We start from the raw sequence: 57,671 nt of genomic DNA on the forward strand, positions 1-57,671 counted from the left end.
TTCTTATTTTGCTTATTTTTTATTTTGTTTTTGATTATTTTTTTTGATTATTTTTTTTTTTTATTTTTTTTTTTTTTTTATTTGTTTTATTTTTTTTTTTTTTTTTTTTTTTTTTTTTTTTTTTTTTTTTTAAGTTCCTCTCTTCGTTTTGTTTAATTCCAAATCCGCTCGTATTTCGAACGATCGAGGATGAAAATTAGCGAGTGGCTGGTTCGGGTTTATTTTTTTAAGAAAAATGATTTTCTTTTTTCAATTCAATAAAACAGCGAAACCAATATAAAATCAATAAAAAAAGCCGGATCAATCATTCTGATTAATCCGGCGGGGTTGGGTTGTTTTTGTGTTTAGATTTTGGTTTGTGTGTGTATTGGAGATATTTTCATGCATTAAAAGTTTGCATAAATGTGATTTTTAATCCTTAATTCACTTGTGTTTTTTAGTGACAAGGAACCAGGAGTGAACGGTCTTTTCGCCGTCGCTGCCCCATGAATCTCTTTCTTGTGCGCCGATGAAGGTTTCGGGCGCGCCCATGACGACATCGTCTCCGGGCATCCAGTTGGCAGGCGTGGAAACGCCGTCCTTTTCATTGACCTGAAGTGCTTGAAGCAATCTTTTGATTTCTTCCATGTTTCTGCCGGCAGAAAGCGGGTAGTAGAGAATGGCTTTCACTTTGCCGGTCGGGTTGATAATAAAGACTGCGCGAACAGCTTTCGTGTCAGATGCGCCGGGCTGAAGCATGCCGTATTTCTTGGCAACTTCCATTTTAATGTCAGCAATGACCGGGAACTTAATCTCAACGTTTTTGAGGCCTTTGTATTCGACATGATCTTTAATGTCTTTCAGCCAGGCAATGTGAGAGGTAATGCTGTCAATAGACAAGCCGATAAGTTCTGCGTTTAATTTTTTGAATTCATCCTGCATGGTTGCGAATGTAATGAATTCGGTTGTACAGACGGGTGTGAAGTCGGCCGGGTGGCTGAACAAAATGACCCACTTTCCTTTGTAGTCCGCCGGAAATTTCATATGTCCGGTGGTTGTTTGTGCTTCAAATTCGGGCGCATCATCGCCGATTAAAGGAAGGGAGACAGGTTCTTCATATTCCCAACAATCACAGTATTCTTCTGTCATATTTATCACATTTTTAGTTTTTTGGTTTTTAAGTCTCGTTGGCAGATGTTTGAATCTTTTAATAATGAGATACAAAAATCCGGCAATTGAGTAATAACAACATCTTATTAGAAGTTATTATTAATAAGGCTTGCTATGAATAAATTTCGTTTTATTTATCGCATTGCTTACCCGTTATAATTAATAACTCTGCATAAGAATAAATATGTTTCTATAAAAATAAAACGAGAACAAATAAAACGAAAAACAAAAAATCAAATATAAATGAAAATAAAATGAAAGAAAGAACAATGAAAATAAAATGAGAAAAACGGAAATTAAATTTTATTTCCGTATTTTGATTTTAATTTTTGATTTAAATTGTCGACCTGTTCAACAGCCGTTCCGATATATTTGTACGGATTGACCAAGCTTTCAATATCATCGCCGGTTAAAACAGCCGTGAGATCTTTATCGGCCAAAAGCGCGTCTTTGAAGTGAACATTTTCTTCAACAGATCTCATCGCAGCCGAGCGGACAATTTCGTGTGCTTCCTGCCGGCCGATTCCGCGAAGCGTGAGTTCAATCATGATGGCTTCACCCATATTCAAGCCGTTAAGCAGGTTTAAATTTCTCTCAATGTTGGCCGGATTGAATCTCAAATTTTCCAAAACCGTGATTCCGAGATTGATAATGTGATCCGCTAAAATGCATCCTTCCGGGAAAACAATTCTTTCAGCAGACGAATTTGTCAGGTCGCGTTCGTCCCAAAGTGTGTTGTTTAACAGTTCGGTTTCGATAAAACCGCGAACAATACGCGCCAAACCGCAGATTTGTTCAGACTTAATCGGATTTCTTTTGTGCGGCATCGTTGAAGAGCCGACCTGCTTTTTGCCGAATCCTTCTTCGAGTTCGCCGATTTCACTGCGCTGCATGGAGCGGATTTCAGTTCCGATTTTGTCAAGCGTCGTCACAACACCGCCCATCCACATCACGAATTCTGCGTGGCGGTCACGCTGGATCAACTGATTGGAAACATCAACGGAGCCGATTCCTAAATATTCCATTGTTTTCTTCTGAATCTCAATGCCGTTTTTGCCGAAAGCGGCTTGTGTGCCGACAGCGCCGGTCATCTGTCCGACCAAAAGGCGGGGCTTGATTTCGTTTAAGCGGTCAATGTGACGGTCGACTTCCGAGGCCCAGATCGCAAAGCGAAGGCCGTATGTTGTCGGGACGCCGATTTGTCCGTGCGTTCGGCCGCAGCAAACTGTATTTTTCTGATTTTCAGATTGTTTGACTAAAATTGAAAGCAAGCGGTAAAGTTTTTCTTCCATAATGGCAACGGCATCTTTGAACTGAAGCGCGGTTGCAGTATCTAATATATCATTGGACGTTGCGCCAAAGTGCACCCATTTGCCGGCATCGCCGCTGCATTGTTCCGAGATTGCTTTGACGACCGCCATCATGTCATGGTTAATTTCATTTTCTATTTCATCGACACGTTCCCATTTGACAAGCGGCAAAGATTTTTCAATCTCAACGGCGGCCTCTTTGGGAATCATTCCAAGGTCGGCTTCGGCTTTGGAAAGGGCAATTTCGGTTTGAACAAGAGTTCGAAGCCGGGTCTCCTGAGACCAAACTTCTTTCATTTCCTTGGTTCCGTAACGGAATTCAATCGGGTGGATAGGCATTTCTTTTGCTCCGTAAATAATTACATAATGTAAATGAATGTAAATTGTGATTTGAATAATTTTTAATTAAATCTGTCGGACTTATTAACTTATTATCCTGATCCTTGAACAGATTTGAATCGGTTTGTGAAAATAGGTTTGATGTCAAAAACAGATATAAATTTAATGTGTTTTCAAAAATTAAGAAAATGGATGTTTACTTTATCTAAAACAATCAGAAACCCCAAACAACCGCCCTCTAATTTTCATTTCGCTCGGAGCAAAGCGAAAAATGAAATGGAAATTTGCGGATTCGTACTCCGCTTATACAGTAAAAACACAAAACCTCTTCTCATGTCAATTACATTCTGCTTTGCCGCCGCCGTCGCGCGAGTCGCATCAATTTTTTCAAATGCTTTCAAAATGGCTGATCACTTTTAATTTTGATTCTCAGTTGCCTGTTGTCATTGTTTTTGTTGGGGTATGAGGGGTTGATTCCGATTCCCGGCCAACAGTCGGAACGGAGTTCCGACAGTTGCCCGGGAAATATCCAAAACTCTTATATCTATTAAGTTATAGTTATCATTCCTTTGAAACAAGTTAATTGATATTTTAGAACCCCCCGAGGTTCGGCGACTTAACTTAAAATTCATAAATTTTACATTTATTTAATTATCTCAGGTGAATTATTATGGGAAAATTTCCGGAAGCAGACGAACGCTTATTAAAGAAGAAGATTTGTATGAAATGTAACGCACGCAACTCTATCCGTGCAACACGCTGCAGAAAATGCAACTATCCGAACCTCAGATTGAAGGCAAAGGACAAGAACGGAGCGTGATTCCGTCATGACGGTGGAAGAGTACCTCTCGGAAATCATCCAAAAGGAAGGTGTCGCTCACGTTACTTTGATCGACCCGGCCTCTCAGAAACCCGAAGAGGCGGTGCGCTTGGCAACCGAAGCTGTTGCCGGCGGAACAAATGCCATTATGCTCGGCGGCTCAACCGATGCCGGCGGACAGATTTTGGATCTCACCGCAAAGATGATCAAAGAGAACGTCTCAGTCCCCATCATTCTTTTTCCGGGCAGCACGTCCGGATTTACAACACAAGCGGACTGCGTTTTGTTCATGAGTCTTTTGAACTCCCGCGACCCGCATTATATTGTCGGCAATCAAATGCTCGGTGCTTTAACGCTTTACAAAACCGGCATGGAATCTATTCCGATGGCTTACCTTGTTTGCGAGCCCGGAGGAACAGTCGGCTGGGTCGGAGACGCTAAGCTTCTCCCGCGCGCCAAGCCCGAACTTGCCGCAGCATATGCTTTAACAGGCAAATATTACGGTATGCGCTACACCTATCTTGAAGCAGGTTCCGGCGCAGACTCACCGCTTCCGCCCGAAATGATCGGAACCGTGAAGCATGTCTTAAAAGACAGCGTTTTAATCGTCGGCGGCGGTATCCGCGACGGTAAAGCGGCAGCAATTTGCGCCAAAGCCGGTGCCGATATTATCGTGACCGGAACGGCAATCGAAAAAGCCGATGATGTCAAAGCCTTAACGGCTGAAATCGTCATGGGCGCAAAAATGGGCAAAAAAGCATAATTTTTGCTCAACTCTTTCATTTACGCCGCGACGCGGCTTTCTTTCTTTTTCATTTTATTTTCTGAATTATTTTTCCTTGCGGAGGTTTTAGTGTGCTGAAAGTCTCTCATCTTGTTAAAGAATACCCGACGGCTCACGGTCAAAAACGTGTTCTTGATGATTTGTCCTTTGAAGTTTCGAAAGCGGAGATTGTCGGAATCACCGGAAAAAGCGGTGCCGGAAAAACAACGCTTTTGAAAATTTTGCGCGGCGTTGAATCCTTTGATTCCGGCGAAATTGAAATTGACGGCATCAAAATTCTGCCCGACTCCGGAAAAGAGGGCGAAAAAATCCTTCGCCAGTCAACCGCCATTCATCTTCAGCGCAATTTCGGTCTTTGGAGCGGCCCTGCAATTGAAAATATCATTCGCCGCTTGAATTTCCATCTCGTCGGAACGGAAGCGTTGCCGCTTTCTGATCATCACACTTATCAAGACCTTTATGATGAAGCCCACTCCATTTTAAAAATGGTCGGCTTAGACAATAAAGCACTTCACTCAACCGATCAACTCAGCGGCGGCGAGAAGCAGCGCCTTGTTCTGGCCCGCCAAATCGCAGCACGTCCGAAGTTTTTGCTGCTGGACGAACCTGTCACGATGACCGGTCCCGACACCAAACAGGAAATTTTGGATGTCATTTTAGAGCTCAAAGAAAAACTCCAAATTCCGATTTTAGTTGTTTCTCACCTCCCGGAAGTTCATGCGTATATCGCAGACCGTGTTCTTTTCCTTGAAAACGGTAAAATCGCAATGGAAGGCGAACCTGTTTCCGTTTTAAAATCTTTCCTCAAAGAAATGAAACCCAAAGAATCTCTTCAGGAAGTTTCGGAATTCAAACCCTGCGTTCGCGCCAAAGACGTTTCCAAACGCTACAGCCTCATCCGTGTCGGCGAAGTTCTCAACATTCAGGATTTAAATTTTGACATTTACGAAAAACAAATCACAACCTTTGTCGGCAGCTCCGGCGCCGGCAAAACAACCGTGATGAAATTGCTCGAAGGCATGGTTCCGCCGACATCGGGCGCAATTGAAATTTTATATCGCGCACATGAAAACAGCGGTGACGGTCAACCCGCCGATGAAGGCAAATGGATTGACATCGGCGCTTACAATGAAAACCGCATCTATTTGCGCAGTGTCATAAGCATTATGAATCAGGAGTTTTCGATGTCCGTTAACTCAACCGTTCGCGACCAAATCCGCTTCCGCTTAAGCATGAAAACGCGGTACGCGGTCGATGTCGCCAAAGAGCGTGCCGCAGAATTCGGCATTCCGTCACAGGTTTTGGATATCATTTACCGCCTGCCGGACATGACAACAGAAGAAAAAGACACTGTTATGAGCGAACTCGGTCTTCCCGAAGATATTTTTTCCCGGCTTTTCCCGGTTTTTCCGTCTTCTGATGTCGACAAATACGCCGAACCGATTTTTAAAGCGCTTGATTTGCCGCTTGAAATTCTCGATCAAAAACCCGATCAGATCAGCGGCGGCGAGCATGTTCGCGCCTTCATTGCGCTCAGCCTGGTCACGTCTCCCGATTATCTGTTCCTCGACGAGCCGTTCGGCGACTTGGATCCGGTCACGCTTCGAGATGTGACAAACGCGCTCAAACGCATCAACAAAGAATTCGGAACCACAATCGTGATGGTCAGCCACCACATGGATTTCGTTAAAGAAGCGTCACACAGAGCGATTTGGATTGACAACGGCGCAATCGCCATGGACGGCAACCCCGACGAAGTGTGTGCCGCGTTGGTTCAAAAAAGCAATGCCAAATATTTGGACTTTGATATTGATAAATTAACGCAGGAATAATTTTCCTGCTTTTCGTTTTTTTAAAATATTATTTTTGAAATTATTTCCGGATTCAATCATATTTATTCGAAGAATTCCCTGCTTCTCTTCTTTTAATTGATTCTTCCATTTCTTTGATCTGTTCTTCCAATTCAATATTTGCTTGTTTTATAAGCAAATCAATTCTTTTTTGCTCTTCGGGTGTACGCTCGGGCGCTTTACCGACATAAGTGAATATATCCGAAAACGATTCTGCATTCATTTTTTCACCCTTTTATCTTCTATTGTATACATTTTTGTTTTATAATCTAATATTTTCACAGTTTCGATTGTAATAATCTCATTTTCGATATTTCTGGGCAACAATATTTCATATTCACTTTTATCAAGGTATAAAGCTTTCGTATTTTTGTTTAAAAGTCGACGAAATATGATCGGATTCTCAGGATTTATGTAACTCATTGCATTTTCAATTTTTAAACTGTAACTTCCAAATGCTTTTTCACAAAAAATGCCGCCTACATATTTTTCCAACAACCAGTCATCATCTTGAACCGCCCGATAGATATTTTGTTCAACATTTACATGACTTTTTTCAATTGCGCTGTCAATCAAATGAACACTGTTTGTTATTAACTTCAATTCTTCATGTGTCAGTATTTCCTAAAAACGATTTGAGCGGCAGCAGGAGTTGTTGACATAACAATGCGTTTTATTTTTCCAATTTTTTGGAATCGGAAAACTCCAATCCTGTTTTTGTAAATTCCATGGGTGAATATCTTGATAATTTCCAATTTCAACAATCTCAGTCGCTGTTAAATCTGATCTTTTGTAATACGGTGTCAGCGCGGTATATTTTTCAGGCGTTTCAGCGACATGATTTGAAAATCTTTCTCTCTTTGGATTTATGTCATATGATTCAAACATACAAAGGATTTAAAAAAGAAAACCATAAGCTGATTGATTTTTTTAAAAACAAAACTTTTATATCGGGGCTACTTTCTGCAGTTTATTTGTCATCTTTTTTTCTGTTATCTTCACTGTCGGTTAGTTCTTGGCAGAAACATTTTAATGTTTTTATCTCCTCATGAGTGAACAAGGTGAATACTTATGAGTTCGGAATTTTCCCCTCAAGTTCAAAATCAAATTGCACAAATTCAACAAGTTCAGCAGCAGGCGCAAACGCTTGCAATGCAGAAATCTCAAATCGACGTGATGATTAAAGAAACGGAAATGGCGGTTGAAGAATTAGAAAAATCAGCCGATGACGCCGTTGTCTATAAATCAGTCGGCGAATTGATGATTAAATCCGATAAGGCTTCTCTTTTAACTTCTTTAAAAGAACGCCAGGAATCTTTTTCTTTAAGGGTCCAGTCGATTGAACGTCAGGAAGAGCGTTTAAATTCAAGGTTTAAACAGCTCCAAGAACAGCTTCAAAGCATGATCGGAACATCCGGCGGCGGCGAGGACGAAGATTAATCTCAGCCGTGACATCTATGAGGGTCAACGATTTAGAATTCTTCAATCGCCTCCTGGATTACCGGAACATACTCTACATTTGCCACAGAAACGCGGATCCTGATGCCATCGGCAGCGCTTATACGCTGGCGGAGGCGATCGGCGGAACCGTCGGAGTCGTGGATGACTGCAACCGGGTGGCTGCAAATCTCATCGACAAATTGGATATTCCGACTGTTCTTTGCCCGAATCCGGACGACTATGACATGACAGTCGTCGTTGATACATCGACACGCGGTCAGCTGAATGATTTAAAGCTCGGCCGGTTTTGTCTGATTGATCATCACGCGACAACGGCGCTTTTAGATGACGCTGAATTTTATATTCACGAAGAAACCACCTCAACCGTTGAGATTATTTTCAGAATTCTCAACGCTGCAGGCATTCATATTTCCCCGAAAATGGGTCTCGCCATGATTACGGGAATTATCACGGACACGGGTCATCTGAAACACGCCAACGCAAGTACTTTCAAGACGCTTTCAGGCATCATGGAAGTCAGCGGTGTCGATTATTTCGACGCGTTGGAATTGATGGCGGCAACGCCACAGGATATTTCAATCCGCATTGCGATGCTCAAAGCAGCCATGCGCTGCAAAGTTGAGCGTGTCGGCGACTGTTTGATTGCGACAACCAATGTCAGCTCCTATGGCGGCGCAGCAGCGTCCATGCTGACCAACATCGGCGCAGATATCGCCTTTGTCGGCTCCGCCAAGAACGACAACAGCGTTCGTGTCAGCGGTCGTGCAAAAAGAGATATGATTCTCTCCGGCGTAAATCTCGGAAAGCTGATGGAAGATGTCGGCGACAAGTACAACGGAACAGGCGGCGGTCACAGCGGTGCCGCAGGCATTGACGCCGATTGTCCGCTCGAGTCGCTCATGAGTGATTGTACAGAGTATACAAAGAAACTTCTCGCAGGTGAAGCGGCCGGTCCGTTGCCCTGTAAAGAAATTTCAGCCGATAACCCCGATGAAGAGCTGGAATATTTAAACAGTGTCAGTGATTGAATTTGATTCAATCCTGATTTTTGTTTATTTTAGTTGTTAAGCTTATGCTTTCTTTTTTATTTTGTTTTTTACTTACTGAGGCTCTTTTTTCCGTTTTTTTATTTGTTAAGTTTTTGCTTTTATTCACTAAGCTTTTGCTTTCTTTTTTTGCTTTCTTTTTTTGCTTTTTGTTCTTCTTTTCCTTCTGTCCCTAAAAATTCTCATTTGATGAAAATTCCCAAAAATATTTATCTTTGAAACAACTATTATAATTATTCTCTATTCAAAGATAGCTTTAATAGAATATTCAGATGCTACTAATATTCTATTCATGTTATCTCTCTTCATTTACGATATGGGTGGACAATATCATGAAACTAAAAACAATATTTTTGGCTGCAGTCATTTTAACTGCATTGGTGTTAATGAGCGGAACGGCTTTGGCAGCCAACACGATTTATGTTGACCAAGCTTATTTCAACGCATACGCAACCGACGACAATACTAAGTTTTCGGATATGGACGCAGATTATATTTTAACGGAAAATATTGATCTTTCAGGCGTTACAAATTGGAAGCCGATTGGTCCCAGTCATAATTTCTATTTCAACGGAACCTTTGATGGCGGCGGTTATACAATTTCGGGACTTACGATTAATGATCCCGCTTCTGTTAATCTCGGCCTTTTCGGAGTTGCAGCAGATGCTTCTTTTTCGAATGTCACTTTAAAAAATTTCAATATCACCGGGCAATCTTATTTGGGAAGTCTTATCGGTCTGGTTTCTATATGGGAGTATGAAAATCGTATTGACAATGTCACTGTTATCGACTGCAACATTACCGGTTCAGATCTGTATGCCGGCGGTCTTGTCGGTTCTTTTCAAAGCAATTACAATGGTATGATTGACAATTGTTCTGCAACCGGTAAAGTTACTGCCGGCGGTCAAGTCGGTGGTTTAGCAGGAACTATACTTTACAGCAGTATTCAAAACAGTTATGCAAATTGTACTGTTAATGCAACTTATATTCCGGCTGACCTTGGGCCTAATCAATTGATATATGGAAGTGCCGGTGGTCTTGCAGGCAGCATAACAAACAGCGCGGTTTCAACTTGTTATACCGCAGGAAATGTTCAGTCCGCTTCTGATAAAGCAGGCGGTTTATTCGGGTTGACAAGTTCTTTGTACGCTGTTAATCTGACAACTATTTCCAACTGTTATTCGGTATGTGACGTTAGTGCCGAGGAAACTTATGCCGGCGGATTGGTTGGGTTGAATACAGGAGAATACATTAATTCTATTTCCAACTGTTATTTTGCAGGAGCTGTTTACGTAAACACGATCAACGGAGAAATCGGTGGAATTGTTGGCGGAGTTGAAGAAGATGACGCTCTCCACACCTATCCTGATCCGAAAGTGACAGACTGTATCTATCTGGATGTTGATGACAGCTACTACACAAATGCTTTCGGTCTGTCCGCAACATCTCGAAATATGAAGAAAATTACCACTTATCTGGAAGACAGCGTTTATTTGGATATTGGAAGCACTGGCTGGGATATCGTTTCCGCTTATGATCCCGGACATATCTGGTATATTCTAGAAGGAAAAACTTTCCCGCTGCTTTCAATATTTTATGTTCCACCTTCCAACGGTGGTGGCGACGGTACCGGCGAAGCTGTTGTTGTTGATCCGATTCCTGTGAAACCGGATGTTGAAGAAAATGATGCAGGAAACGTTACCGGAAATGCGACGGGATCGGGAGGAATCGACGGCGGAAAAGTGATTGAAGAGGAAGGATATGAGATTGAAGAAGAGACGAGCAAAATACCGTGTCTTTTCTGGCTTTTGTTGCTTCTCTTACTTCTCTTAATCATTGCTTATTACTTCTATAAACGAAGTCAAAGGAACGAGGAATAAAATTTAAAAAAATCAAAAAAATAAAATCAAAGAGCATCCAAAATGCTCTTCTTTTCTTTTTCCCATCTTCTTTTCTTTTTCCCAAAATCTGCATCTTCATTTTATCTTTTTTGAAAATTGCCGCATTCGTGGGTGTCAGACGTTGTCGGCAACTGCGGCAGAGTAAATGCAAACAGTAAGCAGACAGCCTGTAGCAACACGATTGTTACACAATTGTGCATACTCGATGCTTGAAATTAAATCTTTTTTTAAAAAAGGATTTCTCTCCATCATGAATTTCTGAACTTTCTCAAAATCTTTATATTATATCAATCATTTATTAGCTATTGGCTTATGCTAATTATTTCCTATATACTTATAGAATAGGATTAAAGTTTGTTTTAGGGTTTTAAATTAAATAAAATCAATTTTGGGGTATTATAAATGTTTTCAAAATCATCAATTGCCTCTGCCAATCGATTGCGCCAATCGTCGTCGATTTCAAATGGTGGGAGGGGAACTTCGGTTTCTTCTTTTTGTCAGTTTTCTAAATATCTTTTTTGCGTTTGTGCAGTTCTTCTGATTCTTTGCGGAATGGCTGCTGCTGCTCCTGCTCAGATTTCTGTTAATCAGGCGTATTTTAATGCATATGCGGCAGGCGACACTGGTAAATTCGCTGATATGGAAGCCGATTATATTTTAACGGGGAATGTCGATCTTGATGGTTATAATTGGAAGCCGATCGGCACCAACTTAAACAAATTTAACGGAACTTTTGAGGGTAAAGGTTTCACAATCTCAAATTTAACTATTAATACCGCCGACGAGGGTTCTTTCGGTCTTTTCGGTTATGTTAATAACGCTGAATTTTCCAATATTTCATTTAAAAATTTTTCATTTTCATTTACCGGCGGAACTGCAAAGCAAACGTATGTCGGTGCTTTAGCCGGTCATATCAGCGGCAATGCTGAAATTGAAAACTGCTCGGGTTCAGATATAACCATTGAATGCAAATTTGGGGCCATCGGTGGTCTTGTCGGTTTAATAAAAGAGAAAAGTAATATCAATAACAGTTCTGTCGTTTCCTGTGATCTAAAACTTACGACAAATCTGGATCCTGTCGGCGGTCTTGTCGGTTCTATGTACGGTAATATTACCGGCTGCTCTGTTTCATCTGCCAAGCTCTCCTCGGTTGGCAGTGTAGGTGGTCTTGTCGGTTCAATAGAAGGGAAGAGTAATATCACTAACAGTTCTGCTTCATGTACTGTGTCCGAGTCCGGCAGTGCAGGTGGTCTTGTCGGTTATATATTTGCGAGTAGTAATATCACTAACAGTTCCGCTTCCGGTAATTTGAACGGTAATATGTGTGTAGGCGGTCTTGTCGGTGAGGTGAAGGATATGTCTAATATCACTAACAGTTCTGCTAACTGTAATGTGTATACCGCCGCTAAAGAGGGTGGCACCTTTGGGGCAGGCGGTCTTGCAGGTCTAATGCAAGGTCATATCATTAATAGTTCCGCTTTCGGTACGGTAACTTCCAAGGGTGATTTTGCCGGTGGTCTTATCGGAGATTCCAGCAATCGCGCTTCTTCTATTCAAAACAGCTTCTCTAAATGTACCGTTTCTGCTAAAAACAAAGCGGGCGGTCTCGCCGGCTTTTATTTTGGTACAATCTCTCAAAGTTATGCGTCAGGATTGGTAACAGCTTCCGAAAACTACGCCGGTGGTCTTGTCGGATATTCAGATATTACTAAGATTGAAAACAGTTATGCTGAGACTGTTGTGATGGCAAATGATTATGCAGGCGGATTGGTCGGACATAGTTCTTATGCTGCTGCTACAGATACTCAGCGTTTTCTTAAAAACTCTTATTTCTCAGGCACAGTTCTTTTAACCGGAGCCGGAACCGCCAATATCGGAAGTTTAATCGGAAAAGATGATGTGCCTTCTGGTTATTCTACGTTTTCTAACTGTTTCTATTTGAATGACGGAAATGATGTTCAAGGAACATCTGTCTCAGATGCTGATATGAAGAAAATTGCCACGTTTAAAGACGCCGGCTGGGACATTGGTTCGGCTAACAATGTTGATCACACTTGGTATACCATAGAAGGTGTCACTTATCCGTTGTTTTTGATGACTGCGGTCGAGTCGGGAATCCCTGAAGAACCCGGGAAAATCGACAGCCATGCCGGCGGTGGCAGCGGTACCGGTCAAGCAAAAATTGTCGATTCAACCGATAAAAAAAGTTCCGGCTCGAAAGACGATGTGATTCAACAGCAGAACAATACTCAAAAGCAAGACGATACACAAAAACAGGGAGATAGTCAAAAGTCCGACAATGGAGAAAGTTCCGGATTCGGATCAGATATAGGTAATTCCAAATGGTTTTACTTCTTCTCCGGTATCGTATTATCTGCTTTAATCGGCAGTCTTGCTTTCTTCTTGAACCGCAGAAAGTGAGGATTGAAACCTTTAAGATTTAAAGTTTGGAAATGTGTCATTTGGACACATTTCTTCTTTTTTTTATTATTCAATATTTGGTTTATCCGGTTTTGTTATCCTTCAAAATGTTGCTTTTTTTGTTGATATTTTTAAAACGTTGCGTTAGGTTAATTGATATTTTTTGAAAATCGCTGCATTCGTGGCGGCGGTACATATTCAGCCGTTGTTCACAGGATTCGCACAAATCCTTTTTCTTGAATCTGTGATACTTTCTCTCACGGAATAAGGTATTTTTAGTTTAGAGTTCTTTTCTCGATTTCCCGTCGGCGGCAAACAGGAGGAATAATTTATCGAAAACTCAACAATAATCGAAAATCAAAACCCGTTTGCAAACTGGAAACAAAAAACGGCTCTTTTCTTCGGGAGCCAGGCGATTACGCTTTTCGGATCGTCTCTCGTGCTGTATGCAATTATTTGGTACATTACGCTGACAACAGGGTCAGGCGTCATGACGACGATGATTATTATCTGTTCCTTTGTCCCGCAATTCGCGATTTCATTTTTTTCAGGCGTTTGGGCAGATAAATACAACCGAAAAATGCTGATTATTTTAGCGGACGGCGGTATTGCGCTGGCGACATTGGCACTCATTGTTTACATGCTGGCCGGCAACGATTCCATTCCCGCGCTTTTATTCATTGCAGCGGTCCGCTCGGTCGGCGCAGGCATTCAAACACCTGCCGTCAATGCCATTATTCCGCAAATCGTTCCGCCGGAAAAACTGATCAAAGTCAACGGCATCAACGGGTCGCTTCAATCCATTGTTAATTTGGCGACGCCCGCAGTTGCCGGAGCGATTCTGATCGCCGGTGAAATTTACAACATTATGATGATTGATGTCGTAACGGCGGCAATCGGTATCGGTATTCTACTGCTCATCCCGATTGCGAAGCATAAAAGAGCTCAGGAAAATGTTCAGACGAGTTATTTCGCAGATCTGAAAGAAGGATTCAAATACAGTTTTAATCATCCGTTCTTCAAACCGCTTTTCATCGTTTACGCGTTCTTTACGATTTTGTGCGTTCCCGCGTCCTTTTTGAATATTCTGATGGTGACGCAGGTCTTTGGTGAAAATTATCTGTATCTGACGCTCAATGAAATGTCATTCTTCATCGGAATGCTTATCGGCGGATTAGTTATCGGTACATGGGGCGGCTTTAAAAACCGCGTCAAAACGATTCTGGTCGGATTGGCAGCTTTTGGTGTTCTCACTTGCGGATTCGGTTTGACGCAAACGCTATGGGTTTATCTGATTCTGATGTCTCTTGTCGGATTGATGATGCCGTTTGTTAACTCCCCGACAATGAGTTTGATTCAAGAAAAAGCAGATTCGGACAAGCAAGGCCGCGTATTTTCCGTGCTTCAGATGATTATGACCGCGCTTATGCCGCTTGCAATGCTGTTCTTCGGCCCGCTCGCAGACATTATTCCCGTTCAGCAAATCGTTGTCTACTGCGGAATACTGATTGTTATCTTGGCAGTCGTCGTTCTATTCAACAAGAAATTCTATCAGCAGGGCGTTTTTGAAGTGAAAAAAGAAGCGGGAAATTCAGAAACACAATTATGAAATCGTTTGAGAATTTGAAGTGTATTTATTCTACACTTCTTTTCTATTTCTTTTCTACTCTTTTCTACTTCTTTTCTATTTCTTTCTACTTCTTTTCTTTTTGTTCCATAATCATTTGGTTTTTATATCTGTTCTTTCATTCTTTTTTTGCAATCGAATTTCAGTTGAAAAATATGAAATTCATTTTGCCGATAAATAATGGAGTTTTATAATGCCTTACCGGAATCCCGAAATTGAGACGATGGATCCTAAAGATCTGCGTCAAATGCAAAGCGAAAAGTTGGTCAAGCTTGTGAAGTACGTTTATGACCGTTCCCCTTTTTACAAAAAGCGCTTTGACGAATTCGGTGTCAAACCCGAAGACATAAAATCCATTGATGATCTCGGCAAGCTCCCGTTTACAATGAAACAGGACTTAAGAGACACTTATCCAAACGGCATGTTCTGCGTTAAAAATACAGATGTTGTTCGTTATCACGCATCTTCCGGAACAACCGGAAAGCCGACCGTTGTCGGATACACGCAAAATGATTTGGATTTGTGGGCGGAATCTCTTGCCCGCGGCATGACTGCTGTTGGTCTTTCTGAAGATGATATTATCCAAGTCAGCTACGGCTACGGTTTATTCACCGGCGGTCTCGGTGTCCATTATGGATCCGAAAAAATCGGCGCAACCACATTGCCGGCCAGTTCCGGAAACACCGAACGCCAAATCACATTAATGAAAGATTTGGACGTCACCGCCATTTGCTGTACGCCTTCTTATTTCTCTTATCTGATTGAAGCTGCCGAACAAATGGATTGCAGCATCAAAAATAAAACAAAACTCCGCGTCGGCATTTTCGGTGCCGAGCCGTGGTCGGAATCTCTCAGAAAACGCATTGAAGAGCGTTCTGGAATTAAAGCGTACGACGTTTTCGGAACGTCTGAACTCAGCGGGCCGCTTTTCATCGAATGTGAAATGCAGGAAGGCATGCACATTTGGAGCGATATGTTTTTGTTTGAAATTTTAGACCCTGAGACGAATGAGCCTGTTCCTGACGGGACAGTCGGCGAATTGGTTGTCACAACGCTTATGAAAGAAGCACTGCCTCTCGTCCGCTACCGTGTCGGCGACTTAGCGTCTCTTGAAACCGCTGTCTGTAAATGCGGCCGAACGCATCCGCGTCTGATGCGCCTGAAAGGACGATCCGATGACATGGTTATTGTCCGCGGTATCAACGTTTTCCCGGGACAGGTAGAATATGTTTTGGTTAAATTCCCCGAAGTTTCGCCTCACTTCATGATTGTGATCGACCGCGAAGGCGAGTTGGACAACATGGCCGTTCAAGTTGAGCTGGCGGATATGGCATCCGACAAGCTGGATGATTATTACAAACTCAAATCCGGCATTCAGCACGAATTAAAATCCATTTTGAATCTTCATGCCGATGTTGAATTTGTCGCGCCCGGCACCATCCCGAGATCGGAAGGAAAAGCGAAAAGAGTTATCGATAAACGTCAATATTGATCATTTTTGATCCGGTTTGATTTTAAAGTGAAAAAAGTGAAAAGATTGAATATTTATTGAATTACGGATTATATGAATTAAAATAATTTATAAAATTAAATTTCAAATCAAGGAGTGATTCCATGACAAAAACAATCAAACAAATTTCCCTGTTTTCGGAAAACAAGCCCGGCCGTTTGGCAAAAATTGCCGACGTTTTGGGAAAGGAGAATATTAATATCCGCGCATTCACGATTGCGGAGTCCGGTGACTTCGGTATTGTCCGCCTTGTCGTGGATCATCCGGATCAGGCGCATGACGTTTTAAAACGGGAAGGCTTTACAGTCTCCGAAACAGATGTTGTCGGCATTGAAATCAATGACGAGCCCGGAAGCATGAAAGACGTTGCCGAGCTTTTCGCGGAAGGCAATATCAACATTGATTACGCTTACGCATTCATCGGCCGAAACCAAAAAGCCGTTTTGATTGTCCGTGTCAGCGACTTGGAAAGCGCGCTTTCTTTCCTTAAAACAAAAGGCGTTTCTTTGTTGGAAATCAACGATTTGCTGTAAGTCTCTGACTTCAGCTCCTTTCTATTTTATTCGTTTTCGGTTTTCATGTCTCCTCAGCCTGATTCCTGGAAAAGCAAACGCGGCGGTATTCATACAACACTTATCGGTGAGCGTAAAGGCCGCAAAATTGCTTCTCTCGTTGCTTCTCATGAAGCCGTTAAAAAAATAATTCCGGGAATCATTCAAAGCAAAGGTCCGTCCGGCGGTTCTTTTCGCGCCAAAGTTCTTCGCCCGGATTCCAGGGGCAATCTCCGGCTTTTGTTTACCCAAGGGACAAGTTATCAGGAAATCATTCTCGTGACGACCGCTTCGGATTTAGCGGAAGGCGAAGCGGTTTCTGATGAATTAAACGCTTTGATTGATAAAGAATTAAATGAGTGAGGGCATTGATATGATTTTTATGGGTGTTGATCACGGAACAAGTGCCATTCGCTTCGCTGTTTTGGATCATTCGGAATTTAAATTGGTTCGCTTTTTTGAAATTCCGAGAGAAACAGCCGGTTCTCTTTCTCTTGAAGAACTTCAAAAACGCATTGAAGAAAATATGGGGATGCCGCTTTCTGATATTGACTTGGCGTGTCTGACTTATTCTATGGGTGACGGCATTTCACAAATTGAAGATATTCGTTTTGTTCAAAACCGCGGCGTTTCGGCAACTTCGGGCGTCGGCAAAATCACAAACGCCGGCACAAAGATTTTTGATCTTTTTGCAAAAGACATTTGTCCCGCTGTTCTTCTGCCTGGTCTTCATCAAAAAAATGAGGTGACAGATTCCCGAATGCAGCATTTTTCCCATCAGGCCAGCCCTGAAAAAATCGGCATTGCTTTTCATGCGCAAACACTCGGTCACCGCCGTTTCATTTTATCGGACATCGGCTCAAATACGGTGACGATGGCAGTCTCTGACGGCAAGATTTTGGGCGCGATTGATGCCGCGATTTTTGCGCCGGGAACGCGTCACGGGCCGTTGGATGTCAATGCGATTCGTGAAATTGATGCCGGAAATATAACCGGAAATGACGCGTTTTCGTCGGCCGGTGTCGGCGATGACAAAATGAAACTTGCGTTTTTCGCGGCGATGGAAATCGCGGCGCTTGATGTTTTAATGAAAGATTACGGCGCGGAAGATTATGTTGTTTTGGTTGCCGGCAGCGGCGGCGAAGACAAAGAAGTTCGCCGCGAAATCAGCCGCTTGCTTCAAAAACCGGTTGAGTCTCTCGGGAAATGGTCGGCTGCGCTCGGCTGCGCTGAAATGGCTTGGGAAATTGTTTCTGCTTTTCCGTTTTTCTCTCAGGAGAAAGAAATCTTCGGCATTCCGGTTCATTTTGATTTTAAAGATTGGCAAATCAGATCAGGATACGGGTTGGAACAATAATCAAAAAATAAAAACGAAAATAATTGAAAACAACTGAAAAAAACCAAAAAAACCGAAAAAAAACTGAAAAACAAACATCGTTTTTATTGAAATATTCAAACCCGAACTCCTGTTCGATTTATTTTTAGAAAAGAAAAAGGGAGTTCGGTTTTTCTAAATCGGGAAAACCGATGTTTGTAACAAATATTATAAAAAATCAAAAATTGTAAAAAATTAAAAATTGTAAAGTAAATGAATCTGATGAAAAATCAGGCATCTTCCAAGCCGATATTGTCGTCTTTGCTTTTGATGACTTCAAATCGTCTTTGAGATTGTTCAACTTTGTAATCTTCGTGGTCCTTTTTACTGATTTCGATTTCTTCAGGCTCTTCTTCGTCTTCAACCGCCAGCAAATGAACTTCGCCGTCGTCGTCTTCGTAAGCCATTTTTGCGTCTTTGAGCAAAATCACATAATCGGCGGAATTCTTCAAGGCAATTGAAAAGCCCGGCTGAATGCCGAAAATAATGGTTTCTTTGCCTTTCTCATTCGCCTTGTTGAGGAGTGGCTTAAAATCAGCGTCACGCGTGACGATTGCAATTGTGTCAATGTTGTCGTTGTAAACCAATTCCATTCCTTCGACAGCAAGACGAACATCCACGTCGCTGGAACAAATAATCGGTTCCAATCCGTGATTTTCAATCGCTTCAATCAATTTGTTGGAAGCATACTGATTAATGAAAACCTTCCCGATCTTCACGTTTCCGTATTCTTTCAGAGCATTTTTGATTTCATAAAGGTCAACGTTAAACTCCTTGCGAATGACATTCGGTCCGTCAACAAGCAAACCGATTCTCTTCCGCTCGTTTTCCTTTTTGGAAGATAAATATTTTGTAATTGATCCGAATCCGGATTTTGGATTTGACATAATTTCAAGACCCGTATAATGATTACCTGACGGTCTTGCCCGACATCGGCACAGGCCGTTCATTCACACAAACAACGATAATAACAGCTGCGAAACGCAACATGATGACATTAATAATCTCAATACGCGCAAATAGTTCAAAAACCGTTTGCTTGAATTATTGATAAAAAGATAATTGTTATTTTTCTTATTTTATCCTTCCGTTCAAAGAATTTTCCTTTCTCAACCCGAATTTTTATGAATCTGACCCTGCACCGCATCACGCGCGAGCCGCAACGATTAATCAGCGGATCAAAAACGGGTCAGGTTCAATTTCATTTAAAAAATATTGTCGGCAGCATTGTATTTTCGAATCGGCCCGCTTGTATTTTTCTTCGGCTTAAAGTCAAAATATTTCTTCATCCGGCGGCCTTCTTTTCTTCGATAAAAAAACATTTCGCCGCCATATGTTGAAAATAAAGAATAAGCGGTTTCAAAGCCTTCAAAATCTTCTGCTGTCAGTTCAATCAAATATTTTCCGTCCGTGCTGAAAACTTCCAGCAGAATTATTTCCCGAATTCGTTTCAACTCTTCCGTTTGCGGCTCTTCGTCAAAATAAAGCGTATACCGCAGGCCCGGAAGCCAGCAGGCATACATTTTGTTAAAATCTAAAACCACAATCGGAACACGTTCATTTTCCGGCGGTTTCAGGTAATTTCTTCCGATAAACGGTGATTCGGTCATTTCAATTCAATTTCCGGTTCAGTAATATTTTTGTTTCTGAATTCTGTCTCTTAAACGGTTGCGGTAGTAGTAACCAAAACCCAGTCCGACAATCAGTCCGCTGAGGTGAGCTGCGTGAGCAATCATGGTTCCGTCGCGGCCGCCGATGAACAAGAGGCTGATGAGCGCAAAAATCACAATCATGTATTTGATTTTCATCGGAATGAAATAAACGAAGACTTTTAAATTCGGATCAAGGACGGCAACCGCGCCGAGAACGCCGTAAACTGCGCCGCTCGCGCCGACCAATCCGATGCCTGTATTTCCTTCAATCAATATGAAACCGATGGCGGCAACAATTCCCGATATCAAATACATGAAGACGAATGATTTCTTTCCGATTAATCTCTCCAAATATGTACCGAATGAATACAAGACAATCATATTGAATAAAATGTGGAACACATCGGTTTGACTGTGCAGGAACATATGTGTAATGAGTGTCCAGGGATGAGAAATGATGTATCCCCAATCCGCTCTTAAAATCAAAGATTGATATATGAATTCAAATGTGTTATTGAAAATTCCAAGGAATGCGATAATCTGCATAATCGCGCAGATTAAAATAATCACATAGGTCGGGCTGCTCAATATCTTTTTCCAAAACGGCGGTGAACGCGTTGATGTGTAACCGTGACGCTGTTCAAAATTATCCCTGTCGTAATAATCGGCTTTCGGCGGATTTGTTTCTTTAGCCGCGCCGGTGCCGTATGTTTTGGTATAAACGCGTGTCTGTCCCATATTCACGCCTTTGGGGTCGACAAAGCAATTATGATTTTGTCTTGAAATATGGTCGGAACAATACGTTTTTCCGCAAACGCCACAAATCGCTTGCGCCGGCTCTTCTTTTCCGCAGGATTGACATCTTGTCATTGATATACTCCGTTATTTGCGTGGTTGCCGATTAATCCGTTTCGATTTTAAACAGCACGCCGGTTCCGGCCAATGTCAAATGCGTTTTGTCGCCGAGTCTTAAAACATCGTCAAGTGACGCACTCGAGTCCCATTCATAAACGTAGTCATAAGGGCCTCGAACGAGTTGAAATCCGAGAGACATCAGGCGGCTGTTCACTTCAGACGGAGGGGAGCAAGAGCCGTCACTGTTGTACCAAATTTGCAGATAAGTCTTCATGGTCTCCTATTTAATCGTCTTTATTTATTATTTTATCCCGAATCCAAAAAAAGAGCCGAAACTTCCTGATTCGGCAGGAAGATCGGCTGAATATTTCTTATTTTGCTTATTTTTTATTTTGTTTTTGATTATTTTTTTTGATTATTTTTTTTGATTATTTTTTGTTTTATTAAACTTGTTTTATTTTTTCAGTTTGAAGAAATCGCTTCCAATGCCTGAATAATCATTTTTCGATATTCTGAAAATTCGGGCGAATAATGCTCAAGAGCATTTTTAATATTTTCATTTGTCTCGGTCTCGGCGGCAATGATTCTCTCGTGCGTTTTTTCAGCCGTTTCCGCAACCCACAAATCGCGGTCTTTTTCATCGGCGTTTTGAATATATTCGGGACGAATCGAAAGAATCGTGTTTCCGTCATCGGTCTTAAACGCCGTCACTTTTCCGATGACGGTTACAAACGCGGGGGTCTCAGCCTCTGCCAAAAAGCGGGCGGCTTCTGCCTGGTACTGGCCGGCATAAACCGTAAACGTTCCTGTCGGGTCTGAAATTCTTGCTCTGTAATATTCCGTGCCGGAGCCGATGTTTTCAACTTCCGTCAAAACGCCTGAAATAAGTATGCGGTTTGCTTTGGCACCCGTCGGCGTTAACACATATTGAGGCGCGTACTGTTCTTCCTCTTCTCGATAAATTAAATCAGAATCTTTCATTTCTTTCGCAAACATGCGAACCGCAATTTCTCTGAAATATCCGGGCATTCAGATCACCTTGATTTCTTCAATTTCAATTTCTTCGTCTTCCTCAATTCCTTCGTCTTCCGCTTCAATCGAATTCAATATTTTTTCAAATTCTTCAAAATCGGAACTTTTCAATTCTTCCATTTCTTCTATGTCTTTTTCGATATCTCTATTCTCGCCAACTCTTATCTCGTCGTTTCTGATCTCGCCGTTTTCAATCTTTTCGGCATCATTTTTCCGGTCTAATTCTTCCATAAGACAATCTTTCAATTGACTGATTCTGTTTGCGTCAATCGGTTCTGCACGCTCGACATTTTCAACAATGATGTAGCGGTCTGTTTTCGCGCCTCTGACAACGTAATATTTACCGATGAATTCCTTTTTTATAATGTCGTTAATACATTCGGGATCCAATGTTTCCGTTGCCATCATAACGGCATCGGCAAGTTCTATATTGAGCAGTTTCTGCGTCAATTCGCAGTTGATGATTGTTTCATGCGCTTCAGAACCGTCGTCAAACACCGCTTTGATGCGCAAATCATATTTTCCTTTCACTTTGCCGTGTTCGGTGCACATTCCCTTTGTCATGACTTTGTTGCATTCGGGACATCTTCTGATTAATCCTGATCCGGCTTGAATGTCAACGGCACAGCCGCAGAGTTCAAAAACGGAAGCTTTGGCAACGATTTCTTCATCAATTTCCTCGACTTTTCCGGCGCGGTTGATTTCAACAGCAATGTTGCCGTTCCATTCTTTGGTAATCGCATTTTTTAACAAATAAGATTTGCCGGCTTCGATGTTCTCAATTTCAGATGTTTTCCAAACCGTGAATCGCATTGTTCCGGTTTCATCACCGAGAACGCCCGCGAATGCAATGCTTTCATGCGTTTTTTCAAAAAGCTGAACAATATTCGCTTTCAAATCCGTCCAAATTCCGCCTTGCTGAAGCTCGGCAACTGTTCGGAGTTCGTTTGTTCTGTCTTTTGAGTCGCTCAAAATCGTTTCACCGGCTTTGACCGTTACAATCTCTTCCGCTGCCGGCGCAATCGTCGCGGCTTTGTTCAATGTGATGCTTGCCTTATCGTTCCAGGACTTGACAACCACATTTTTGAAATCATATGTTTTATTGAGCTCAAGCGGATTGATTTCCGTGCTGCTCCATATGGTAAATTTGATAATGCCGGTTTCATCGCCGACCAACCCTGCCTGCGCGATGCTTTCATGGGTGCTGTCCCAAATCTGAATGACTTTTCCGGTGAAATTCACCCATGCATCAGGCATTCCGGCCATTGCATTAATCTCGGCAATTTTTTTTGTGACGGCAGATCCTTTTCCTGCGAAAACTTTCGTCTTTGAAATGCCGTATTTTTTCAAAAAAGCATTCGTCACGCTTCTTTGCGCTTCTGCTGCCGGAACTTTAAAAATTTCCGTCATTTCTTTTAATTTCGCTTCAATTTCTTCAACGGAAATTTCCGCTCCGTTTTCGGAAAGAAGTTTCTGTATTGTTGCGGCGCGATCAAAAAGATCGCTTGCGCCTGTGTTTTTAAAATGAATCGATTCCTGCGAATCAGCGAGTTCTGTTTCATTCATGTCTTTCATTCCTTTAGACCTCCGGTTATTTTTGATATTTATCGGGAGGCAGAACTCTTTAGAACCGCGGAATATAAAGAAAAAAGCGAAGCAGGGTGAAAGTATATATCTATTCTTTAGGTCTTTGTTATAAAAGACGGGGCTCAAAACAGTAATTGATTACCGGCACAGGTGTGTTTGAGCGCGTGTCGGCATCATTTCAATCTGTTATAATACAGTAGATTCGTTTTTTCTGATTTTCTTCAATTCTTTTTGTTTGAAATATTCTCTCATTACGGCGTAAATAATCCAAAGAATGAAGAATAAAACAAAACCCATTGCAGGGATTAACATAACACCGACAACGATTGCAAAAAATACTGCGAGAATCAAAGCACCCGGGTTTTTCAAAAGTTTTTTCAATGTGACGGCTTCGCCTCTTGCAGCTCTAATGCCGCTTGTTTTGGCATCCCAAATGATTGCGTAAACGGCTGCCAAAAATAAAATAATTACACAGCCGAGTATCAATAGTCCTATTGTAACATCAAAAACATCAGTTGTCATTTTTCATCCTGATGCGGGGTTTTATCTTTTGTTGCTATTTTATAAATTATGTAAATCAGTGCCATAATTATTACAATCGGGGCCAATAATAACAAAAGCACAAGTAAAATTATTATTAATTCCGTTACTCCAAGTCCTATCATCATATTTTTTCTCTTTTTATTCTTTATTTTTGGTTTTTAAATGTCGGTGTTTATTGAAAAATCGCTTCGCGATTTTTAGCGGCTGCCGCCGCGCGCGAGCTGCACCATTCTTTTAAAATATTGTAAACACAAACGATTTCATTCATGCTTCACAACACAATTTGAAAGTCCCGTAATCTCAACAATATCGCCGTTATCCGGGCTGTGAATGATCGTGTGCCCAAAAATTCCTCGCTTCGCTCGGAATTTTTCATGGGCGAGGGAGGGCGGTATTTACAGAAATCGCTGCGCGATTCTCGGCTTCGCCAAGATCATTCATGCTTCACAACACAATTCGAAAGCCCTGTAATTTCCACAATATCGCCGTTATCGGGACTGTGAATGATCATTTGCCCTTTCTTCAAATAAGGGACGCGCTTTTCATATTCCAAGGGAACTTTGACAGCATTAATCGCCGCGTCGTTGTTGAGATTCAAAACGATTTTTGTGTTGATTTGTTTTAAAATTTCAGTTTCAATGTCCTGCGGGTCTTGTGTGATTAAGAACAAGCCTAAACCTTCTTTTCGGCCTTGTTTGGCGGCTTCGGCGAATTTGGAAATGATTTTTCCGGAGAGCGTTCCGGCTGAGCTTGAAAGGTAGCGGTGCGCTTCGTCTAAAACCAAAATGATCGGCGTGTTTTTCACATCTTCGTCGCCGGAGGTGTTGAGTTTATTGTCAACGATGACTGTCATCATTGTTAATACAATCAAATCGCGGATGCGGGAATTGTTGATGTATTCCGTCGGGAAAACGGAAACTTGCCCTGGTTTGAAAACGGTTTTGAACAATTCCGTAATCGGTTTCGCGTCTTTATCGAAAATGCGCTCGTACGTTTTGTTGAGGGCTTTTCTGACAATGCCGCCGTAAGAGGATTCATGAATTTTGTCGGTTTGTTCCGTATAATATTCCTTGTTGAACGGGTCCTCGACAAATTCCTTGAAACCGATGTATGTCGGCGTTTTGCCTTTGGTTTTTGTGTCTTTGAAATAATCGGCAATCAAAATTTCAAGGCCGTTGCGCTGATTTTCTGTCAGTTCGGCGGTTTCCAATATCCACGGATTGTATTGAACAAACGAAAACGGAATCGTGAATTCAACTTGTTCCGCTCTGGATTTTCCGGCGTAGCGTTCGCCGTCAACTTTGGCGGTAAATGTTTTTGTTGTTTTAATGCCGCCATACGCGACTTTTTCAGAATCGAAATTGAATTTATCGGCTTCTGAAAGCTGATTGTCTTCATAAAGTTGGGAATATTCATCCTGCGGATCCATGACGACGAGACACGGCATATTTTGAATGCTGTGATCGCTTCGCTGGCGGTAACGGCTGTTTTCTGTTTCAAACTGGCGCAGGATGTTTTTTGTCAGGAATGTTTTTCCAGTACCGGTGCTGCCGCAAACGAGCATATGACGGAAAATGAGCGGATCGCCCGATGAATAATCATTTCTCATGTAATAAGCAACCGTCGGCGGAACGGAATGGGTTTTGACAAGTTCGCCGCCGACGCTTAAATGACCTAAAAAGATGCCTTCTTTGGGGATATTTAAGCCGGTTTGAACCATTTCCTTATCAAAAACGGGGAGAATCGGTGTATTCGGTTTGGGAATTCTGTCCGCCATTCGTCTTTGGAGGCCTTCTTTTTTGTTCTTCTCATACAAAATGCAAATCGGCTCAATCAAAGCGAGCAGCTTGTAATCTTCTTCATTGATGCGGCGGCCAGCGGAAATATCACGTTTGTTTGCAAGCATGCGGTTTGAGTGAATTTCAGTCGCGTCATCCACTGTAAATTCCTGGCGGTATTGGAGTTTTGTGAATTTGCCGAACAGATTCTCATTTTCATACGGAACAATTACATAAGTTCCGAGGCGCGCTTTTTCACGCTGCGCCGCGGCAATGTATCCGATGATTTTTGAAGCGGTTCCGGCAATTTCAATCGGCTCGACACCGGTTGTCACGATGCCGTATGCTTCTTCCAAATCTTTTTGTGATTCGATCGTCTCAACAGGCGTTGATTTATCATCATCATAGTCGTCAAATTCCTGAAAGGCCTGTTTTTCCAAATCCTGTTCAAATTTATCAAAATCAAATGCATTTGATTTGTTCTCATTTTGTTCAAAACTCATCTAAATCTCCCCACCTTATTTCATTATAAGATTTTTCCGCCGGGTCTTTTGTAAATAATTCTCTGATTTCACTCTTCTCATTGGAGCTGATTTTCGCAATGGAATCCGCTTTCAAAAGCGTCTCCGGAACTTTTCCGATTGATAATTCATACAATACCTTTTTCGTCATTTTTCGTCTCATTTCATCATCTTTGATGAGCCCGTATATGCTTTCAATTTTAAAGACAATTTGAGTTCCGTCAAACGGTACGCGAACCATAAAGAAAACCGGCAGATAATCTTCGTCATCAAATTTACGGCGAAGCGTTTCATCAACAAGCGGTGAATTGGGTTTGATTTCTTTGTCATAAAACTGGTTCGGCTGAATAAACCAATTCGAATATGTGATTTTAAATCGGTTTCCGCTGTCCGCGTTTTCTTTCTTTTTTTCGGCGGCTTCACTCTCGTTTTCCGGTTTCAAAAACGATTTGAAAAGCTGCGTGTCGGTTGCCCACGGCAGTTCCGTAAATATCTTCTCTTCTTTTGCTTTTTCCCGAAGCAAATTCAAAATTTGAGTTTCTGCCGGATTTTTCACAAAACCAATCACCGGCATTTTGTTTTCCAAATGGAAATCCATGATGTCAATATAGTTCTGAAGAATCTTTTTCGCGTTTCTGTCATGCCGAATCAGAACTTTGTCTGAATTCGTTCCCATCCAAAACATCAGCTGTTTCGGATAAACCGGTCCGTCCATGATGAAAAATCCGGTCGTATCCATGTCCGGCTGCGTCCATAAAATGTGTTCCGACTCGGACGCGTAAATCGAATAATCATGAACCATCCGTCCCGCGCGAATTTTTAAAACCGACGGATCAATTTGAATCACTTTGCTTCGCCCGAACCCGTCATCAAACGTTTTCCAGGATTCATTTTCCGGCAGTTTTGTTTTCTTTCCCGATGGAAACCCGGTGCAAACAATGGTTCTTTTGCGATGCAGATTCAAGTCTGTCGGGGTTGACGCCATGGCAGCGTGGCAGATGTCTAAAAACAAACCGCGTTCAAAAAGAATCGGATTCGTGCTGCCACTGTCGGAAGAATAAGTCACTTTATATTCGTCTTCCGTCAGGCTCATGCGCCGCACATCGGCTGACGCGCGGAAAAGTTTGCCGACGGCTTTTAAAATGATTTTGTCATCCTGTCGAAGTTCTGATAATAATTTAAAAATTTCAAAAATGTCCTGTGACTCTTTTTCGGTGTATGAGTATTCAATTTCTGACGCGATGTCGGAAATTTCTTTCATGTGAACAGGTTCAAGAGTCATAAGGATGACAAACGTTGTTAAAATATAAAAGTTCTTCAAGCGCGGTGAAAGTGGGCGGTTGTTGATTGATATATCCCGGTATATTGGAAGATGTAAATAATATTCATACAATCATATTTATAAAAATAATGCCTATCTGTTTTATTCAATCATTCGGAGGATTAATTATGGCTGTCGAATACATTAAATTGCCTTATGAACAGGACGCTTTAGAACCTGTCATCACAAGAAGTACAATCGGATTCCATTACGGAAAACACCTCAAAACATATGTTGACAAAACAAATGAGCTCATCAAAGGAACCGAGTTTGAAAATCTGTCTTTGGAAGACATCGTCAAGAAAGCGGAAGGTCCGCTCTTCAACAACGCCGGGCAAGTTTTGAATCACAATCTTTACTTCATGCAATTCGTTTCGCAAGGCAGCGGCAAACCGATCGGCAAACTCGCAAAAGCGATTGACGACACATTCGGCTCATTTGAAAATTTCACAAAAGAATTTGAAGCCGCCGGCATCGGCCTTTTCGGCTCCGGTTGGGTTTTTTTGGCAAAAGACAAAAACGGCAAACTTTCAATTGTTAAAGGACAGAATGCCGAAAATCCGATTACAAAAGGCATGGAAACAGTTTTAGTCATTGACGTCTGGGAACACGCTTATTATTTGGATTACCAAAACAGGCGCGCCGATTATCTGAAACTTGTTTGGAATATTATTGACTGGAACGAAGCCGAAAGAAGGTTTGAGTAAAAATCCTTCGCTCCGCTCGGAATTTTTCAAAAAACAATTTTGGGCGGCGTTTGTGAAACGCTTACGCGTTTTACGTCTCCGCCTCCGATCTCATCAGGTGCTTATTTAAAAATCGCTTCTCGATTTTTAAGCGGCTTTGCCACGGTTAAGGCGGTACTGAAAATCTTTGTTTAATGGGCGTCGCCGTGCGCAAGCCCTCGGTTTTTTAATTATATGAAAATGAGCTGTCTCTTTTTTTGGTCAAACGGCATCATTTCCCTCTGACACTATTTATTATATCTGATTCAAAAGCAATATATAATATCGGAGCGGATTATAGGTCAGTTTAAATTTATATTTTCACTTTAAATTTGGTTACATGAGGTCGACTCTGATATGAAAATTGAAGAATGGGACGAATATAAAACATTTATAAATGCTATTACTGAGGCGGTTTCGAATATTTCCGAACTGCCGTCTTTAACAAAAATAACGAGTCATGTGTTTAACGCGAGCGGTAAAAAACTTCGCCCGCTTGTTATTACACTTTCCTGCGGTGCTTGCGGCGGTAATTATAAAGATGCAATCAACGCCTGTCTCGCAATCGAGGGCATTCACACGGCCTCTTTGATTCACGATGACATTTTGGATGAAGGTATGATGCGCCGCAATCAGCAAACACTTCACACACTGTACGGTCCGGCCGCGGCAATTTTGTGCGGCGATTTTTTGATTGCCAAAGCAATCGAATGGATTTCCGTTTATGAAAAACAAATCGTTTGGGACTTCGGTCATTCCGGTGCTTTGCTTTCCGAAGGCGAAGTTCTGGATGCCGGCATCAAGCGCGGCGAAATGACAATGGATGAATACACCGAATGCATTTACAAAAAGACGGCCGCGCTCTTTGAAATCAGTGCAAAAATCGGTTCCCGTGTCGCTGTTCCGGGCAATGAAGAAATGATTGAAAAATTCGGCCGCTTCGGTTATGAATTCGGCATGGCTTATCAAATCGTTGACGACTTGCTCGAAGATTTCGGGGTTTACGAAGACAAAGAATCCGGTGTTCTTTCCGACAGCCTTTTCTCAATTTATATACGCTCAATGGATGCCGATGCCGCTGCTAAAGAAACGGTCGGCGTCGCCGAAGCTTATTTGCTTCGCGCCAAAGACGAATTATCCGGCGTTGCCGACTCTCCGTCCAAAGAAAAATTACTCGCGCTCGTTGATTACGTGAATGATTTGATGGACAGCGTCAGATTCGCGCCGGCTCAGAGTTGATTTCGTCAACTCTTTTCCTTTTTTTTATTTTCGCTGAATCAACGCTTATTTTTTTTAAAAGTGAGATTGCAAATTTTTATATGCAGCCTTTTCTAATTAACTTTCATATTTCAAAAAGAGGTTTATCCAATGCAAATTTATGATTATAAAGTCGTTAAAATCAATGCCGATGTCGTTGACGGCAAAGTTGTTCTGGAAGCAACGGGGCCGCTTTCAATTGCGGCAAAACCGATGATCAATAAAATCAACGCGGTTTTTCAGGAAGAAAAGCCGATTTCCGCAACAGATGATAAAATTATTTTCTCAACTTGGATTCCGGAAATTCCCGGGCCCGTTTTCAACCGTTTGATCAATTCTCAAATCGGTTTTTCACTTTTGAATAAAAGAATTCCCGATCAGGTTTCTGTCGGCGTGACTCCGCGCTGCCCGAACAAATGCATTCACTGCGGCGCGGCCGATATGATGGCGCCGAACAATGAAATGACGGTTGAAGAAATTAAAAACACAATTGATCAGGCATTGGATATGGGCACTTATCTCGTTACGATTGACGGCGGCGAACCGATGGTTCGAAACGACCTCCCCGAAATTATCGGCAACATCGATAAAACCAAAACAACGGTTTCCATGTTCACTTCCGGCTTCCGTCTCAACGACGAGCGCGCTAAAGCGCTCAAAGACGCCGGTCTTTATTCCGCGAAAATCAGTTTTGACAGTACCGACCCCGAAGTTCATGACAAATTCCGCGGAAGAAAAGGCGCGTTTGAAGGTGCCGTCGAAGCCGCAAAAGCCGCCAAACGCGCGGGAATCATGACAGACTTATATCTGACAATTTCACCCTACAACATCGACAACATTGACGATTTGTATCAAATGGCAATCGATCTCGACATGGATGAAATGTCCATGACCGGAATTATCGCCGTCGGCAACTGGAAAGAACACGAAGATGAAGTGCTCACTCGCGCTGACGCCAAGCGGTTGGAAGCGTTCCACAAGAGTAAAAATTCAACTCCCGAAGGACCGCGCGTGACGGCGTTGCCGTACCTGATGGGGCCCGATATGTTCGGCTGCTTTGCCGGCAACCGCTGGATGCATATCGCGTCAACAGGAGATGCGCTGCCATGCCCGTACACGCCGCTCACATTCGGCAACATTCGCGACAAGCCGCTCACAGAAATCTGGTCGGCAATGGGCAAACACCCCGCCTACAAAAAACAATCCATGGTTTGTATGATGCGCGACCCCGAATTCCGCCAAAAATATATTCATACAATTCCCGAAGGCGAACAATTGCCTTATTATGTCGGGCCGAGAAAATAATCTCTCGCCCTTCATCTTTTCTCTTTTCTTTTTTCACGCTGTCTGCTTATCTCGGCAGCAAAAGACCTTTTATCATGAAAGCCATTGACTTATTATCGGATGTGGTGTTTTTATGGATAAAAAGAAAGAAACAATCTCTTCAATTCTTATTTTTTTAGTATTGGTCGCCGTCGGGTTCGCTGTGAATTATTATTTTGAAATTGTCGCCGGCGAATTCAGCTATTTCTCAATCGGTATCATCATCGTAGCGCCCATTCTCATTTCGTTCGCTTATTCCGGTCTGAAATATTCCAATAAATGGATGATTGGCGCGATTGTATTTTCTGTGATTTTATACATTATGTATCTCATCGGCGCGGAATGGCCGATTTGGACTCAAATGGCAGTTCTCGCTTGCTCTTGCTTCTACTTAATCGGAATGGCTTATTTGAAATCAAAGGCTGAAAAAGAATTCGGGCCGGTCAGTGAATAATTTTTGAATATTCATTTTCTTCTTTTCTTAATTTTTTTTACTTTTTATTTGAACAGCTTTGCTGTTTTGAATTGCTTTTTTTGGATTGTTTTATTATTTTGATTTGTCAACCAATCCTCCAAAAAGCAGGCTGACAAATCCGAAAGTAATAAATATGCCGGGGAATTATTCCAAATATCGGTCTTACGGTCCGCATTAATATATTTAATACATTTTTAAAAATCACATACTTTTAAATACGGGTGCCTGCGGGTGGGAAACCTGCTGATATCATCCTTTAAGGATGGGGCTGAGATCATACCGTTTAACTTGATCCGGGTAATTCCGGCGGAAGGAAAAATATGAACACAATAAACACAGCGGACGCAGTTGTCCGCAACATTTCTACGGCCGTTGAAGAAGTCAGGAAACAAAATCCTCTTGTCGGCTCTTGGACGAATTTTGTAACCATTAATCTTGTTGCCAATGCGCAACTTGCAGTCGGCGGCAGAGCCGCAATGTGCTTCTTGCCCGATGAAGCCGAGCCTTTGGCTTTCGTTTCAAAATCAATTTATGTTAATGTCGGGACACTCCAGCCGATTGCCTGCCAATCTCTTCCGGCAGCGGCAAAAGCGGCAGCGGAGGCAAATAAGCCGTGGGTTCTTGATCCGGTTGCGGCCGGTCTTGGTGATACGCGCACTTCTGTTCTGAAAGATTTAAAACAGTATAAGCCAACCATTATTCGCGGAAATGCATCCGAAATCATTACTTTGGCAAATCTTTGGGGGCTGGAAACTGAAATTAAAGGAAAAGTCGAAGGCGTTGATTCCACTGATACTGTCAGAGAAGCCGCAAGTTCCGCGTTAAAACTTGCCGAATATACAGGCGGAGCGGTGGCGGTTTCCGGTGAAATTGATCTTATTTTAAATTCTGAAAAAGCTTATTATTTAACAGGCGGCTCGGAAATGCTGGAATGCATAACGGGTGCCGGCTGTTCTCTCGGCGGTGTGATGGCGGTGTTTGCGGCGGTGACCGATGCGTTAACGGCGGCTCTTACAGCTTCTGTTTTCTATAAAGCCGCGTCTGATAAAGCCGTGTCCGGCGGAAAGATTGGAACATTTTCATTTCAAACCGCTTTTGTGGATTACTTAAGTCTGTTAACGCCGTCAGACATCGCAGAATATTCGGAAAAACATTTAACTTTGCAGGAATGCGATTGAGGAGCTGAGTTTGTGGAAATTGAAGCTAATCCTCTTAACTCTCTTGTTCCTCTTAATCATCATAATCATCTTCGGACAAGTTTTGATTTATCTGTTTATTTCATCGCCGGTCCTGAAAATCTTAAACCCGACGATACTTTTCAAAATCTTCTTTCAAAAGCAATCGCGGGCGGAATTACTTTTTTCCAACTGCGGTCTAAAACAGCATCTGCGCGGGAAATCATGGAGTTGGGGCGTATTGCCGCTGAAGAAATCAAAAAAGCCGGCAAAAGCGAACAAATCGCGCTTGTTATTGATGACCGGTTAGACATTGCTTTGGCTTTGAGAGCGGAAGGCGTTAAAATTGACGGCGTTCACCTCGGTCAAAGTGATATTCCTGTTGAGTTCGCAAGAGAAATGCTCGGCGAAAACGCAATTGTCGGTCTTTCCGCCCGTTCTGAAGAACTTTTTGATTATGTCAAAAATTTTAAACCCGGAATCGTCGACTATCTCGGAGCCGGCCCGCTGCATGAAACGCAAACAAAGCCTGATTGCGGTTTGGTCAACGGCGTCGTTATTGAGCGTACTTTTGATGAGATTCAAAAATTAAAAACATTAAGTCCTTTGCCGATTGTTGTCGGCGGCGGTGTCAAAGCAGAAGATTTACCGCGCCTTAAAGCAACAGGCATCGACGGATTTTTTGTTGTAAGCGCAATCGCTTCCTCCGACGATCCTTTTAACGCGACGGAAACTTTAGTAAATATTTGGAAAAATTAAATCTGCGGAATAAATTTATGAAGTGAGCACGTACGAACAATTAAGGAGATCACTTATGAATAAAGATACAAAAATTAAACTCATTTTTTAAATTCCTTATTGATTGTCTGTGCTCATTTCTTCTATTATGACATTTATCTTGATATGCGTTTACCGCTTTCTTTATTTCTTATCGGCGGTTGGGGCGGTCTTCTTCTTCTTTATGCAATTCTCGCTCCCAAAATGTCGCGAACGTCTGATTATTCTAAAATTATCAGCGTTGTCGGAATTTTGATTGCATTTTGTTCTTTGATTCTTTATGTTTCTTATTTCTTAGGAGTCTGGGAAAATAAATGGTTTTCATCCATTGTTTCTTTTATAGTTCTTGGATATGCTCTCTTTTTGTCATGGTACAAAAACGGGTGGTGGGGTTAACAACATTTTCTCTTTTCAAAAACAACCCCTTCTTTTCTAATATATTTGTCATGATTTTGCATGATTAAGCCGAACGTTTACATTTCAGTCGGTTGTTCACTTTTTTGAAAATTCGGCAAAACCTTTTTAATATAGTCTCTCTTTATTCGTTTTGCATTTTGGAGCTTTTGGTTTAAAACATGTGTTGGAGGCTTTGTTCTCGCTGTAAGATTCTGTCATGATTGTTCATGGTTGAAGCCGAAAGTGGTTCAATAAGTCATTGAAAATGAATTGTTTTAACCAATTTGCTTATATATGGGGTAATGAATTGACTACTTTACCCTTTATCTGACGGCATAATCCTTGCATTCGCAGTGATTATCCGTTATAAAATATAGAGACGGTATTCGCATGGCTAATAATGAAATCTTATCTGAAATTAAAAAGGCAGAAGAAGATGCAAAAAAAGCGGTAAGCGAGGCCACCGAAGCCAAGAATCAGACAATTGCAAAAGCACGCGCTGAAGCCCGCCAAATCGTTGAAGATGGCGAAGAAGACGCGGTGAAAACCGCTCAAAACGCTCTTCGATCCGGCGAAGCTGAAATCGATGCCAAACGCAATGAGATTGTTGAGAAAGGTGTTCGCGAAGCCGAATCTGTAGCTATGAAATCCCAATCAAATATTCCAAAGGCTGTTGATTTTTTACTCGAGGAATTTGAAAGGGAGATACGCGTATGAGTTACCCGAAACGAATGACCAAAGTTTTGATCGCCGGTCACAAGAGACATCTTGAGACGACGGTCGATGCCTTATATGAAGCAGATTTGCTTCACGTAGAGGACTTTGTCGAAGGTGACGACTCTGATTTTGAAATCGGTATGCCGATTGAATACGGCGAAGAAGTCTCAAGAAAGCTCGTTAAAGTCCGTTCAATTGCCAATGCTTTAAACGTCAAGCCGACAAGTGAAACCGTTCCGTTAACGGAATCCGATGTTTCCAAGCAGCTTGATGTGAAGTTGGCAGAAATGGACAAAGAAATTGACCGCAATGCAGAGGAATTATCCCGCTTAGATGCTCGCGTCAAAGATCTCGAATCCGCAGAAAAAGAAGTTCTTCCTTTCCTCGGTTACGATATTGACTTAAAGTATTACAGCGGCTACGATAATTTAGCTGTTTTTTCAGGTACTGTTTCTTCTCTTAACGAATCACGCCTTCTTGAAATTACTGATGCCTACCAGCTTTTCACTGACTCCGGCTCCAAATTCTTTGTTCTTTTTGTTGCAAAGAAATTTGAAAAGGACATCCAATCCGTCCTTGCCGACATGGGTTACAGAGAAATGAAAGCGCCTGATAAATCCGGATATCCGTCCGACATTTACGCAGCGCTTGAAGCTGAAAAATCAGAAATACAAGCACAGATTGAGTCTTTAATTGCAGAGCGTGCGGCCCTTAACGAAAAATACGGAAACTTCATCCTTGCAAGCGATGAATTCCTCAGTATTTTGAGTGAGAAAGCCGAACTGCCTTTAAGAATTGCCACGTCCGAACACACGTTTATCATTGAGGGGTGGGTCCCGACGAACAACTTTGATGAATTCACCGCAGCGGTTTCCAGTAAAACCAACGATGGTGTTTACATTACAACACTCGAAGTCGATATGCATGACGAAAAAGAGATTGCAAAGATTCCGGTGGAGTATGAAAACTCAAAGATTGCCAGTCCGATGGAAGCGGTTGTTGACTTATATTCAAGACCGAAGTACAACGAAATTGACCCGTCATCTATTCTGGCCATTTCCTTCCCGTTAGTCTATGGTATGATTCTCGGTGATATCGGTTATGCCCTCGTTTTGATGACCTTGGCTTTCCTCGTGATGAAATTCATGAAATCGGACGCTGTTAAAAAATTGATGTATGTACTTATTTATTGTCAAATATCTGCTTTGTTCTTCGGTATCATTTATGGTGAGTTTATGGGATTCCCGCTTGCGGGTTTAATGTCACACGGTGTCTATACACCGGGGTTGATTCCGGGGCTGGAAACAATTGTTTTTGATTTCGGTATCATTGCCGGCGAACCTTTAATGTTCCCGATCCACAGAACACACATGATTATGACATTTTTGATCGCTACAGCCGGATTCGGATTCTTGCATCTTAACGTCGGTTATATCGTCGGTTTCTTCGACGTGAAAGGCCAACATGGTGTTAAGCATGCAGTTTTGGAAAAACTCAGCTGGATCGTTCTTGAAATCGGTGTCATCGCAGCAATCGTTGCATGGTACCTGGGACTTGGCACAGTCGGCATCGCCGTCGGTGCTATTATTGCAGTTATCGGTGTCGTTATGCTCGCTAAGGGCGAAGGTATCAAAGGACCGATTGAAATTCCGGGTCTTCTCGGAAACATTTTGTCCTATACGCGTATTATCGCGGTTGGTCTTTCTTCTATCTACATCGCATCAACTGTCAACGACATCGCCTTCGGCGGTCTCATTTGGACCCCGGCGGACGGTTTCAGTGTCATGATGTTTATATCAATTTTGATCTTTATTCTCGGACACTCATTAAACACTGTTCTGAGTATTATCGCTCCCGGTTTACACGCGCTCAGATTACAGTATGTCGAATTCTTCGGCAAATTCTATGCCAGCGGGGGCAAAATTTACAAACCGTTTGGTCACTTAAAGAAGTATATTTTGGAGGAATAAATCTATGGAATTTACAACAGAAGGTCTCGCAGCATTATCAAAAGCAATCGCAATCGTCGGTACAGGTTTCGCATCCGCATGGGCTGAAAAAGTCATCGGTGCAGCAGCAGTCGGCGCAATGGTCGAGAACGAATCCCTTTTCGGTAAGGCACTCGTTTTGACCGTTCTTCCGGAAACCATCGTTATCTTCGGTCTCGTCGTTGCAATTCTTATCTAAATTCGAAAACTTAAGAGCGGGGATCATGTGTCTCCGCCCTTAATTTAAAGGTGTTAGCATGGGACTGGAAATCGTATTAAATGATATTACTGAGGGCGCCAAAGCAGATGTCCGACGTATCAACGATGAAGCGAAATCGACTTCTGACTTGATTATCGAAGAGGCACGCCAGGCTTCCAAAGAAGCACTGGGGTCCCGTCTTGCCGAGGTTGAAGAAAAACTCGAACAACAGCGCCAGCAGGTATTATCAAGCGCCAATTTAGAGGTCAAGCGTATTGCTTTAAACAAACGTAAAACCTTATTGGATCAAGTCTATGGTCAAGCCCTTGAGCGAATTGAAGATTTGCCTGCCGACAAAAATGAGGAATACCTCAAAGCGTTGATTGAAGCGAATGAAAAAGACGGTCACCGGATTTACTCTAATAAAAAATCAGAAAAAATCGTCAAGAAACTCTCATCCTTGGAATACGGCGGAAATATCGACTGTATCGGCGGTATTGTTATCGAAAACAAGGAAGGAACAGTTCGCTTGGATTTTACATATGATTTGATTATCAAGAGTGCTTATGACCGTTCATTGAAATCTATCTCTGATATTCTCAACGGGTGATTACAAATGCTGAATACGCAAAAGATTAGGGAAATTTCGGAATACGTGCAGGATCAGCTGCCGGACTCCGTCTCCAAACACATTCCTTCCCGTCTGCCGGCATTTGGAAAAGGGTCATCCAACTATCCGTATGCGGTCACCCGTATTCGTGCAATGAGAGTCAAACTTTTCCCCCGCGATGCGTATCCCAGATTCTTAAACATGAGTTTGGATGAAATTACACGCAAAATCGGGGAATCCGAGTACAAGCAAGATATCGACGAACTCTCCAGAGAGTACACCGGTGTCAACTTGATTGAACATGCGTTAAACAGAAACATGGCGGAATCTTCCCAAAAAGTCTTACGAATTACGGAAGGCGAACCCCATGAACTTGTCCGCGAATATCTTCGTGTTTTCGATATTGATGACATTAAGACTATTCTCAGAGGCAAGCTGCACAACATTCCCGAAGACCAAATCTTACAAGCTTTGGTGACGGGCGGCGCACTTCGCTACACATTCTTATCCGGCTTGGTCACCAAGAACGTTGATGAGATTATTGCATCATTCAGCGACTCTCCTTACGGTCCGATTTTGAAGAGATTTGACGGAACAAACTTCCCTGAAATCGAAAACGAATTGGACAAATTCTATTATGAGAATCTTTTTGAAGCAATCGGCTTGCCGAGTTCTGCAGACCGTAAACAGTTTGATCAGTTTGTTCGCAGAGAAATCGATATCAAAAATTTAAGTTTGCTTCTCCGTGTCAAAAAGTATGAAGCCCTTGAAAATGCAGAAAGTGAAGGAACACAATGTATTATTGAAGATGTTTCTTCTATGATGATTCCGCACGGCCTCGCATTGGATACGGACAAGTTGAAGAGTTTATGCTATGATGATTTCATTGAAGCACTTCGTTTAACGCCTTACTGGGATGTTATCAGCGCTGTTCTCGAAAACGCGGATCTCAAATCCGTTTCTTTGACAGATGTTGAAGCACGCCTCACGAGGTTCAACTTGACGAAAGTAACCGAAAATTCTCGTCGTTTCTTGATTTCAATTATTCCGATTTTGGAATTCATCATTTACAAATCCAACGAAGTCCGTAATTTAAGAATTATCATTCGCGGAAAATCGGTTGGCATGGACAATGAATTAATCAAAGACCGGTTGGTGATTCTTTAATGGAAATATCAGTAGTTGGAAGCAGTGATTTCGTAACGGGTTTCCGGCTTGCCGGTATCCGTAAAGTTTATGAAACAGACATCGAAGGCGTTGAACCTGTTGTTCGCGCCGTTTTGGAAGATAAAGATGTCGGCATCCTTGTTATGCACAATGATGATGTTTCAAAACTGCCGGAGTCACTCAAAGCGTCATTGAACGCTTCCGTTCAGCCGACCGTTGTTACGCTTGGCGGTTCAGGCGAAGGCTCGACGAATTTAAGGGATAAAATAAAACAGGCGGTAGGTGTTGATCTTTGGAAGTAAAAGGTAAAGTTTATCGAGTGGCGGGACCTGTGGTTACCGTGGTCGACTTAGACACAAAGATGTACGATGTGGTTAAAGTCGGTCATGAAGGACTCATGGGCGAAGTCATTAAAATTGTTGGAAACAAATCCATCATCCAGGTTTACGAGGAAACCTCCGGTATTAAACCCGGCGAACCTGTCGAAAATACAGGTCTTCCTCTCTCAGTTGAACTCGGACCGGGTTTGCTTGAAAGTATCTATGACGGTATTCAAAGACCCCTCAGCGTCTTGAAAGACGAAATGGGCAACTTCATTAAAAGAGGAGTGTCTGCTGACGGTCTGGACCACGACAAATTCTGGGAATTTAACGCATGTGTCAAAAAAGGCGACACTGTGAAGCCCGGAGATGTCATCGGTACCGTTCAGGAAACCGAAAACATTGAACACCGTATCATGGTGCCCCCGAACATGGAAGGCGGCGAAGTCGCTGAAATTAAGAGCGGCAAATATACGGTTGACGATGTCGTTTGTAAATTGAAAGACGGAACGGAACTGAAAATGGCCCACAGATGGCCGGTCAGAGCACCCAGACCCGTTACCAAAAAATTAGCTCCGAAAATCCCCTTGATTACCGGTCAGCGTGTCCTTGACGCAATGTTCCCGGTCGCAAAAGGCGGAACCGCAGCTATCCCCGGACCGTTCGGTTCCGGTAAAACTGTGACGCAGCAGCAGCTTGCAAAATGGTCTGACGCAAACATCGTGGTCTACATCGGCTGTGGTGAACGCGGCAACGAAATGGCGGAAGTTTTGAACGAGTTCCCGGAACTCGAAGACCCGCAGACAGGACGCCCGCTCATGGAACGTACTGTTTTGATCGCCAACACGTCCAACATGCCTGTGGCTGCTCGTGAAGCATCCGTTTACACCGGTATCACAATTGCCGAGTATTTCCGTGACATGGGTTACGACATTGCTTTGATGGCCGACTCAACTTCCCGTTGGGCCGAAGCTATGAGAGAAATTTCATCCCGTTTGGAAGAAATGCCCGGTGAAGAAGGTTATCCGGCTTACTTGTCCGCACGTTTGGCAGAATTCTACGAACGTGCCGGTGTGGCTCAATCTCTCAATGACGCAACAGGTTCTATCACTGTTATCGGTGCGGTTTCTCCGGCCGGCGGTGACTTCTCCGAACCTGTGACGCAGAACACACTCCGTATCGTGAAAGTGTTCTGGGCTTTGGATGCAAAGCTGTCACAGAAGAGACACTTCCCTGCGATTAACTGGTTAAACAGTTACACGCTTTATCAGGAAACTTTGGCACCGTGGTTCACGGAAAACGTGGCTCCTGACTGGAACGACCTTCGCGGAAAAGCAATGGAAATCCTCCAGCTTGAAGCTGAATTGAACGAAATCGTTCAGTTGGTCGGATCTGACGCATTGCCGGAATCTCAGCAGGTTTCAATGGAATCTGCCCGTATGATTCGTGAAATCTTCCTTCAGCAGAACTCTTTCCACCCCGTTGACACATACTGTTCATTTGACAAACAGTACAAGCTCCTTAAGAGCATCATGAGATGGGACGAACTCGCTGCGAAGTATTTGGCTGACGGCGCACCCGTTAAAGCATTGGTTGCTATGGATTCCAAAGCAGAATTGGGTAAAATCAAGTACGAAGAAAACTTCGACGCGATGCTTACGGATGTCATGAACAAGATGGAAGCGGAATTCGCAGAAATCGGCAGCGGAGGTTATTAAAATGGTCAAAGAATACAAGACGATTACACAAGTCGCAGGTCCGTTGATTTTCGTTGAGAAAACAGAACCTGTCGGTTACGGTGAATTCGTGAACATCCGCTTGGCCGACGGCACCATCAAAAGAGGAGAAGTTTTGGATACCTCTGAAGATGTCGTCGTTGTTCAGGTTTACGAAGGTACCGGCGGTCTCAACAAAGACTGCGCTGTGACATTCACAGGCGACAGTTTGAAACTCCCGGCATCAATCGACCTTCTCGGAAGAATTTTGTCCGGTTCCGGTCTGCCCAGAGACGGCGGTCCGCAGATTGTTCCTGAAAAAATGATGGACATCTACGGCGCTGCAATGAACCCGTACTCCCGCGCACAGCCGGAAGAGTTCATTCAAACCGGTATTTCTACCATTGACGGTACCAACACGTTGGTCCGTGGTCAGAAACTCCCGATTTTCTCAGGCTCCGGTCTTCCGCACATGGAAATTGCTCTTCAGATTGCCCGTCAGGCACAGGTTCCCGGCTCAACCGAAAAGTTCGCCGTGGTTTTCGCCGCAATGGGTATCACCAATGAAGAAGCACAGCACGCCATGGCAGACTTTGAGAAAACAGGCGCTCTTGAACGCGCAGTCGTTTTCCTCAACCTTGCAGACGACCCGGCCGTCGAGCGTTTGATTACGCCGAAGATGGCATTGACGACAGCCGAATATTTGGCTTATGAGCACGATATGCACGTTCTCGTTATTTTAACAGACGTTACAAACTATTGTGAAGCTCTCCGTCAGATGGGTGCTGCTCGTGAAGAAGTTCCTGCAAGACGCGGTTACCCGGGTTACATGTACACTGACTTGGCCGGTATCTATGAGCGCGCCGGTGTTATTAAGGGCAACAAAGGATCCGTTACTCAGATCCCGATTTTAACAATGCCCGGCGATGACATCACGCACCCGATCCCTGACTTGTCCGGTTACATTACTGAAGGCCAGATTGTGGTTTCTCAGGAATTGCACAGAAAAGGCATTTATCCGCCGATCAACGTTTTACCGTCCCTTTCCCGTTTAATGAACTCGGGTATCGGTAACGGTAAGACCAGAGAAGACCACAAAGCGGTTTCTGACCAGCTTTATGCCGGTTACGCCGAAGGCCGTGACCTCAGAGGTCTCGTCGCGATCGTCGGTAAAGAAGCTTTGTCTGAACGTGATAAGAAGATTTTGGAATTCGCTGACTTGTTCGAAGATCAATTCGTTCGTCAGGGTCGTTCCGAAAACAGAACTATTGAAGACACTTTGCAAGTCGGTTGGAATATTCTTTCCAGTTTGCCCAAGGCATACCTCGGAAGAATTGATAACAAGTACATTGACAAGTATTATCCGGAAAACAAAGCTGAGTGATGGTAATGGCAGTTCAAGATGTAAAGCCGACTCGTTCCGAACTTCAGGATCTCCAAAAGAGAATCAAGCTCTCTCAAAACGGTTACAAGCTGTTGAAAATGAAGAGAGACGGTTTGATTTTGGAATTCTTCAAAATCCTGAATCAAGCACGAGGGGTTAGAGAAGAGTTGGATGCAGCGTATGCAAACGCTGTTGAAAAAGTCAACTTGGCCTCAGCCGTAGACGGGTCCTTTACCCTCAAATCGGCCTCTTTCGCTGTCGACGCCGTTCCGACCATTGAACTCAAAAGCACCAACATTATGGGTGTCGTGGTTCCGAAAATTGAAGGATCCGATGTCCACAAGGCCCTCCACCAACGCGGTTACGGTCTTGTCGGTACAGACGCCTATATTGATGACGTGGCAGACGCTTATGAAATTCTCGTTGAGAAAATCATCGTCGCCGCTGAACTTGAAACAACCATGAAAAGACTCCTCGACGACATCGAGAAAACCAAACGCCGTGTCAACGCGTTGGAATTCAAAGTCATCCCCGAGTTTCAGGAACAAGTCAAGTTCATCCGTCTCCGCCTTGAGGAAATGGAAAGAGAAAGCATGTCAAGTTTAAAGAAAATTAAGAAGAAGAAAGCCGCTCAGGCTTAATTCAGCAGAAGAGTCTTTTTGACTTTTCTGTTTCTTTTCTATTTTTGATTATTATTTTGTTCATTATATCGTTTTTATTTAACTTTCCTTGTCGGGCAAGTTTACGCTTCATTTTTTGTTCTATTCTACTTTTGTATCATTTGTGTGTCCCATCCCAACACACTTATATAATATTTTAAAAATGTTTTAACTGTTATATTCTTAAAACCGAATCTTGATTGGGATTTTGACTCTATTTGGTGAATAAAATGATTGCCGTTGCTGAAATTTTAATATTAATCGTGTTGGTGCTTTTGATAGCCGTTCCGTTTTACATATTTTATAATATTGTCAAAAAGGCAGCTCAATAAAAAAGGGATGAATTTTACAATGAATTTATTTCGAATTTTAACAGCCGTTTTGTTTTTGGCTCTCGGTTTTATTATTTACATCGGGTTGAGTGATGAATCTTCCACGCATTATTTACTTCATTTAGGTCTATGGTCTTTTATTTTCATATCGTCTTTCTTTTTTGAAAGAATGTATCAGTTTATTTCTTCTGAAGAAAAGCCTGTGATTTGGAAAATTATATTCAATGTTTTTATTGCCGGTTCGTGGGCGATTATTTTATTTTACTTAAAATGGTCGGGTTTATTGACTTCAAATGATCCTTACTCCTTCGGCCGATTTATTTATGTCTTCGGAACCGTTGCTGTAAGTTGTTTGATTGCTTTTATGCTACTGAGTCTGACTTACTATCCGGAAAAACTTAGAGCGAGTATTTAATCATTTGAGGAATCCAAAATGACAGGTTTATTCAACCAAAGTGAAAATGTAAATACTCTTTTATTTGCGTTCATTTGGATAGTGTTTATTTTATCCGTAATCGGAATATTTTACGGGTATTCTGTTCACACAGCAGAATTGATATTTATTTTTTTATTGCTGGCCGGCAGCATTATTTACGGTTTTATTTCCAAGAATCCGGTTAAATCTTTTATTTTAGGGCTTTCAATTTGGCTTTCTTGGGTTTTTATCTCTACTTTTCCCAATATTTTAGAGTCGGGATACGGTTCAATATTCGAAAACCCATTGTCATTTTTAGGGGGTATGCTTTATTTTGCAGCCCTCGGTTCTTTGAACGGCGGTATCGGGTACTTTATCGCGGCAACACATTCCGATAAAAGGAGACAGTTATTGTATCGCGTCATTGCTTTAGCTTTACTTTTCGCGTCAGCAATGTTTTTTTTTGCGGGAATCAATTAACGGGGAAGGAAAATGGCAGGATTATTCAATCAAAGCGAAAAAACAAACAATATTTTGTTTGTTGTGCTGCTTCTCGGTCAGATTATTTCTTACGGGCTGTTTATCAGTTTTGTTTTTTATACCTCTAATTTGACGGTTTATTATTTTCAAGTCATCACATTGCTGATTCTGATTTTCGGTCCCGCTGTTTATACGCTGATTTCTCAAAATCTGAAAAAAAGTTTATTATTTTCATTACTTGTCCCCGTTATTCTATTCCTTCCGACGCATCCTTATTTGGAATTTTTGGAATCCATCCGGCCATTTTATTCAGTTGTTATTTTTAATCCGTCGGATATGGATTTATTATATTATAAACAAATTTTGCTTCAATATTCTGCGTTTGCAGTAGGCGGCATGTTGAGTTCAGTTTTAGCTTATTCCTATCAGCCGGACAAAGATGAAATTACTTGGAAAACTAAAATTCCGTTTAATTTGCTATTGCTTTTCTTTTTAGTCATCTACGGACTTTTCCTTATCTTTTCAGGGTTTTACAGATAAAAAATCTTATAAATCAATCACATGAGGACAAAATATGGCATTTAATTTTCAAAACAAAGACTTCAAAGATTTCGTTTTAGCAACCGTTTTGGTTTTAGCGTGCTTCTTAGGTTATGTATATCATCCGTATTTTTGGCCGGGGCAGTTCATCTTTTTAATTTTGCTTGTCGTAAATCCGCTTCTGTTCGGTTATGTCTCAAAAAGACAGATTATGTCTTTCATCGTGGGATTTCTGCCGCTCATTTTGATGGTTTTATATCGTATTCCCATGGCTTTTGTTTTTCCCGATCATGTTGTGGAAGAACTTATTACGATGTTTCCGGGCGCGCTTCTTCTCGGAATCGGCGGATATTTCGCGGCCCGAACAAACGGTGATAAGAAAATTTTGAATTTGGGAATCGGCGTTTTGTTTGTTTTGGCGATGATTGCGCTTTATTTGTATATCTATTTGTGATGGAGATATAATGGAGAAATGAAAATGGCAGGTTATTTCAATCAAAGCGAAAAAGTCAATAATATCGTTTTTATCGGCACTTTCCTTCTTTATGCGCTTTCCGCTTACATATATTCTAAAATTTATTTTCTGGCAACACCCTTCCCGAGTTTTGTTAAAATATTGGGAATCGGATACTTCGCAGCATTCGTCATTTTCGGCCCGTTTCTTTACGGTTTGTTTTCTCAAAATTTGAATAAATCGAAACTGTTCGGTATTTTGACCTCTTTCTCCTTTTTGTGGATGGTTTTTTCAGGATTCCACGTTATGGCCGTATATAGTCAATTTTATTTCAAATTCCATACAATGGTCGGCACGCATTTGTTTGCTTTTGTCACTTTTTTGATTCTCGGATATTTTTCAGCAATTGCGGGGGCAGTTTGGCATGAAGACAGCGGCACGATTCGTATTTTTTCCAAACAAATTCCTGTCAGTTCAACCGTCTTGTATAGTTTCCTTGCTCTCTCTATTGTGTTTTTCATTATTTGGACTTTCCCGGCTTGGACAAGTTTTTAATTTTTTCATTTAATTTTTGTTATTTCTTTTTCATTTATTTTTTTAATTCTATCTCTTTTTTAAAAATTTAAAAACACATATATTTGAGTCAGTCGTTTCTTTTTTTGTGATCCTTTTCTGAAAAACCTGGTCATCTTAATTATAACAACTGTCAGACGATTGTTTGATATACTTTGAAAAAATGTTTAAGGTGATATTCTTGTCGGGAAAAAATAAATTTAAAATTTTTAACCGGTCAGCAGCTTTACTTTTAATTCTGTTGTTGCTGACTGCGTTTGCAACGCCTGCTTTGGGCGCAACATCAAGTATCCAATGGTGGCACATGGTTGATTCAGGCAAACATTTGGATTGGGGCGGCAGTACGAAATATCAAAGCGATTTCAATTCTTCCGTTTCAACGTGGAATTCTCACAAATCCGGAGTTATCAGAAAAGACAGTCTCGTTTACATCCGTGATGTCACGATTTCAGATGTTTATTGGTCAAACGGAACAGTTGGTCTCGTTAACGGTGATAATAAAACAATGCAATTCAATACACGCCTTATGGATCCCATGAATTCAACCCGCCGAAAGAATGCCTGTCTTCATGAATTGGGTCATGCATTAGGATTGGACCACAACCAAAACGGTGATGTCATGTATGCATTTTCATCCAACGCGGTCAGTTTAACGGCAAACGACAAAGCTTCTTACAATGCTTCTTACGCAAGATATTAAGGTGATAAAATGAAAACATTATTTACAAAAAGAAACACATTCTTCTCATTTGCACTCATTGCTCTTTTAGTCGGGGCGGCAGCTGTAGCAGTTTTCTACGAACCGGCAGACAACAATGCTCTTAACGGCGGCGAACCGCAAATTAATCGGGTCCAAGCATCTTATATTGTCGATGTTTACAACCCTGCAGCATTAGTCGGCGATGTCGATTATGTTTTTGCCGCCAGAGTCGATAAAATGACCGGCAACACCTATAAAGATCCGGTAATGATTGAAGACGAATTCGGAAAAGAAACGATTGAAGTGACCAATTCGCACACGAATTATATGATTACCGTTCTTGATAACATCAAAGGCGAACTCGTTGTCGGTGAATCCATTCCTGTTGAAAAAGCAGGTGGTCTCAGCAAAGACGGCAAAACGATAACGCTTCACGAGAATGATTCTCTTCCCGAAGTCGGTAAAGTTTACATTTTCCTTGCTTACACCCAACCGGACGGAACGCTTCAAATTTCCGGCCCGAATTCAAACATTGAAATCGTTTCGTCCGGTTCTTTAAAAGCGGATTCAAACCTTTCTGTTAAAGATTCTTCTGAATATCTGAAGATGGTCAACGCATATGAAAACCAAATTATTCGCGAACGCGAAAGAACGGTTTCTAAGTATGATGTCAAATTTGAAAATTAAATGAAGAGATTTTCTCTCTTCTTTTTATTTTTTCATCTTCGACTTTTGGGGATTCGTTTTATTTATCAAATTTGATTTATATTATTAATATGGTGAGTCATTCATGGAATTTAAAACAAAAAAATTAATTGCAATAATCGGTATCGTTTTCTTCTTTTTGCTGATTTGTGCGGCAAGCATTTACGCTTATTCAAATCCGAATGAAACTTATTTTGCAGCTGCTTTTACTACTTTTGCAATCTCTTTTATGATTCTCTATTATTTCGGGAAAGGAAAAGTTGAAAAACGTCAAAAACATCTCGGTATTCAGCTTCTAATCATGGCGATTGTTCCGGCTATTTGGATTATTGTGACAATTTATCGCTGGTATGTCGGTTTGCCGTCATTCACTTCTGTTACAACGGGCGAAGCCGCGTTTATCGTTGTTTGGGTGCAAGCTCTTGTTTGGTTTATTGCTGGAATTATGATTGTAATCGGCAGTTATCACACGGATGAAATTGTTGAGAAATTAAAAAAATAAATTCGGATTAAAGACCTAATATTTTTTTGTTTTTATTTCTTCTCAATTGTTAACCATCAATCATCCAAAATTCGCCAAAAATCAAAATCTCAACCCTTTCAGGTTTACAAACCCTTGACAGATTCATATCTTCCGTTCATTGTAAACGATTAAATTTATTAACAATAACCTAAATTCAATTAATTGAGGTTATAATTATGGACGCTAAAAATTACGTTGAAAAGGTTTTGGAAGATGTCAAAAGACGAAACCCGGGAGAAGTTGAGTTTTATAATGCGGTGAATGAAGTTCTTCACACATTGATTCCGGTTCTTGAAAAGAGGCCTGAACTCATTGAAGCAGCGATTTTAGACAGAATTGTCGAGCCCGAAAGACTGATTTCTTTCCGCGTCCCGTGGATGGATGATGCCGGAAATATCCAAATCAACCGCGGATTCCGTGTTCAATTCAACGGCGCGCTCGGCCCTTACAAAGGCGGCATTCGATTCCACCCGACAGTCAGCCAAAGCATTGTGAAATTCCTCGGTTTTGAACAAATTTTCAAAAACTCCTTAACAGGTCTTCCCATGGGCGGCGGCAAAGGCGGTTCCGATTTTGACCCGAAGGGCAAATCCGATGCGGAAATCATGCGTTTCTGCCAAGCCTTTATGTCCGAATTATACAAGCACATTGGTCCTGACGTTGACGTCCCCGCAGGCGATATCGGTGTCGGCGGCAGAGAAATCGGTTTCATGTATGGCATGTACAGAAAACTTTCCAACTCCAGCAGCCAAGGCGTTTTGACCGGCAAACCGCTCACATTCGGCGGCAGTCTCGGCAGAACACCTGCAACAGGATACGGTCTTCTCTATTTCGCCAACGAAATGCTCAAAGACAAAGGCACAACTTTTGAAGGCAAAACCGTCGTCGTTTCCGGATCCGGCAACGTCGCCATCTACGCCATTGAAAAAGCGCAGCAGTTCGGCGCAAAAGTCGTGACTTGCAGCGATTCCGGCGGATATATTTACGACGAAGAAGGCATCGACCTCGCCGTTGTCAAACAACTCAAAGAAGTCGAAGCCCGCAGAATTAAAGATTATCTCGAATTCAGACCCAAAGCCAAATACGTCGAAGGCAGCACAAACGTTTGGGAAGTCAAATGTGATGTCGCGCTCCCCTGCGCCACGCAGAACGAAATCGACAAAGCGTCCGCCGATCTCTTGATTAAAAACGGCGTTCAATTCGTTGCAGAAGGCGCCAACATGCCGACAACGCTTGACGCGATTGCAGCATTCCAAAATGCAGGCATCTACTTCGGCCCCGCCAAAGCCTGTAATGCAGGCGGCGTTGCCACTTCCGGTCTTGAAATGACACAAAATTCAATGCGCCTTTCCTGGACCTTTGAAGAAGTCGACGACAAACTCAAAGGAATCATGCAAAACATCTTCGCCGCATCCAAGGCAGCTGCCAAAGAAATCGGTGACGAAGACAACCTTTTGGCAGGCGCAAACATCGCCGGTTTCCTGAAAGTTTCCGACGCGATGATGAAGCAAGGCCTCATCTGAACTGATTAATCTTAACAAAACGATTCAAAACGAAACCGGAAACTCATCCTCAAGTTTCCGGTTCATTTTTCTAAAAACGATTTTTATTCTGATTTTTAACTGTTTTTTTAATTTGATTTCCATTCTTTAAGATTTTCATTCTTTAAAAATGAGCGGGCGCGTTTCTTTCACTTTTTCCGGCTCATAAATCCGCTTTCCCTCTTTGAAAAAGTCCGGCAGCCGTTTGTTTTTTGATCCGAGAAGCTGAATGCAGTAAACGATGCCTTCAATCTTTTCGCCTTGCAATCCATGAACGCGGTGTACACCGATTAAATTAATATAATCCTCCAAATCATCCCGCTCGTCTTTCATGTGTTTGACAACTTCACAAAGTGCTTTGACATCATCAACGGCGCGGTGCGAATTCTCAACACCCTCAATCTGATAATAGTCAATTGCGTCTTTCAAAGAATGCGGATACGCTTTTCGATCCTTCAAAATCGTAAACGTATCCAAAATATCAAACGAAACCGGAATTTCTTTGCCGTATTTTTCCAACATTTTCAAAACAAAAGAAAGATCAAATTGCGCATTATGGGCGATAATCAGCGTTTTTTCTGCCGGATAAAACAGATCCAAAAACGCGTCAACTGCCGCATTCTCTTCAATACCTTCCGCTGTCAGCATTTCATCCGTAATATGCGTCAGCTCAACGATTTCCTCGGGAATCCTTTCGCCCGCGGGCAGTTTGATTAACAAATCAATTTCTTTCTCATCCGATTCCACGCCGTACTCATAACAGCGCACGGCAGCGAGTTCAATGATTTGATTCTTTTCAACCGACAAGCCGGTCGTTTCAACATCAATAAACACAATTTGTTCATATCTCGAAAAAATATCCGAGACTCGGCAGGAAGGATTGAATACGGTCATGGGAGATTTCCGTTAATTTGGTTTGAACTCTCAATTCTTTTTTGAGATTAAATAATTTCGTCAAAAACGGTGAAACCAGAATAATCATTTTTTAAAAAGCCGAGTGTCGGATTTCTTAATGTCTTAAAGGACGAGATGTTCGCGCGCGGCGGCGGTTTGGTCATAGCAGATGCGATTGGAATTTATGCCCCCGGCTGTAATAAAACGAATGCGATAAGGTGACAGTGCCCCGTTTGCATAGCAAACGGATGTGATACGAAAGAGGTGATACATACGGCAACGTAAACCTCCGACAATGCAAACCTGACCGGCAACACAAACCTGACGGTAGCAGCACAATCTCGGCAAAAGAAACTGTAATTGTTTTTTATTGAATCGTGGTATGAATCCGCAAATTTCCGTTCCTCATTCCATTCGGAACGTAAATTAGCGGTGGTTGTTTAGGGTTTGATTTCTTTTTTCAACCGAACTTTAGCTCAAAAATTGATAAAAGGAAGTTTAATCACAGCCATTTCGGCCACTTCACGCCGAATGATGTCACCATTTCCGCAACTTCGTCATGAATCGCTCTGTCGGCTTTGAGCATAATCAAACCGTAAAGCAAACCGCCGACGACAAAAGCTGTCAGTAAGTAAATCACATTTGTAATCGGCAGCACATATTTGAATCCCAAAAGGAAAACGCACATCAGAAGCGATGCGATCACCATTTTTAAAATGGATATCCAGTTGTAGCGGATGGGAATTACTTTCCTGAGCAGCAAATAGGCCAACGCCGAATTCAAAAGCATGGCAATGACGGTTGCCAAAGCGGCGCCTTCCATGCCGTAAACCGGAATCAGAACAATGTTTAGAATTACATTTGCGGTAATGCCGGCGGCAATTGAAAGAAAAGCGTATTTTGGGTGGCTGATTGCGTTTAAGCAAATGCTTTGAAGATACATGAAAACGGTGATGATTTGAATGAATGAAAGCAAAAATAATGCCGGGACGCCCGGAATGTATGCTTCACCGTAAAAGAGGGAAATGAAATCGTATCCTAATATCAGGAAACTGAAAAAGATTGGAATCGCCAGCATCAATGAAAGCGATGTTCCGCTGCGAAGGCCTTCTGTGATGTTTTCATATTGTTTTGTTTCATTCCACGCGCTGAATTTCGGATACAAAACCGCTTTGACAGAGGTTGCGGCAAGTCCTGCCAGCATTGAAAATTGATAAACGATTCTGTAAATTCCGGCATCGGTTTCCGTCATGTATCGGCCGATAAAAACAACATCAATATTTTGGTAAATCAAATAGCAACTCATCACCAAAAAAATCAGAACGGCGTAAGTTAAAATGCGCTTGAAATTTTCTTTTGAAAACTTCACCAGTTTCAATTGGTTGTAACGGTGCGCAAATATTGCCGCAAAAATCATGCCGACTAAAAAGCCTCCCATCAATCCGAATGAATGATAGCCGAGGTAAACGATTCCGATTTGGAAAAGTGATCGAACAGCGGTGTTTAAAAACAAAGACACTTGAAAAGCATTGATTTTTCCGTCAGCGTAAGCGGCATAAATTCGGCTGTTGTAAAAATAATCAATGAAAAGCGCCGCGATAATCCACCAAAATATTCCGGTTTCCATAATCGTTGATGTCGGGAAAATGACAGCGGAAATCAAAAGTCCTGCAACGCACAATATCAAGTAAACAGCTCGAAGTGCCATCGAGGCGGTATAATATTCGTTTCGCGCTTTTCCTTCACTGATGAGTTTAACGCTTGACTCTCCGATGCCGCTTTCTGAAAACAGGTAGAAGAGCGCGCTGTATGAAAAAAACAAAAAGTAAACGCCGACAATCGCAGGATTAACGACGCGCGTAAAATAAATCGTGCTCAAAAAACCGATGGCGGTTAATCCGAACTGAGATAAAAGGGAAACAAGCGTTTGAGAATGAACCGCATTTCGGTTGCCTGCATTCTCATTACCGCCATTCCCGTCTCCTTTCTTTTTTCCGATATTTGAAAAAATATCCGCCGTTTGAGCCATACCATCTAAAAAGCGTCGGCTGTATTAAAAGTTGACTGAATAAAAATATGAGTGGAATGAAGCCGATTTATTATCAAACTTCATAAAATGGTTTTTTAAATAAATCCGGATAGTTTTGAGGATTTACCAAAAAGTCCAGTTTTTTCAAATCATTGACCAAACCGTACATGTCAACGCCGGAATACAAATCAATTTCCGGATAGCTTTTCGGTTTGGCGTAAGAAATCGGCGGCATTTTATCGTAATTGCCGTTTTGAGCAATTCCGTCTTCCGTGATGTAGTAAGCCAAACCCGCTTTGCAGCGGACGGGCTCATATTCCGAACCAAAAGCGTCAGACACCCAGTTTGCCATGACAAGCTCTTCACTGTCGGCATTCACGGTCACATGCCCGTAATTCGGCGGAATCAAAACGACATCACCTTCATGGGCTTCAACAATGATAAAGTCGGACAAATCTTTCTTTTGAAGCAAATAGGTCGCTGTTCCGCGAATCACTTGGTAGACTTCGGGATAAGAAAGCATTTCCGCGCCGCAAGAATTTGGACAGGGATGATAGTGGCCGGCGGTTTTCACATATTCCGGACCGAGCATCGCTGGCGGAATCACCGTTATATCATAACGGAGCTGCGCTTCTTTCATTTTTTGAAGCTCCTCTTTTGATAAGTGCACCTCTCGATACATATCATAGAGAATTTTATCAGGGTATGAAATCCATGTCTGATCCATTAAAACATCAGTCATGTCCCTGATTTTTCTTGTGCTGTGCGCGGTTGAAACTTTTGAATAGTCCGGATGTGTCACCATGAGTGTTTCTCCAATCTCGTTTTTAATCGATTGTATTCCTATATGCTCTGATTTTTATAAATATTTACTCTTCAAAGCGTTTCCGAATCGCTTCAGCATGTTCAAAAAGGCCTTCCGTCTCAGCCAAATCAATTACAGCATCTTTAATTTCGCCGAGCCCTTCTTTACTGATTCTTTGAATTGTAAACGATTTCAAGAAATGTGCCGTGTTCAATCCTGAATACATTCGAACATAACCCGATGTCGGCAGAACGTGATTTGTTCCTGACGCGTAATCACCGGCCGGAACCGGAGCGTAATTTCCGACAAAAACAGACCCGGCGTTTTGAATTTGATTCAAAACAACGTCTTCCATGTCGGGGCTGACCATAATCTGAAGGTGCTCGGGTCCGAAATCGTTTGAAAATGAAATGCATTCATCCATGTTTCCGGTCATCAAAATGGCGGAATTCTTCAATGATGTTTCAATAATTTCTTTGCGTTTCGCCGTTCTTGATTGTTTTTCCACTTCGTCAAAAACAGATTTTGCAAGCTTTTCCGATGGCGTCACCAAAACAGAAACCGAATTCGGGTCGTGTTCCGCCTGAGCCAGTATGTCGGCTGCTGCCATCTTCGGGTCGGCAAAATCATCGGCGATAATTAAAACTTCGCTCGGGCCGGCCGGGAAATCAATTTCAGCGTAATCACGGATTTTCATTTTCGCATAAGTGACATACACATTTCCGGGGCCCACGATCTTGTCAACTTGCGGAATACTTTGTGTTCCGTATGCCATTCCGGCAATCGCCTGTGCGCCGCCCGTCTTGAAAATCTTGTCAACGCCTGCAATCTTACAGGCGGCAAGTGTCAGAGGGTGAACTGTTCCGTCTGCAAGCGGCGGTGTGCACACAATCACTTCGGTGACGCCGGCAACCTTGGCAGGCAGCGCAGTCATCAGCACCGTTGACGGGTAACTTGCGCGGCCGCCCGGGACGTAGCAGCCGACTTTGGAGAGCGGAATTGTTTTTTGACCCAAAACGATTCCGGGAGTTTCTTCAATGTACCAGATTTCTTTGGGGAGCTGCGCGGCGTGGAAACGGCGAATATTTTCAGCTGCTTGACGCAGGTGTTTTAACAAATTTGAATCTAAAGACGCGACTGCTTCTTCAATTTCGGCGGAGGTTACTTGCAATGATTTTAAGTCCGCTTTATCGAATTGCTTTGCGTATTCTAAAATCGCCGCGTCTCCGTTTTTTTGAACATTTTCCAAAATAGCGTCAACGGATGCGCCGACATCCGCAAGCCCCTTGCCGCGGGAATGCAATTTATTTAAATCCGAGTCGGAAAGCTCGGATAATTTTTTAAAAATCATAATTGAAACAATCGCCTGAACTTTCATAAACTTTACTCTTTTTTCAAATACGAAAAGCTTAAAGAGGCGGCGAGACAGGTTAAAATTAAATAGCTTGTATAGAATTATTGTTGTATTCATTATGGGTGTTTGATTCATTTTTGCCGCATTGCGTTTTTCAAGACGTTTCGACGGTTTGAATCAAAACTTTTTATTTGAGTATTTTTTATTGAGTATTGTATCATTGAGGTTATTATCTTGGCGAAAAGAACTATCCGTAAACAAACTTCTGAACGCCGCGCTTCTGATGATTCGGATACCGTCGTAACGGTTTCGGAAGAACTCACTGTTGAAAAATCCGCAGATGCGGATACCGTCACAGTGACCGAATCATATGAAGTCCGCGCTGATGAAGCGGCAGCGTCGCCGGAAGACGTGAAAAAGAAGCCGGAAAAGAAAGGCTTCCTGGACGAGTATAAAGACAAAAACAATCTGATTAAATGTGCTCTTTACGGTATCGGCGTTCTGCTTTCCGCATTGCTTGCCTTTTATATCCGTATTATTCCGCGCGACGGCGTTTTCATGGAAAACGGTTTCATCCGCTTCGGTGAAAACGACCCGTGGTACCACTGGAGAAACGTGGATTACCTGCTTCAAAATTTCCCGGACTTTTTATGGTTTGATCCGGCAACAACCTATCCCTACGGTACACCGCAGGCGTTTGCGCCTTTATATGACTACATCTTGGCAGCCGCTATTAAAATTCTGCAATTCCTTACAGGAAATACAACCGAAGCCTACGCAATGACCATTGCCGCTTACTGGCCCTGTGTTTTAGCAGCCTGTTGTGTTGTTGTCGTTTACTTTGTCGCAAAGAAACTTTTTGACAGCAGAAACGTCGGTCTCATGTCCGCTTTCCTTTTGGCGGTCGCGCCGGGTCAGTTCCTCTCAAGAAGTATCATCGGCTTCAATGACCACCACGTTGCTGAAGTTCTTTTCAGTTCACTCGTTATCTTATTCTTGATTTTCACGCTCTTAAAAGCCCGTGATAAAAACATCACCTTTGAAGAAATTTCCAAAGGAAATCTTTCCGCGTTTAAACCCATTCTGCCTTACGCTGTTTTAACAGGTATCGCAATGGCGGCTTATACGCTTGTTTGGGAAGGCGCTCTTCTTTTCGCGTTTATCATCGGTGTTTTCATTACCGTTCAAATGATGATTAACCATCTCAAAGGAGAAGGGACGGCTTTCATCGCCGCAACCGGTATCATCATTTTCGCCATTGATTTCCTGATCGTTTTCATTACGCCGCAGATCGGTGAATACAAATCGCTTCACATGATGGCGCTTGGCGCAGGTATCATTGCAATGATTCTCATGGCCGTTTTGTCTTACGCGCTTGAAAAGAAGGACTTGAACAAACTTTACTATCCGGGCATTTTGGCAGGCCTTGTGGTCGTCGCCGCTGCTGTCGGAAGCATTGTCTCATCAACTGTCAGAGACGCGTTGTTGGGTATTGTCAGCTTCTTTACAAGAACAGGCGGTGCAACAACAATCGGTGAAGCTTCTCCGTATTTCGGAAGCAGCGTAAATCCGTTGTTATTTACTGTTTTAATTGCCGCGTTCCTGATCATTTTACCGTTTATGGCAACGCCTTACATCAAGAAAAACAGTATTAAGAAAGGATTATTGGCCGGCTGGGCAATTTTGTTCTTTTTGTTGATTCTGGCATCCGGAAGCGCATTCAATTTATTCACGACTTTCTCTGTCATGGGCTACATTTGGATTATCGTGCTTCCGATCATGGCTTACATTGCTGTCAAAAACAACAGCATGGAAAAAACGCTGTTGGTTGTTTGGTCACTCCTTTTGCTTTGGGCTTTGGTCCAGCAGAACAGATTCAGTTATTACTTCGTCGTTCCGGTTATCATTTTGACATCCTGGGCCTTCATGGAACTCGCCCGCGCTGTTAAAGCAGACGAAGCCTGGACTCTCTTTAAGAAGAATTATCTCTCCAAAGAAGGACGCTCCAAAAAAGAAGAATCTGCTCCGGTTTACTCTTCCCACCAGGAAAGAGCCAAATCCAAACGCGACTCTTCTAAAGTTAAAGCCAAACAGGTCGACAACGGCAATGAAAAAATTGTCCTCGCATCCGTTGTTTTGGTCGTCGCGCTCCTTGTTCTTTTGGTTCCGACTTACACCATGACCTCTCAGTATGTTGCAGGCACCGGCGGTCCGAACGAGGCTTGGATTGAAACGTCTCTTTGGATTCGTGATAATACGCCTGAAATCGGATTGGACTGGGCCGGCTACTACGAAGAACCGCTTCAGGACATTGACGGTGACGGTGTCGCAGATACTGTTTCCGGTATCGGTATTGAGCATTTCGAGAATCAGGCGAGTATTGTTCCGTTTGATTATCCGGGACTCTCTTACGGTGTTCTGTCCTGGTGGGACTATGGTCACTGGTTAGAAGTCATCGGCGAACGCACTGTAAACGCCAACCCGTTCCAGTTTGGTGTCGGCGGCCGCCGCGGAAATGCCACGGATGAAATGATTCCGGGCGCAGCTCCGTTCTTCGTTGCCGAAACTGAAAAAGACGCAACCGGATATTTGATTGACATCGACCCGCGCGAAGACAAAGTCGGTGCCCGTTATGTCGTCACAGACATTGAAATGGCATCCGGTATGAGCAAATTCTATGCAATGACTGCATGGACGCTTGACACGGAAGACTATTATGTGACGTACAACATCAACGGCAACAACAGCACTTTCATCGGCAGTGACCGTTACTTCAATTCAATGGTTTACCGCTTGCACATGCAGGACGCTGTCGGTTTGGAACAATATCGTATGGTTTACGAATCTTTGATTTACAATTCTAATGACACCATGTCAAGACAGGAAATCTTCTACAAGCAGTTATTCAACCAGATCTATTCACAAAGCGTTGCCGAATCAAATACCGGTTACGTTAAAGTCTTTGAATACGTGGAAGGCGCCGTCATTAAAGGAACCGCTTCGGCAAACGAAACGGTTGAATTGACTTTGACGATTCAGACCAACCAAAACCGTATCTTCAACTACAACCAGACAGTTAAAGCAGACGAAAACGGCAACTTCTCTTTCAGAGTTCCGTATTCCACAACCGGCTCTGTTAACGGCGAAACCAACTTCGCGGTTAAGCCGATCGGCAACTACACCGTCAAATACGGTTCCGTCGAAGAAAGAATTGATGTCAGCGAAGACGATGTTTTAAACGGCAAAACCGTTACAGTCTAAGCAAAATCAGAATGCTATATTCGAAAATAATAAAATGAAACGGAATTTTTCCGTTTCTCTCTTTTCTTTTTTATTTCATTAATGACAACCGAATGGTGTTTTTGTTTATTCTTTCAATATTTTTCGGTTTAATCGACGTTCGGATTTTCGTAAAATAAGAGACAGATGTTCGAATTTTGACAAAAATAAATTAAATCCGAATCAACCGCCCGCTAATTTACGTTCCGAACTGAGCGAAGCGAAGAGAGGGACGGAAATTTGCGGATTCGTACCCGGCCGATACAGCAAAATCAATGTTTGGCTTTTCGAATTAAATCAATTCATCTGCTCTGTGTTATCGTGCGCAGTTGCGTTGCTGTGTGCATGGTCTGCGTTGCTGTGTTCATCTGCGTCTGCGTTGCCGTATGCATCTGCTTTTTTTATCACATCCGTTCGCTTACGCGAACGTGCCACTGCTACCTTACTGTTTGCGTTACTGCTGTTACCTTACTGTTTGCGTTGCTGTCACCATCTTGCTGCGTCGCGCCGCTGTGCTACTGTGCCGTCGCCACGCCGTCACACTACGCCACCGTCGACATTACCCGCATATTTTTTAAGATTTGAAAAAACGGAACCAGTTTTTATCTTTAATTGAAAACTTGTAAAGAGTAATGCTTATATATAATGCACATATCTGTTCATTATAGAACTTGAAAGGACATTGATTATGTTAAACATTACCACATTTTTAGATGCCAATATGCGC

57 protein-coding genes (1 of these 57 running past the window's edge) are annotated in these 57,671 nt (G+C 42.4%); 39 read left to right on the forward strand and 18 right to left on the reverse strand.

The window, feature by feature from the left end; translation table 11 throughout:
• Nucleotides 1–423: 423 nt before the first annotated feature.
• Both C7391_RS06680 and purB read right to left on the reverse strand, forming a co-directional pair.
• Nucleotides 424–1,128 carry a peroxiredoxin gene (locus C7391_RS06680; protein WP_133517784.1) on the reverse strand — a complete coding sequence of 235 codons (705 nt, stop codon included), beginning with the start codon at nucleotides 1,126–1,128 and terminating at the stop codon, nucleotides 424–426.
• Nucleotides 1,129–1,445: 317 nt separating this feature from the next.
• Entirely contained in the window at nucleotides 1,446–2,798 is a 1,353-nt protein-coding gene (gene purB / locus C7391_RS06685; protein ID WP_133517785.1) for an adenylosuccinate lyase, read from the reverse strand.
• 670 nt (nucleotides 2,799–3,468) lie between these two features.
• Between purB and C7391_RS06690 the strand changes: the two genes are divergently transcribed.
• The 3 genes from C7391_RS06690 (at nucleotide 3,469) to C7391_RS06700 (ending at nucleotide 6,234) form a co-directional block, all read left to right on the forward strand.
• Nucleotides 3,469–3,618 carry a 50S ribosomal protein L40e gene (locus C7391_RS06690; protein WP_133517786.1) on the forward strand — a complete coding sequence of 50 codons (150 nt, stop codon included), beginning with the start codon at nucleotides 3,469–3,471 and terminating at the stop codon, nucleotides 3,616–3,618.
• 7 nt (nucleotides 3,619–3,625) lie between these two features.
• Nucleotides 3,626–4,381 carry a geranylgeranylglyceryl/heptaprenylglyceryl phosphate synthase gene (locus C7391_RS06695; RefSeq protein ID WP_133517787.1) on the forward strand — a complete coding sequence of 252 codons (756 nt, stop codon included), beginning with the start codon at nucleotides 3,626–3,628 and terminating at the stop codon, nucleotides 4,379–4,381.
• 92 nt (nucleotides 4,382–4,473) lie between these two features.
• Entirely contained in the window at nucleotides 4,474–6,234 is a 1,761-nt protein-coding gene (locus C7391_RS06700; protein WP_133517788.1) for an ATP-binding cassette domain-containing protein, read from the forward strand.
• A 52-nt stretch (nucleotides 6,235–6,286) separates the two neighbouring features.
• On the opposite strand, the gene C7391_RS06705 is transcribed toward C7391_RS06700, so the two are convergent.
• Together C7391_RS06705 and C7391_RS06710 are read right to left on the reverse strand one after the other, a co-directional pair.
• Entirely contained in the window at nucleotides 6,287–6,475 is a 189-nt protein-coding gene (locus tag C7391_RS06705) for a hypothetical protein (RefSeq protein ID WP_133517789.1), read from the reverse strand.
• Nucleotides 6,472–6,855: an ADP-ribosyltransferase gene (locus tag C7391_RS06710; protein WP_223610972.1), complete on the reverse strand. Its 384-nt coding sequence runs from the start codon at nucleotides 6,853–6,855 to the stop codon at nucleotides 6,472–6,474. The genes C7391_RS06705 and C7391_RS06710 overlap by 4 nt, the downstream gene beginning before the upstream one ends.
• 468 nt (nucleotides 6,856–7,323) lie before the next feature.
• Between C7391_RS06710 and C7391_RS06715 the strand changes: the two genes are divergently transcribed.
• The 9 genes from C7391_RS06715 to C7391_RS06755 all read left to right on the forward strand — a co-directional run bounded on the left by C7391_RS06715 (nucleotide 7,324) and on the right by C7391_RS06755 (nucleotide 18,126).
• Nucleotides 7,324–7,692, forward strand: coding sequence for a prefoldin subunit beta (locus C7391_RS06715; protein ID WP_133517791.1), 369 nt, complete (start codon nucleotides 7,324–7,326; stop codon nucleotides 7,690–7,692).
• A gap of 17 nt (nucleotides 7,693–7,709) precedes the next feature.
• A complete protein-coding gene (locus C7391_RS06720) occupies nucleotides 7,710–8,741 on the forward strand; it encodes a DHH family phosphoesterase (RefSeq protein WP_133517792.1) in 1,032 nt (343 codons plus the stop codon).
• 350 nt (nucleotides 8,742–9,091) lie between these two features.
• The gene (locus C7391_RS06725) at nucleotides 9,092–10,639 is read left to right on the forward strand and encodes a GLUG motif-containing protein (RefSeq protein ID WP_166627440.1); all 1,548 of its coding nucleotides are present in this window, start codon (nucleotides 9,092–9,094) and stop codon (nucleotides 10,637–10,639) included.
• Between the two features lie 573 nt (nucleotides 10,640–11,212).
• Nucleotides 11,213–13,081, forward strand: coding sequence for a GLUG motif-containing protein (locus C7391_RS06730; protein WP_166627441.1), 1,869 nt, complete (start codon nucleotides 11,213–11,215; stop codon nucleotides 13,079–13,081).
• A gap of 349 nt (nucleotides 13,082–13,430) precedes the next feature.
• Nucleotides 13,431–14,690, forward strand: a complete 1,260-nt coding sequence (locus tag C7391_RS06735; protein WP_223610981.1) for an MFS transporter — start codon at nucleotides 13,431–13,433, stop codon at nucleotides 14,688–14,690.
• Nucleotides 14,691–14,901: 211 nt separating this feature from the next.
• Nucleotides 14,902–16,200, forward strand: a complete 1,299-nt coding sequence (locus C7391_RS06740; RefSeq protein ID WP_133517796.1) for a phenylacetate--CoA ligase family protein — start codon at nucleotides 14,902–14,904, stop codon at nucleotides 16,198–16,200.
• Nucleotides 16,201–16,322: 122 nt separating this feature from the next.
• Nucleotides 16,323–16,751 carry an ACT domain-containing protein gene (locus C7391_RS06745; protein ID WP_133517797.1) on the forward strand — a complete coding sequence of 143 codons (429 nt, stop codon included), beginning with the start codon at nucleotides 16,323–16,325 and terminating at the stop codon, nucleotides 16,749–16,751.
• 45 nt (nucleotides 16,752–16,796) lie between these two features.
• The gene (locus C7391_RS06750; RefSeq protein WP_133517798.1) at nucleotides 16,797–17,132 is read left to right on the forward strand and encodes a DUF2103 domain-containing protein; all 336 of its coding nucleotides are present in this window, start codon (nucleotides 16,797–16,799) and stop codon (nucleotides 17,130–17,132) included.
• A 10-nt stretch (nucleotides 17,133–17,142) separates the two neighbouring features.
• Nucleotides 17,143–18,126, forward strand: a complete 984-nt coding sequence (locus C7391_RS06755) for a methanogenesis marker 12 protein (protein WP_133517799.1) — start codon at nucleotides 17,143–17,145, stop codon at nucleotides 18,124–18,126.
• Between the two features lie 248 nt (nucleotides 18,127–18,374).
• On the opposite strand, the gene C7391_RS06760 is transcribed toward C7391_RS06755, so the two are convergent.
• From C7391_RS06760 to C7391_RS06800, 9 genes are all read right to left on the reverse strand, one after another.
• A complete protein-coding gene (locus tag C7391_RS06760; RefSeq protein WP_133517800.1) occupies nucleotides 18,375–19,031 on the reverse strand; it encodes a TIGR00288 family NYN domain-containing protein in 657 nt (218 codons plus the stop codon).
• Nucleotides 19,032–19,349: 318 nt separating this feature from the next.
• Nucleotides 19,350–19,754, reverse strand: coding sequence for a hypothetical protein (locus tag C7391_RS06765; protein WP_133517801.1), 405 nt, complete (start codon nucleotides 19,752–19,754; stop codon nucleotides 19,350–19,352).
• Between the two features lie 18 nt (nucleotides 19,755–19,772).
• A complete protein-coding gene (locus C7391_RS06770; protein ID WP_133517802.1) occupies nucleotides 19,773–20,666 on the reverse strand; it encodes a rhomboid family intramembrane serine protease in 894 nt (297 codons plus the stop codon).
• Nucleotides 20,667–20,697: 31 nt separating this feature from the next.
• On the reverse strand, nucleotides 20,698–20,925 hold the full coding sequence (locus C7391_RS06775; RefSeq protein ID WP_133517803.1) for a hypothetical protein: 228 nt from the start codon (nucleotides 20,923–20,925) through the stop codon (nucleotides 20,698–20,700).
• Between the two features lie 188 nt (nucleotides 20,926–21,113).
• Nucleotides 21,114–21,680, reverse strand: a complete 567-nt coding sequence (locus C7391_RS06780; protein ID WP_133517804.1) for a DNA-binding protein — start codon at nucleotides 21,678–21,680, stop codon at nucleotides 21,114–21,116.
• On the reverse strand, nucleotides 21,681–23,258 hold the full coding sequence (locus C7391_RS06785) for a replication protein A (RefSeq protein WP_133517805.1): 1,578 nt from the start codon (nucleotides 23,256–23,258) through the stop codon (nucleotides 21,681–21,683).
• 198 nt (nucleotides 23,259–23,456) lie between these two features.
• Nucleotides 23,457–23,792: a hypothetical protein gene (locus C7391_RS06790; protein WP_133517806.1), complete on the reverse strand. Its 336-nt coding sequence runs from the start codon at nucleotides 23,790–23,792 to the stop codon at nucleotides 23,457–23,459.
• 454 nt (nucleotides 23,793–24,246) lie between these two features.
• Entirely contained in the window at nucleotides 24,247–26,094 is a 1,848-nt protein-coding gene (locus C7391_RS06795; protein WP_133517807.1) for an ATP-binding protein, read from the reverse strand.
• Nucleotides 26,084–27,394, reverse strand: coding sequence for a DNA double-strand break repair nuclease NurA (locus C7391_RS06800; protein WP_133517808.1), 1,311 nt, complete (start codon nucleotides 27,392–27,394; stop codon nucleotides 26,084–26,086). Before C7391_RS06800 ends, C7391_RS06795 begins: the two co-directional genes overlap by 11 nt.
• Before the next feature lie 167 nt (nucleotides 27,395–27,561).
• Between C7391_RS06800 and C7391_RS06805 the strand changes: the two genes are divergently transcribed.
• The 24 genes from C7391_RS06805 (at nucleotide 27,562) to gdhA (ending at nucleotide 48,565) form a co-directional block, all read left to right on the forward strand.
• Entirely contained in the window at nucleotides 27,562–28,140 is a 579-nt protein-coding gene (locus C7391_RS06805; RefSeq protein WP_133517809.1) for a superoxide dismutase, read from the forward strand.
• 375 nt (nucleotides 28,141–28,515) lie between these two features.
• Nucleotides 28,516–29,397, forward strand: a complete 882-nt coding sequence (locus C7391_RS06810; protein ID WP_133517810.1) for a polyprenyl synthetase family protein — start codon at nucleotides 28,516–28,518, stop codon at nucleotides 29,395–29,397.
• 129 nt (nucleotides 29,398–29,526) lie between these two features.
• Complete coding sequence (locus C7391_RS06815; RefSeq protein ID WP_133517811.1) at nucleotides 29,527–30,720, forward strand: radical SAM protein; 1,194 nt, start codon at nucleotides 29,527–29,529, stop codon at nucleotides 30,718–30,720.
• A 112-nt stretch (nucleotides 30,721–30,832) separates the two neighbouring features.
• Nucleotides 30,833–31,192 carry a hypothetical protein gene (locus C7391_RS06820; protein WP_133517812.1) on the forward strand — a complete coding sequence of 120 codons (360 nt, stop codon included), beginning with the start codon at nucleotides 30,833–30,835 and terminating at the stop codon, nucleotides 31,190–31,192.
• A gap of 341 nt (nucleotides 31,193–31,533) precedes the next feature.
• Nucleotides 31,534–32,391 (forward strand): hydroxyethylthiazole kinase, encoded by an 858-nt coding sequence (gene thiM, locus C7391_RS06825; RefSeq protein WP_133517813.1) that lies wholly within the window; start codon nucleotides 31,534–31,536, stop codon nucleotides 32,389–32,391.
• A 12-nt stretch (nucleotides 32,392–32,403) separates the two neighbouring features.
• Nucleotides 32,404–33,147 carry a thiamine phosphate synthase gene (thiE, locus tag C7391_RS06830; RefSeq protein ID WP_208107080.1) on the forward strand — a complete coding sequence of 248 codons (744 nt, stop codon included), beginning with the start codon at nucleotides 32,404–32,406 and terminating at the stop codon, nucleotides 33,145–33,147.
• 99 nt (nucleotides 33,148–33,246) lie between these two features.
• Nucleotides 33,247–33,561: a hypothetical protein gene (locus C7391_RS06835; protein ID WP_133517814.1), complete on the forward strand. Its 315-nt coding sequence runs from the start codon at nucleotides 33,247–33,249 to the stop codon at nucleotides 33,559–33,561.
• Between the two features lie 390 nt (nucleotides 33,562–33,951).
• The gene (gene ahaH / locus C7391_RS06840; RefSeq protein ID WP_133517815.1) at nucleotides 33,952–34,278 is read left to right on the forward strand and encodes an ATP synthase archaeal subunit H; all 327 of its coding nucleotides are present in this window, start codon (nucleotides 33,952–33,954) and stop codon (nucleotides 34,276–34,278) included.
• Entirely contained in the window at nucleotides 34,275–36,248 is a 1,974-nt protein-coding gene (locus C7391_RS06845; RefSeq protein ID WP_133517816.1) for a V-type ATP synthase subunit I, read from the forward strand. Before ahaH ends, C7391_RS06845 begins: the two co-directional genes overlap by 4 nt.
• Nucleotides 36,249–36,252: 4 nt before the next feature.
• Nucleotides 36,253–36,465 (forward strand): V-type ATP synthase subunit K, encoded by a 213-nt coding sequence (locus tag C7391_RS06850; RefSeq protein WP_133517817.1) that lies wholly within the window; start codon nucleotides 36,253–36,255, stop codon nucleotides 36,463–36,465.
• 58 nt (nucleotides 36,466–36,523) lie between these two features.
• The gene (locus C7391_RS06855; RefSeq protein WP_133517818.1) at nucleotides 36,524–37,075 is read left to right on the forward strand and encodes a V-type ATP synthase subunit E; all 552 of its coding nucleotides are present in this window, start codon (nucleotides 36,524–36,526) and stop codon (nucleotides 37,073–37,075) included.
• A gap of 6 nt (nucleotides 37,076–37,081) precedes the next feature.
• Nucleotides 37,082–38,242 carry an ATP synthase A1 subunit C gene (ahaC, locus tag C7391_RS06860; protein ID WP_133517819.1) on the forward strand — a complete coding sequence of 387 codons (1,161 nt, stop codon included), beginning with the start codon at nucleotides 37,082–37,084 and terminating at the stop codon, nucleotides 38,240–38,242.
• Entirely contained in the window at nucleotides 38,242–38,544 is a 303-nt protein-coding gene (locus C7391_RS06865; protein WP_133517820.1) for a V-type ATP synthase subunit F, read from the forward strand. Before ahaC ends, C7391_RS06865 begins: the two co-directional genes overlap by 1 nt.
• Nucleotides 38,535–40,280 (forward strand): ATP synthase subunit A, encoded by a 1,746-nt coding sequence (locus tag C7391_RS06870; protein ID WP_133517821.1) that lies wholly within the window; start codon nucleotides 38,535–38,537, stop codon nucleotides 40,278–40,280. Before C7391_RS06865 ends, C7391_RS06870 begins: the two co-directional genes overlap by 10 nt.
• 1 nt (nucleotide 40,281) lies before the next feature.
• On the forward strand, nucleotides 40,282–41,661 hold the full coding sequence (locus tag C7391_RS06875) for a V-type ATP synthase subunit B (protein ID WP_133517822.1): 1,380 nt from the start codon (nucleotides 40,282–40,284) through the stop codon (nucleotides 41,659–41,661).
• Between the two features lie 5 nt (nucleotides 41,662–41,666).
• Nucleotides 41,667–42,302 (forward strand): V-type ATP synthase subunit D, encoded by a 636-nt coding sequence (locus tag C7391_RS06880; protein WP_208107081.1) that lies wholly within the window; start codon nucleotides 41,667–41,669, stop codon nucleotides 42,300–42,302.
• A gap of 783 nt (nucleotides 42,303–43,085) precedes the next feature.
• The gene (locus tag C7391_RS06885; RefSeq protein ID WP_133517824.1) at nucleotides 43,086–43,547 is read left to right on the forward strand and encodes a hypothetical protein; all 462 of its coding nucleotides are present in this window, start codon (nucleotides 43,086–43,088) and stop codon (nucleotides 43,545–43,547) included.
• A gap of 12 nt (nucleotides 43,548–43,559) precedes the next feature.
• Complete coding sequence (locus C7391_RS06890) at nucleotides 43,560–44,087, forward strand: hypothetical protein (RefSeq protein WP_133517825.1); 528 nt, start codon at nucleotides 43,560–43,562, stop codon at nucleotides 44,085–44,087.
• A 34-nt stretch (nucleotides 44,088–44,121) separates the two neighbouring features.
• Nucleotides 44,122–44,541 (forward strand): hypothetical protein, encoded by a 420-nt coding sequence (locus C7391_RS06895; RefSeq protein WP_133517826.1) that lies wholly within the window; start codon nucleotides 44,122–44,124, stop codon nucleotides 44,539–44,541.
• Between the two features lie 24 nt (nucleotides 44,542–44,565).
• Nucleotides 44,566–45,096 (forward strand): hypothetical protein, encoded by a 531-nt coding sequence (locus C7391_RS06900; RefSeq protein WP_133517827.1) that lies wholly within the window; start codon nucleotides 44,566–44,568, stop codon nucleotides 45,094–45,096.
• 199 nt (nucleotides 45,097–45,295) lie between these two features.
• A complete protein-coding gene (locus C7391_RS06905; RefSeq protein WP_208107082.1) occupies nucleotides 45,296–45,814 on the forward strand; it encodes a matrixin family metalloprotease in 519 nt (172 codons plus the stop codon).
• A 9-nt stretch (nucleotides 45,815–45,823) separates the two neighbouring features.
• A complete protein-coding gene (locus C7391_RS06910) occupies nucleotides 45,824–46,501 on the forward strand; it encodes a cell surface protein (RefSeq protein ID WP_133517828.1) in 678 nt (225 codons plus the stop codon).
• A 103-nt stretch (nucleotides 46,502–46,604) separates the two neighbouring features.
• Nucleotides 46,605–47,021, forward strand: coding sequence for a hypothetical protein (locus C7391_RS06915; protein WP_133517829.1), 417 nt, complete (start codon nucleotides 46,605–46,607; stop codon nucleotides 47,019–47,021).
• A gap of 197 nt (nucleotides 47,022–47,218) precedes the next feature.
• Nucleotides 47,219–48,565, forward strand: a complete 1,347-nt coding sequence (gene gdhA, locus C7391_RS06920; RefSeq protein WP_133517830.1) for an NADP-specific glutamate dehydrogenase — start codon at nucleotides 47,219–47,221, stop codon at nucleotides 48,563–48,565.
• A 135-nt stretch (nucleotides 48,566–48,700) separates the two neighbouring features.
• Here gdhA and C7391_RS06925 read toward each other — a convergent pair whose 3' ends face one another.
• From C7391_RS06925 to hisD, 5 genes are all read right to left on the reverse strand, one after another.
• Complete coding sequence (locus C7391_RS06925; protein WP_166627442.1) at nucleotides 48,701–49,417, reverse strand: 3'-5' exonuclease; 717 nt, start codon at nucleotides 49,415–49,417, stop codon at nucleotides 48,701–48,703.
• A gap of 183 nt (nucleotides 49,418–49,600) precedes the next feature.
• Nucleotides 49,601–49,750 (reverse strand): hypothetical protein, encoded by a 150-nt coding sequence (locus tag C7391_RS08365; protein WP_166627443.1) that lies wholly within the window; start codon nucleotides 49,748–49,750, stop codon nucleotides 49,601–49,603.
• A gap of 229 nt (nucleotides 49,751–49,979) precedes the next feature.
• Nucleotides 49,980–51,506 carry a flippase gene (locus tag C7391_RS06930; protein WP_133517832.1) on the reverse strand — a complete coding sequence of 509 codons (1,527 nt, stop codon included), beginning with the start codon at nucleotides 51,504–51,506 and terminating at the stop codon, nucleotides 49,980–49,982.
• A 73-nt stretch (nucleotides 51,507–51,579) separates the two neighbouring features.
• Nucleotides 51,580–52,311 carry a glucose-6-phosphate isomerase family protein gene (locus C7391_RS06935; RefSeq protein ID WP_133517833.1) on the reverse strand — a complete coding sequence of 244 codons (732 nt, stop codon included), beginning with the start codon at nucleotides 52,309–52,311 and terminating at the stop codon, nucleotides 51,580–51,582.
• A 64-nt stretch (nucleotides 52,312–52,375) separates the two neighbouring features.
• Nucleotides 52,376–53,662 (reverse strand): histidinol dehydrogenase, encoded by a 1,287-nt coding sequence (gene hisD, locus C7391_RS06940; RefSeq protein ID WP_133517956.1) that lies wholly within the window; start codon nucleotides 53,660–53,662, stop codon nucleotides 52,376–52,378.
• 237 nt (nucleotides 53,663–53,899) lie between these two features.
• On the opposite strand from hisD, the gene C7391_RS06945 reads away from it, so the two are divergent.
• From C7391_RS06945 to C7391_RS06955, 3 genes are all read left to right on the forward strand, one after another.
• Nucleotides 53,900–56,926, forward strand: a complete 3,027-nt coding sequence (locus tag C7391_RS06945; protein ID WP_166627444.1) for an oligosaccharyl transferase, archaeosortase A system-associated — start codon at nucleotides 53,900–53,902, stop codon at nucleotides 56,924–56,926.
• Nucleotides 56,927–57,265: 339 nt separating this feature from the next.
• On the forward strand, nucleotides 57,266–57,529 hold the full coding sequence (locus C7391_RS06950) for a hypothetical protein (RefSeq protein ID WP_133517835.1): 264 nt from the start codon (nucleotides 57,266–57,268) through the stop codon (nucleotides 57,527–57,529).
• A 103-nt stretch (nucleotides 57,530–57,632) separates the two neighbouring features.
• Nucleotides 57,633–57,671, forward strand: the beginning of a protein-coding gene (locus C7391_RS06955) for a class I adenylate-forming enzyme family protein (protein WP_208107083.1). It continues 1,227 nt past the right edge of the window; only the first 39 of its 1,266 coding nucleotides appear in the window; the start codon lies at nucleotides 57,633–57,635; its stop codon lies off the right edge, out of view.

The organism is Methanimicrococcus blatticola (assembly GCF_004363215.1).
Classification (GTDB): Archaea; Halobacteriota; Methanosarcinia; order Methanosarcinales; family Methanosarcinaceae; genus Methanimicrococcus; species Methanimicrococcus blatticola.

Bases quoted from the DNA above. Each gene is read 5' to 3' on its own strand.
- C7391_RS06680 (WP_133517784.1), bottom strand. From the start codon at position 1,128: ATGACAGAAGAATACTGTGATTGTTGGGAATATGAAGAACCTGTCTCC.
- purB (WP_133517785.1), bottom strand. From the start codon at position 2,798: ATGCCTATCCACCCGATTGAATTCCGTTACGGAACCAAGGAAATGAAA.
- C7391_RS06690 (WP_133517786.1), top strand. From the start codon at position 3,469: ATGGGAAAATTTCCGGAAGCAGACGAACGCTTATTAAAGAAGAAGATT.
- C7391_RS06695 (WP_133517787.1), top strand. From the start codon at position 3,626: ATGACGGTGGAAGAGTACCTCTCGGAAATCATCCAAAAGGAAGGTGTC.
- C7391_RS06705 (WP_133517789.1), bottom strand. From the start codon at position 6,475: ATGAATGCAGAATCGTTTTCGGATATATTCACTTATGTCGGTAAAGCG.
- C7391_RS06715 (WP_133517791.1), top strand. From the start codon at position 7,324: ATGAGTTCGGAATTTTCCCCTCAAGTTCAAAATCAAATTGCACAAATT.
- C7391_RS06720 (WP_133517792.1), top strand. From the start codon at position 7,710: ATGAGGGTCAACGATTTAGAATTCTTCAATCGCCTCCTGGATTACCGG.
- C7391_RS06725 (WP_166627440.1), top strand. From the start codon at position 9,092: ATGAAACTAAAAACAATATTTTTGGCTGCAGTCATTTTAACTGCATTG.
- C7391_RS06730 (WP_166627441.1), top strand. From the start codon at position 11,213: ATGGCTGCTGCTGCTCCTGCTCAGATTTCTGTTAATCAGGCGTATTTT.
- C7391_RS06740 (WP_133517796.1), top strand. From the start codon at position 14,902: ATGCCTTACCGGAATCCCGAAATTGAGACGATGGATCCTAAAGATCTG.
- C7391_RS06745 (WP_133517797.1), top strand. From the start codon at position 16,323: ATGACAAAAACAATCAAACAAATTTCCCTGTTTTCGGAAAACAAGCCC.
- C7391_RS06750 (WP_133517798.1), top strand. From the start codon at position 16,797: ATGTCTCCTCAGCCTGATTCCTGGAAAAGCAAACGCGGCGGTATTCAT.
- C7391_RS06755 (WP_133517799.1), top strand. From the start codon at position 17,143: ATGATTTTTATGGGTGTTGATCACGGAACAAGTGCCATTCGCTTCGCT.
- C7391_RS06760 (WP_133517800.1), bottom strand. From the start codon at position 19,031: ATGTCAAATCCAAAATCCGGATTCGGATCAATTACAAAATATTTATCT.
- C7391_RS06765 (WP_133517801.1), bottom strand. From the start codon at position 19,754: ATGACCGAATCACCGTTTATCGGAAGAAATTACCTGAAACCGCCGGAA.
- C7391_RS06770 (WP_133517802.1), bottom strand. From the start codon at position 20,666: ATGACAAGATGTCAATCCTGCGGAAAAGAAGAGCCGGCGCAAGCGATT.
- C7391_RS06775 (WP_133517803.1), bottom strand. From the start codon at position 20,925: ATGAAGACTTATCTGCAAATTTGGTACAACAGTGACGGCTCTTGCTCC.
- C7391_RS06780 (WP_133517804.1), bottom strand. From the start codon at position 21,680: ATGCCCGGATATTTCAGAGAAATTGCGGTTCGCATGTTTGCGAAAGAA.
- C7391_RS06785 (WP_133517805.1), bottom strand. From the start codon at position 23,258: ATGAAAGACATGAATGAAACAGAACTCGCTGATTCGCAGGAATCGATT.
- C7391_RS06790 (WP_133517806.1), bottom strand. From the start codon at position 23,792: ATGACAACTGATGTTTTTGATGTTACAATAGGACTATTGATACTCGGC.
- C7391_RS06795 (WP_133517807.1), bottom strand. From the start codon at position 26,094: ATGAGTTTTGAACAAAATGAGAACAAATCAAATGCATTTGATTTTGAT.
- C7391_RS06800 (WP_133517808.1), bottom strand. From the start codon at position 27,394: ATGACTCTTGAACCTGTTCACATGAAAGAAATTTCCGACATCGCGTCA.
- C7391_RS06805 (WP_133517809.1), top strand. From the start codon at position 27,562: ATGGCTGTCGAATACATTAAATTGCCTTATGAACAGGACGCTTTAGAA.
- C7391_RS06810 (WP_133517810.1), top strand. From the start codon at position 28,516: ATGAAAATTGAAGAATGGGACGAATATAAAACATTTATAAATGCTATT.
- C7391_RS06815 (WP_133517811.1), top strand. From the start codon at position 29,527: ATGCAAATTTATGATTATAAAGTCGTTAAAATCAATGCCGATGTCGTT.
- C7391_RS06820 (WP_133517812.1), top strand. From the start codon at position 30,833: ATGGATAAAAAGAAAGAAACAATCTCTTCAATTCTTATTTTTTTAGTA.
- thiM (WP_133517813.1), top strand. From the start codon at position 31,534: ATGAACACAATAAACACAGCGGACGCAGTTGTCCGCAACATTTCTACG.
- ahaH (WP_133517815.1), top strand. From the start codon at position 33,952: ATGGCTAATAATGAAATCTTATCTGAAATTAAAAAGGCAGAAGAAGAT.
- C7391_RS06845 (WP_133517816.1), top strand. From the start codon at position 34,275: ATGAGTTACCCGAAACGAATGACCAAAGTTTTGATCGCCGGTCACAAG.
- C7391_RS06850 (WP_133517817.1), top strand. From the start codon at position 36,253: ATGGAATTTACAACAGAAGGTCTCGCAGCATTATCAAAAGCAATCGCA.
- C7391_RS06855 (WP_133517818.1), top strand. From the start codon at position 36,524: ATGGGACTGGAAATCGTATTAAATGATATTACTGAGGGCGCCAAAGCA.
- ahaC (WP_133517819.1), top strand. From the start codon at position 37,082: ATGCTGAATACGCAAAAGATTAGGGAAATTTCGGAATACGTGCAGGAT.
- C7391_RS06865 (WP_133517820.1), top strand. From the start codon at position 38,242: ATGGAAATATCAGTAGTTGGAAGCAGTGATTTCGTAACGGGTTTCCGG.
- C7391_RS06875 (WP_133517822.1), top strand. From the start codon at position 40,282: ATGGTCAAAGAATACAAGACGATTACACAAGTCGCAGGTCCGTTGATT.
- C7391_RS06880 (WP_208107081.1), top strand. From the start codon at position 41,667: ATGGCAGTTCAAGATGTAAAGCCGACTCGTTCCGAACTTCAGGATCTC.
- C7391_RS06885 (WP_133517824.1), top strand. From the start codon at position 43,086: ATGACAGGTTTATTCAACCAAAGTGAAAATGTAAATACTCTTTTATTT.
- C7391_RS06890 (WP_133517825.1), top strand. From the start codon at position 43,560: ATGGCAGGATTATTCAATCAAAGCGAAAAAACAAACAATATTTTGTTT.
- C7391_RS06895 (WP_133517826.1), top strand. From the start codon at position 44,122: ATGGCATTTAATTTTCAAAACAAAGACTTCAAAGATTTCGTTTTAGCA.
- C7391_RS06900 (WP_133517827.1), top strand. From the start codon at position 44,566: ATGGCAGGTTATTTCAATCAAAGCGAAAAAGTCAATAATATCGTTTTT.
- C7391_RS06910 (WP_133517828.1), top strand. From the start codon at position 45,824: ATGAAAACATTATTTACAAAAAGAAACACATTCTTCTCATTTGCACTC.
- C7391_RS06915 (WP_133517829.1), top strand. From the start codon at position 46,605: ATGGAATTTAAAACAAAAAAATTAATTGCAATAATCGGTATCGTTTTC.
- gdhA (WP_133517830.1), top strand. From the start codon at position 47,219: ATGGACGCTAAAAATTACGTTGAAAAGGTTTTGGAAGATGTCAAAAGA.
- C7391_RS08365 (WP_166627443.1), bottom strand. From the start codon at position 49,750: ATGTATCACCTCTTTCGTATCACATCCGTTTGCTATGCAAACGGGGCA.
- C7391_RS06930 (WP_133517832.1), bottom strand. From the start codon at position 51,506: ATGGCTCAAACGGCGGATATTTTTTCAAATATCGGAAAAAAGAAAGGA.
- C7391_RS06935 (WP_133517833.1), bottom strand. From the start codon at position 52,311: ATGGTGACACATCCGGACTATTCAAAAGTTTCAACCGCGCACAGCACA.
- hisD (WP_133517956.1), bottom strand. From the start codon at position 53,662: ATGATTTTTAAAAAATTATCCGAGCTTTCCGACTCGGATTTAAATAAA.